Here is a 57,671-nt window from a genome sequence, read left to right as displayed (position 1 = left end):
GGGGGCGCGCTTCTGGCATATTCTCGACGCCCGCTGCGGTAAAGACGTGGCGGTTAGCTGGCTGATTGAACAGTATCGCGAGCAGGACGAGATCGAGCCCACCACGCTGGGGCTCGGCGATGGCCCTAACGATGCGCCGCTGCTCGACAGCATGGACTTCGCGGTGGTCATCAAGGGGATTAACCGCCAGGGCATCACGCTACGGGACGATAACCCTGAGCGGGTCTATCACACCCAACAGACCGGCCCGGCAGGCTGGCAGGAGGGGCTGGATCACTTCCTGTCCTGATCCCGCCACACGACCCGGTTACGCCCGCTCTGCTTAGCCTGATAGAGTCTGACGTCCGCCACGGACTGCAGCTGTTCAAAATCATAGTTGCCCGTTTCATCCGCGCTGCTGACGCCCAGCGACGCGCTGATGCGCAGGGTGGTGCTCTTCTTCACCAGGATCTCCTTACTGGTGATTCGGTAACGAATGCGGTCAGCGACGCCTCTCGCCTCCTCCAGACCAATGCCGGGAAGGACCACACAAAACTCTTCTCCGCCGACGCGCCCGGCCACATCATTCTTGCGTAACGCGCTGGCAATCACGCCTGCCGTATGGGAAAGCACCTTATCACCGGCCTGATGGCCGAAACGGTCGTTAATGCTTTTAAAATGGTCGAGATCGATCTGAATCACCGAGAACGGCAGCGCCTGCTGGCGGCAGGTTTCCGCCAGCAATTTTGCGCGGTCGAACAGCGCGCCGCGATTATTGAGCCGTGTCAGCGGATCGTGCCAGGCCTGCCACTGGAGGGAGTGCTGAAGCGTGTACATGTTACTCACCATCCGACGGATCACCAGCCACGAGATCAACAGCATGGCGGTAAAGAGCGCCCACAGCAGCGCCAGCACGATACTGATACTGCCGAAATCATCCTGCACCCCTTCATGCAGGGTGTGGATCCGCAGGACGACGCCATCGAAGTGATCGAGCCGCTCCCAGGTGATAAACCGGCTCCCGAGTCGGATCCCGCCGCCGGTATCATGCTCAATCGCCTGGGCAATCTGCGCCGTTTCGCGTTCGTCAAAATGGTTAACCAGGGTTCCCGCGTGGGCAGAGGTGGCTATCATATTAAGCCGGGTATCGTACAGCTGATACTCCCCCTCCGTCCGGTCTTCCGTCGCGTCGGTCAGCAGACGCTGCATCGTGTCTAAGGTAAAGTCCATCGCCACGACGCCGTACCAGTAGTGATCGAAATAGATGGGGACGCTGGCGGTGATCGTTCGTTCATCCCCGGTCCAGGATGAAGGGGTAGAGATAAACCAGCGCACGGCGCGCGCGCGATTGTTACGTTCTGACTGCTGGGTAAACCAGGACTGCGTGACCAGATGATAATAGCGGGCGGTAATATCGCCCGCCCGATCCGGCGTATCCGTGGAAAGGAAAAAACCGGCGCGAGAGACGTAGATCACCCGCGCTTCTGTTTGCGCTCTCGATGACGCCAGCCTGAGCAGATACCCTACTTCGAGTGCGGCAGAAATTTCATGGCTGATGCGCTCAGCGTCCCGGTTAAGAAGGGTGGTTTTATCCACGAATGCATCCGAGACCCCGTTAAGGGGAAGCGTGCGCTTTTTATCAACGGCAAGCTGCCAGGTGGGGAGCATGCGGACGGTATTAAAGCGTGACACCGCATCCTGTAAGACATCAAAGGCCAGCGGCGTCTCGATTGCATCATGCATGCCCTGGCGGAACAACAGCATCCTGTCGACGCTGTTCTGTAACTGCCTGTCCAGCGAACTGGCCACCGTATCCAGATGGTTGCGCTGGCTGGAGATGTACGCCTCTTCCAGCACTACCACCTCACGCCAGGTCAGGAGCGTGGAAAACACCAGAACGATCAGAAAACAGAGATTAACAATCCGCCCCGGATTGCTACGCTTATGCAGCCATTGCAAAAAAGTTTGTCTTACAACAAAGGTATCGCGCTGCACACACACTCCCTGATTACTGCTCTTTACCCGAAACCTGAGATAAAAACGCCCGGCAAAGCCGGGCGTTATGTGATTAAGCCTTGTCCCGCTGGTGCTGCCCGTCACCCGGCTGAAGCTCATCTTCACGGAATGCTTCCCGCTTGATGCTATAGCCATCGTGCCACCGACATTCCACCATTCCACTGGAATACCCGGTGACGATCATACGTGGGCCGCCCTTCTTAGGCTTAACTTCATCACTGACCAAAAAGACCATACCTGCCTCCTGTATCAGGGTGAAACTGTTTCAATTTAGACGAGGAATGGTCTTTTTGCATCCTGCCGCGGGTAACAATTAGTGCGACGTGCCGCGAATTTTCTCAACCAGCTTCACCGCCGCAACGACGATAGCGCCAATGATAAAGCCCAGCACCAGATTCAGCAGCGTAGGCAGAATCGCCGCGATAACGGCCCCCTGCGTGGAGGAGAAATGTTCGATGGCATGGTGCAGCGGCGCAATGCCGTGAACCACAATTCCGCCGCCCACGAGGAACATCGCCAGCGTGCCCACCACCGACAGACTCTTCATCAGCCACGGGGCCAGCACCAGCAGGCTTTTGCCGATGCCTCTTGCTACCGCGCTCGATTTTTCCTCCAGCCAGTAGCCAATATCATCCAGCTTGACGATCAGCCCCACCAGACCGTACACGCCCACGGTGACCAGAATCGCGATGCCGGAGAGGATCAGCACCTGATTCAGGAGCGGCGCGTCAGAGACAATGCCCAGCGTAATCGCGACGATTTCCGCAGACAGGATAAAGTCGGTCCGAATAGCGCCTTTGACCTTATCGCGCTCGAAGGTTTTCGGATCCTGCGCGGCCAGCGCTTCAAGACGCTGCTGGCGCACCTCCGGCGTATCGCTCTGCTTGCGCGAGCTAAAGGAGTGCAGCACCTTCTCCACGCCCTCGAAGCAGAGAAATGCCCCGCCAATCATCAGTAACGGCGTGATGGCCCAGGGAATAAACGCGCTGATCAGCAGCGCCAGCGGCACCAGAATCACCTTGTTCAGGAAGGAGCCTTTCGCCACGCCCCACACCACCGGCAGTTCACGGTTTGCCCTCACCCCACTCACCTGCTGGGCGTTAAGCGATAAATCATCGCCCAGCACGCCTGCGGTTTTCTTCGCCGCCAGTTTACCCATCACTGAAATGTCGTCCAGTAAGGTGGCAATATCATCCAGCAATGTTAATAAGCTACTTCCTGCCAAAATCTTAATCCTTCATTTTTTGGTAATTAAGTGAATAGTATGGAGCAAAAGCGCCAACCCGGAAACAGGCACCTTACGTCAACAAAAAATTCACATCTGCCACACAATTAAAGGGCTCGCCAGCGAGATAGTTTTCGCGTTTACTATCAGCGAACTTTTTATTTCGTCGTGAGGGATTATGCGTTTCCGGCAATTGCTACCGCTCATCGGGGCACTCTTTTCGCTGTACATCATCTGGGGGTCAACCTACTTTGTCATTCGCATCGGCGTGGAGAGCTGGCCGCCGCTGATGATGGCGGGGATTCGCTTCCTCTCGGCGGGCATCCTGCTGCTGGCCTTCCTGCTCCTGCGCGGGCATAAGCTTCCCCCGCTACGCCCGATGCTGAATGCCGCCCTGATCGGCCTGCTGCTGCTGGCGGTGGGTAACGGGTTTGTGACGATTGCCGAGCACCAGAACGTCCCGTCCGGGATCGCCGCCGTGGTCGTTGCCACCGTACCGCTGTTTACCCTCTGCTTCAGCCGCCTTTTCGGCATCCGCACCCGCAAGCTGGAATGGCTGGGGATTGGGATTGGCCTGGCCGGCATTGTTCTGCTCAACAGTGGCGGCAACCTGAGCGGGAATCCGTGGGGCGCGGTGATTATCCTGATTGGCTCGATGAGCTGGGCGTTGGGTTCCGTCTACGGGTCGCGTATCGAACTGCCGACCGGCATGATGGCCGGTGCGATTGAGATGCTCGCCGCGGGGATTGTCCTGCTGCTGGCTTCCGCGCTGACGGGAGAAACGCTGACGACCCTGCCGCCGCTGTCGGGCTTTCTGGCGGTTGGCTACCTGGCGCTGTTTGGCTCTATCATCGCCATTAACGCCTATATGTTCCTGATCCGCAATGTCTCTCCGGCTGTCGCCACCAGCTACGCCTACGTCAACCCGGTCGTGGCCGTACTGCTCGGAACAGGACTGGGGGGAGAAACGCTCTCACCTGTGGAATGGATTGCTCTTGGCATCATCGTGTTTGCCGTCGTGCTGGTCACGCTGGGCAAATATCTGCTGCCGGCAAAACCGGTGGTCACGCCTTGCGAGGTGGAGAAACCGTAAGCAGGTGAATGCCCTGCGTGTCGATCTGCGCGGTCTGGCCGCCGCCGCAGATCCACTCTTCCAGCCGTTCGCTCAGATCGGCATCGTTCAGCTTTAATCTGCCTCTCAGCGCACACTCCCAGACGATCAGCACCCGCCAGCCCTGCGCCATCAGCGTGGCCAGATCCCGCCTGTCGCGCTCGACGTTCTTGCCAATCTTATCCAGCCAGAAATCGGTGCGCGTCGCCGGGACTTTAAACAGGTAGCAGTCGTGATGGTGCCAGAAACAGCCGTGGGTAAAGATGATGCACTGCCAGGCGTCGATGACGAAATCCGGGCGCCCCGCCAGGGTGGGATCCTGCACGCGGAAGTCAAACCCCGCCTGCGTCAGCAGCGCGGCCAGGCGCTTTTCAATGGCGGTGTCACGCGTGCCGATGGCACGCATGTTTTTACTGCGCGTGGCCTTATCGTGAACATCCGTCATTGACGGCCTCGCCCTGACGAAGTGCCACCGCCTGTCGGATGCGCGAGGCCAGCAGCTTTGCGACAGCCGCGAACGCGGGAACCACCACCGAGTTACCAAACTGACGGTACGCCTGGGTGTCCGACACCGGAATGCGGAAGCGATAACCCTGCGGCGTTTCAAAGCCCATCAGCCGGGCGCATTCCCGCGGCGTTAAGCGCCGTGGGCGATGGCGCTGGTTGTGCGGATCGTCGAAATCTTTTTCACCCAGCGCCTTGTCCCAGCCTCTGTCGATCAGGATTTCCGCGCCGTCTTTATAGTAGCGAGCAGACAGCGTACGGGTGACGCTGTGCGGATCGTTCGGGTTGACCATCCCAAAGCCGAAGCCGTTGCCTTTCGCCTGGTGCTTTTTGGCATAGCGGTAGAGGTATTTCCACAGCACCGGGGTCAGGATAAATTTCGCGTCGACGACGGGTTCCAGCAGATCGGCCACGGTGGGGCGGCGCTCGGGATACAGAGAAGGAATATCCCGCAGGGTGAAATCCCCTTTCAGATTGAGATCGCGGCGGAAGCCCACCAGCACGATACGTTCGCGATGCTGGGGCAGGAAATGTTTCCCATCAATAATTTTAGGATCGTCCGCGCCCATGACCTCTGAATCGGCCACGTCATAACCCAGCTCATCCAGCGTTTGCATGATAATGCGGAAGGTTTTCCCGCCGTCGTGGCTTTTTAAGTTTTTGACGTTTTCCAGTACGAAAATGGCCGGACGACGGGCGTCAATAATACGCGCCACGTCAAAAAACAACGTTCCCTGCGTATCGCAGGCAAAACCGTGGGCGCGTCCAAGGGCATTCTTTTTGGAGACGCCGGCCAGCGAGAAAGGCTGACACGGGAAGCCTGCCAGCAGCACGTCATGCGCCGGGATCGTCTGACGAATGTGCTCGGCGGCCTGTTCATCGCTCACGCCGCTTTTATGGCTCAGGGTCACATCGCGGATATCCGCGTTGAAATGATGCTCGTGCGGATCGCAGTACCAGTTTGCCTTGTAGGTACGCACGGCGTGCTTGTTCCACTCGCTGGTAAACACGCACTGTCCACCGATGGCTTCAAAACCGTGACGAATGCCGCCGATACCGGCAAACAGATCGATAAACCGGAAGGCATAGTTCGGGTGCGCGGCAGAAGGACGCGGAAGCAGATTTTGCAGATAACGAAACTCGCCTTCACTCAGGCGTCGCCCTGCTCGCTCGCTGGTCAGCAGACGTTTAAGGATCGCCGGGCTCCAGTGGCTCTCGCCGTGCGCCACCAGCAGGCTGGCCAGCGTTTTAGCATCATAGATATCCAACAGCTGGCGCAGTAAGGCCTGCACCGTTGCCGTTGATTTCTCAGCCTGCGCGGGCGCGGGCTCTGTCACTGATCGATTTTCCTGCATTCTTTTAACCGGAGAGTAAAGACTGGGAACAGATTACCACAGTTCAGTTGCGCAAACTGCGACGGAAGCGGCTCAGCACCTGGCTATCCAGCCCGAGGCAGTCGCCGCTTAATTCGGCGCTGAGTTTCGCCATAAACTGGATCAGGAAATCGGCATTGTGACGTGCCAGTTCGCGGCCCATGTCCGTTTGCATTGTATCAGGCAAACGCAGCAGCTTGGTCTGAAAATGGTCGAGGGCAAACGCGCGGTCGTCGAGGGAACGCGCATCCGCAAAGGGATCGTCCGCGTCAAATAGCGGCACGCCCAGTGCGCCCGAGACGGCAAAAACGCGCGCCAGGCCGATAGCGCCTAACGCTTCCAGCCGGTCAGCGTCCTGCACAATTTTGGCTTCTATACTTTGCGGCGCAATGCCGGCGCTGAAGCTGTGCGCCTCAATCGCGTGCGCGACGGCGGCAATATGCTCGGGCGGAAAGTCCGGGAAGTCGCGGCGCAGTATCTCGCTCGTCTTGCGAGCAGCGAGCCGTGACGACTGGCTGCGTTCAGGATGGTTCTTCGGGAGGCTGACAATATCGTGAAAATAGCAGGCGGCCAGAATCACCCGCGGCTCGGCCGCGTGGTGAACCATGATTTTTTGCGCCGTCATCCACACCCGACGAAAATGAGAAATATCATGTGCGGTATCGTCGTTCTGGTGATTTTCCTTGAGCCAGCGCTCAAAGCCATGCTGCCACCGGGCCACTTCCATCATCATGTCCTGTTGTTTAAAAGAAGATGAATTATAACATAGCCAAATTAAATAAATTTAAAAATAGCGCTGAGAAATATTTAATAATAATTACTCCTTATAAATCCACCCCAATAATTCACAAGAAAAATAAAGAGATTAATAGAAATAATTTGAAATATTTCATCGAATTTAATTACATTTATTTTTGAAACTAAATCACAAGCCATAGAATAGTATCGAGCCTGTAATTACGGAGGGTGATTACATATATTCATATAAATTATCTTTAAAGGGAATATATAATGAAAAGAAAAGTTCTGGCATTTCTGGTACCCGCGTTATTAATGGCAGGCGCAGCGAATGCGGCTGAAATGTATAACAAAAATGGCAACAAAGTTGACCTGTACGGTAAGGTTGACGCGCGTCATACCTTCTCTGACACCCCTGGTGATGATGGCGATGAAACCTATGTACAGGTTGGTTTCAAAGGCGAAACCCAGATTACTCGCGATCTGGTCGGTTACGGTCAGTGGGAATATAAAACGTTCGCTAACGATACCGAAGGCGCGGGTGACAAATCCTTTAACCGTCTGGCCTACGCTGGCCTGAAATATGGCGAATACGGTTCATTTGATTATGGCCGTAATTACGGCGTCGTGTACGACATTGAAGCCTGGACCGATATGCTGCCGGTATTTGGCGGTGATTCTTACACCTGGACCGATAACTTTATGAATGGCCGTGCCAACGGTCTGGCAACCTACCGTAATAGCGATTTCTTCGGTCTGGTTGAAGGTCTGAATTTCGCGCTGCAGTATCAGGGTGCGAATGAATATCAGTTTGCTCAAGAAGACCAGGAAGGCACGAAAAACGGTCATAAAGACGTACGCTTCCAGAACGGCGACGGCTTCGGTATGTCTACCTCCTATGACTTCTCTGGCGATCTCTCCGGCCTGAGCCTGGGTGCGGCGTACTCTTCTTCTGATCGTACTAATGAACAGGAAGCGGCAGGCAAATACAGCGCGCGTTACGCGAGCGGTAAAACAGCTGAAGCGTGGACCCTTGGCGCGAAATACGACGCCAACAACGTCTATCTGGCGATGATGTACGCTGAAACCCGCAACATGACGCCATACGGTGATTATGGTATCGCGGATCAGACTCAGAACTTCGAAGCGGTAGCACAGTACCAGTTCGACTTCGGCCTGCGTCCATCCCTGGCATGGGTTTACTCCAAGGGCAAGGACATGACCTATCCAGGCAACGCCAGCAACCCTCAGGGTCAGCATGGAGACATGGACCTGGTTAACTACATTGACCTGGGTATGACCTACAGCTTCAACAAGAACTTCTCCACCTATGTTGACTACAAAATCAACATGCTGGATAACGATGAAAGCTTCTACGAAGCCAACGGTATTTCCACCGACGACATCGTTGGCATCGGCATGACCTACCAGTTCTAATCTTTAAAAATACCAAAGGCCGCATCTGCGGCCTTTTTTATTTCTTCGCGGTCTGTGTTATGGCGCTTCCTGCAGCGCCACGCGGATGAACCCGTTATTCTGCGCCAGCAGTTCATGGGCTTTCCACGCATCCAGCCCTGTCAGCACCATCAATACCGCCGTTTTACAGTGATGGTTACAGCTCTCCAGCGCCGCTTTTGCCTCCGCCCGGGAGCATCCCCCCGCTTCCATCACAATGGCGATTTGGCGTTCAGCCCATTTGGTACTGCTTGCCTCGAGATCCACCCGCAGGTTGCTGTAAACGCGCCCGGTCCGAACGGCCAGCCCGGTAGCGATCATCGAGAGGATCATTTTCTGCGCAATCCCCGCTTTGGTGTTGAGATAGCCGGCCACCACATCGGCACCCAGTTCTGGAGCAATAACCATACTCGCCAGCTGCGCGGCTTCACTTTGCGCATCACCGGTAATGACGGCGACCGGCGAACCCAGCGACCATGCATGGCGCATTGCCCCCCACACCCACGGCGTTTTTCCGCTGACGGTCACGGCCAGCATCATATCGTGTTCACCAAACTTAATGGCCTGCAGATCGGCAACGCCGCGCTCGTAGCTCCCTTCCCCCTCTTCTGCCGTGACGGCCACCACAGGGGTTTTGCCCGGCGCATAGTCATCGGCAACCTGTTGCGCGACCCGACCAGACGGTCCCGCCCCGACAATCACCAGACGGCCACCGTGATTGAGGGTCGCGGCAGCGTTATCCACCGCGCGGGCAATCACAGGTAAGCAAGGGGTGAGTGCAGCAGAAATGAGTGCATCATCCTGGTGAATGACTTTCAGCATGTCCAGCGTGGACAATCGATCGATATTCATCGTGCTGGCGTGCCGTCTTTCCTTGACCGAACCGGTAAGCAGAATGCTCATAAACAGCCTCCTTATTATGAGTACCCACACACTATAAAGTGTTTTATATAGATGACCTGCGAGGAGGGTCACGAAAAGAGGACCAAATCCACGCCTTTACATGGCTTTAAGAAAAGCGCGTCATCGGCGATAATTACCCCCTTACTTAATCATCGCGGAGTATTGATGAGCGATTTGCAGCCTTTCCTTCCGACGCGCAAGCGCCCCATGAAACTCAATACGCTGGTCACGCTGATGGTATGCGCGATTATCGGTTCAGTGCTGCTGGTGGTCTTTGCGCTCTATTCGGTGCAAATCACCCGCGCCACACGCGATGATGTCAAAGACACCGCGCTCGGCATTGCCCGCACCCTCGCCGACAGCCCCGAGATACAGCGCGGCCTGATGCAGGCGCCGCAGGAGAATATTATTCAGCCCATCGCCCAGGCGGTGACGAAACGAAACGATCTGCTGTTCACCGTGGTCACCGATATGCGCGGGATCCGCTATTCTCACCCGAATGAGGCGCTGCTGGGGCTGCATTTTATCGGCGACGATTTAACGCCCGCGCTGGAAGGCAAAGAGAACGTATCGGTTAACCGGGGCGCGCTCGCCGAAGCGCTGCGCGTATTTACCCCCGTCTACGACGGCCAGCACGAGCAGATTGGCGTGGTAGTGGTCGGTATCTCCCTGAATAAGGTGGAAGAGCAGATTACCCGCGGGCGGCTAAACGCCGTCTGGACCATTTTGTTCAGCATTTTTATGAGTTCGATGGCGATTTGGGGTCTGGTGCGGGTCCTGAAACGCATCCTGTTCGGACTCGAACCCTACGAAATTTCCGCCCTGTTCGAACAACGCCAGGCGATGCTGCAGTCGCTTCGTGAGGGGGTGCTGGCCGTTGATATTCACGGGCGCGTGACGATGATCAATCAGACCGCCAGAGAAATATTGCTTCTCCCTTCCGGCAAGCAGACCGAAAACACCAGCGCACCCCTGCTGGCCAGCCTGCGTGACGTCTCGAAGACGGGCGTCGCGCGCCAGGATCAGGAGATCAGCTGCAACGGCCGGCTATTGCTGTGCAACATGGTCCCGGTGAAAAGCCAGGATCGGGTGATCGGTGCCATCACCACCTTCCGTGATAAAACGGAAATCAGCCAGCTGATGCAGCGTATTGATGGCATGGTGAATTACGTCGATGCCCTGCGCGCCCATACACACGAGTTTATGAATAAACTGCATGTGATCCTGGGCCTGCTGCACATGAAGCGCTACGACAAGCTGGAAGAGTACATCCTGCAGACGGCACATCATTACCAGACGGATATCGGTACGATACAGAGCAAGGTAAAATCCCCGGTGGTAGCCGGGTTCCTGCTGGGTAAAATCAACCGGGCGAAAGAAGCGGGCGTCACCCTGACGCTGGCGGATGAAAGCCAGATACCGGATACCGCAAGTGAAGAGCAGGTCGCGGTGCTGATCACCGCGCTGGGCAACCTCATTGAAAACGCGCTCGACGCGATGGAAGGACAGCAGGAAGGTGAGATTGGCCTGCTGCTGCATTATCAGAATGGCTGGCTCAGCTGTGAAGTCAGCGACGATGGCCCCGGCATTGATCCCACTCAGCTGGAGTCTATTTTTACAAAGGGCTTCTCAACAAAAGGCGACAACCGCGGCGTTGGGCTGTTCCTTGCTCGCCAGCAGATTCAGAACCTTGGCGGCGATATCAGCGTCGAGTCTGAGCCCGGCGTATTTACCCAATTTTTTGTTCACATCCCCTGGGATAGCGAGAGGAATATCGCGTGATAAATGTATTAATTGTCGATGATGACGCCATGGTGGCCGACCTCAACCGTCTGTACGTCAACCGTGTTGAAGGCTTTACCTGCTGTGGCGTCGCCTCCACGCTAAACCAGGCCGAGGCCATCATTAATGACCCCAGCCATCCTGTCGATCTGGTGCTGCTGGATGTCTATATGCAGCAGGATAACGGGCTGGATCTGCTGCCCGTCATTCGCGCATCCGGCCGCCAAATCGATGTGATCATGATCACCTCGGCCGCCGACGCCGCCACGATCCAGACCTCCATCCATTATGGCGTGGTGGATTATCTGATTAAGCCGTTCCAGTTCCCGCGCTTTGAAGAGGCGTTGAACGGCTGGAAGGCAAAGCACAGCCTGATGGGGTCGCATCAGTATTACGAGCAGGCGGACGTCGACCGTCTGATCCACGGCGGGGCACCGGAACTGGCAGACAGCAAAAAGCTGCCGAAAGGGTTAACGCCGCAAACGCTGCGCACGATTTGCCAGTGGATTGACGCACACCCGGAGACGGAGTTTTCTACCGATGACCTGGCAAACGCGGTCAATATTTCCCGCGTGTCCTGCCGCAAATATCTGATCTGGCTGGCGCAAATCAATATTCTGTTCACCAGCATTCACTACGGCGCCACCGGGCGTCCTGTGTATCGCTACCGTCTCCAGCCGGAGCAGACGGGCCTGCTCAAGCAATACTGCCAGTAACGCGGTAGGTATCGTCCAGCAGGGTAAAGCGGAAGTGGTGTGCTGAAGAGAACACCACTTCTTTAGTTTTGGTCACAAAGATAGCTTCTATGTCTGGACGCGCACGCAGCGCGGCGCAGCCCTTCTCCACGCCCATGCCGTACATCAGCGTGGTCCAGATATCGCCATCGATGGAATCTTTTGAAATGATGGTCACGCTGTCCAGTTCGTTGTCCAGCGGATACCCGGTGCGCGGATCGAGAATGTGGTGATAGCGTTTGCCGTTGTGCTCAAAGTAGCGCTCGTACGTTCCCGACGTCACGACGGAGAGGTTCTCGACGACCATCGTGCCGATCAGCGCATCCTCGGCGAACGGTTTTTTCAGTCCGACGCCCCAGCCCCCTTCCGGGGAGCCTAAGGTCTGAATGTTTCCGCCAAGGTTAATCAGCCCCAGCTCAGCGCCCTCTTTATGCAGGTAATCCCGCACTCTGTCGGCGATATAGCCTTTGGCAATCGCCCCCAGATCGATCTCCATCCCCGCCTGGGTCAGAAACACGCTGCTGCTAGCCTCATCAAGGAGGACATCTTCAGGACGGGTTATCGCCAGCAGCGACGCGATTTCATCGGCAGGCGGAACGCTGTCCCCCTGAAAACCAATCTTCCAGCGCTTCACCAGCGGACCGATTGCCAGATTAAAGGCGCTGTCCTTGAGCAGGCTTGCCGCTTTTGCACAGCGGATCAGATCAAACACTGGCCGACTGACGGTGACCGGATGCTGGCCGGCCGCATGGTTGATGTCCATCACCTGCGAGTGCGCGCGGTTGACAGTGAGCAGGTCTTCATACTGTTTGATCAGGCGAAACACGCGGGACGCGAGGGCTTCGTCATGGGAGAAGAGCTTCAGGAGGATGGGTGACCCCATCAGGACGGCGGAGTAACAGTAAACGCGATGGCTATCAGGCATGGCAGGAGTCCTCAGCTGTAGCCCCCGGCTGGCACCGCGCCGCCGGGGAAAATGCCGGATAACGCTGCGCGTATCCGGCCTGGGAAGCAGGAGCCTTACCTCTTTTTCGAACGCAGAGCCGCCTGATGTCCTGCAAGGGTACCAAAAATAATGATATCTGCCACCGCGTTACCGCCGATACGGTTAGCACCGTGGATCCCGCCGACCACTTCACCGGCAGCAAACGCGCCTGGCAGCACGTTGTGGTTGCTATCCAGCACGCAGGTTTCGGTGTTGATGGTCACGCCGCCCATGGTGTGGTGCACGCCCGGCGCAATCTGAATGGCGTAGAATGGCCCTTCATTGATGGGCGCACGCAGCGCGGTGGTACGACCAAAGTCGTCATCATGCTGTTTTTCAACGAAACCGTTGTAACGTTCCAGGGTCGCCAGGAAAGCGTGGTAATCCATGCCGAGCGCTTCCGCCAGGGCTTTCGGCGAGCTGGCGCTGGTCACGAAGCCTTTGGCAATGTACTCATCCGCGGCTTTGTTTTTGGCGCGTACGTGCTCGTCAAAGACGATGTAAGCGTATTTCTCCGGCAGGGCGATGATTGACGCTGAGACTTTATCGCGGGTCGACATTTCGTTGTAGAAGCGTTCCCCTTTCTGATTGACCAGAATCGCCCCGCCCCCGCGGATGGATTCGGAAATCAGGTACGAGGTTTTCTGCTCTACGGTTGGGTGAATTTGAATTTCGCCCATATCGACAGTGCCTGCCCCAATGCGCTCCAGCAGCGCGATACCGCCACCGGTCGCCCCTTTATGGTTGGTGGTGACGAAACCTTCCAGATCCGGACGGTATTTCACGACCATCTGGCTGTTGGCGCTGAAGCCGCCGGTTGCCACAATCACGCTTTTCGCTGCCACGGTGATGGTTTCATTCTCTTCGGTGGTCAGGCGCACGCCGGTGACTTCACCGTTTTCGAAGAGGATGTCGCTGACGGAAGTATCCAGCATCACCTCGATGTTGCGTTTGTTGACGTTACGCACCAAGCCGCTAATCAGGTAACCGCCCACCGCAGAACCGTCTTTTGGACGGTGAGTACGGTCGATGCTCATCCCGCCGGTGGTGGTGATGTCGTTCAGCATGATGCCGCGGGTTGCCAGCCACTCAATTGCCTGCGGCGCGTTCTCGACGAAGCGGCGCAGCAGTTCAGGGTTGTTCTTGTTGCCGCCACCTTTCAGGCTTTCCTGGTAGAACAGCTCTTTGCTGTCCTGAATGCCTTTCACGCGCTGGAAGCGCGTTTCGGCGGCGTTCATCCCGGCAGAGGCTTTAATGGTGTTCCCGCCGATGGTTGGCATTTTCTCAACAATCAGCACGCTCGCGCCTTCGTCGTGAGCCTGAATCGCCGCCGCCAGACCGGCGCCGCCGCTGCCGACAACCACCACGTCCACGCTGCGGGTTTCGTTCGGGTCAACGCCCTCTTCCGCTGCCCGCGCTTTGCTGGATTTCAGCATCGCTTTAGAGACCGCTTTCTTCACCGCTTCACTCTGGCTGGTTGCGCCGGTGATGGCATCCACGTGCGGGGTATTGGCATCCAGAATGCGGGTGCGGATCTCTTCAAAGCTGGTGACGAACTCAACGTCTTCGCTCGGGCCAGACGCCAGCTCGATGTCCGCAATGCGGTCAGTCTCCAGACTGACGTTAATCACCAGCTCGTTCGCGTCGTCCTGCACCTTCTCGGTGAACATGCCCGGTTTGAATTTTGATTCGCCCATGCTCATGTCGCGGATCATCGCTTCCACCAGCGAGAAGCGCCACAGCGGTTCAGGAATGTTCAGCGCCTCGCGCTGGGTGCTGTCCATAAACAGCTCCAGCGTTTCCCCGGCCGCGATGCGGTCGGTCCAGTCCGGATAGGCGATGGTGGCACGGCCCACGGCAATCAGGTCGTAACCGTGTTCCAGCGCTTCATTGGCATCGGCGGCATTCACCACGCCACCCACGCCCATGACCGGAACCTGCGCCAGCGTTTCAGAACGCATCGCGCAGTATTTTTCGATAAGCGGCGTTGGGTCCTGGGTGTCGACAATGGAAGGACGCAGGGTCGCGCCGACGGAAAAGTGCAGGTAATCCACGCCGCGCGCCGCCAGTTTTTCCAGCAGGTACATGGTGTCTTCAAAGCGGATGCCCGGCACTTCCAGCTCTTCGGGGGAGAAGCGGTAGCCAATAATAAAGGCGTCGTCCGCGTACTGGCGCACCATTTTGTGGGTGATATCCAGAACCGCCAGCGGGAACTTCGCGCGATTATCGCGGCTGCCGCCCCACTCGTCGTCACGCTGGTTAGAGTTTGGCGAATAGAATTGCTGAATCAGATAGGTGTTTGCCCCGTGGATTTCCACGCCGTCGAAGCCGGCCTGGATGGCGCGGCGCACCGCTTCACCAAACTTGCCGATCATGCCTTCGACTTCTTCGCCAGTCAGTGCCACTGGCGTTGCTGCGCCCTCACGCGGCGCGGCAACGGCGCTTGGGCCAACCGGCGTACGGCCACCGATCAGTTTCGGGTCAACCATGCGGCCGCCATGGTAGATCTGCAGCAGAGCCTTAGAGCCTTTGGATTTGATCGCCTCCGCGATTTTCGCCAGCCCGGCAATTTTCTCATCATTATCAATCCCGATCGCGCCCGGGAAGGCCAGACCGAGATCGTCGACGAAGCAGCACTCCACAATGATGGTGCCGATACTGCCTGAACGGGCACGATAGTACTCCACCAGTTCACTGGTAACGGTGCCGTCGTAATAGCCGGTGCAGGTGGTCATAGGGGCCATTAACAAACGGTTTTTCAGTTCAGTGCCATTCGGTAATGTGAAGGGGCTAAGAATACGTTCGTTAGTGCTCATATTAGAAACTCCAAACTTTTAAAAAATTAAGAATTCGTTATCGGATTAGTTTTTAGTTCGTCGTTATTTGCCGATGTCATGATATTAATATAATGATTTTTTTAGTTTCTAAAGTTATTACGTTAGTTAAAAAACTATTTAATCCCTGCAATAACACAAATAACACATTGGTGTTAGCGAATGTAATTCAGTCATTCACAATAATTTAAAATTCGTTAAATAAAAATTGGTAAAACCAATTTCCATTACGCATGCAAAACCATTAAAAACAACAAGATATAAAGCAAAGAAAAAATAGATGTTACGAAAATGATAAAACAAACCAATAAAACAGGTAATACCCACATACGCCTGAGCGGTTATTAATAAAAGCATAAAAATAACGCTGCAATTCTGTTTTTTTGATCGCGATCAATAGTTATGGCATCCAAAAGCGCAATATAAAAACATCATCATTTTTTAATTTAGCGCCACCATAAAAGCGTTAAATTGCTATTACTGAAAATACAAAACCGCACCTTTAATAACTAAAAAAAGCAAAGAAACTTAAGAAAGTGATTTTGTTTTTTCATTACGACCGAATCTTTGACAACTTAAGACGTGAAACTATGAATACAAAAACTGCTGTAACGCCCCCTGTGGCGAACCAGGCGTCAAATGGAAACGCAAAACGTCTGCTGATGATGGCACTGCCCGTCATCGTCGCCGTACTGCTGCTGTTTGTTCCGGTACCGGAAGGTCTGCCTCCTTACGCATGGCACTATTTCGCTATCTTCGTTGGCGTGATCGTCGGTTTGATCTTCGAACCGCTGCCGGGTGCGGTGATCGGTCTGACCGGCGTGGTCGCCATTGCCCTGTGCAGCCAGTGGGTGCTGTTCAGTCCTGAACAGCTGGCTGATCCGAAATTCAAGCTGGCAGGCGCCTCCTTTAAGTGGGCGGTTAGCGGGTTTGGTAACTCGACCGTCTGGCTGATTTTCGGTGCCTTCATGTTCGCCGCAGGCTATGACAAAACCCGCTTCGGCCGCCGTCTGGCGCTGATTCTGGTGAAATACCTCGGCCGTCGCAGCCTGACGCTCGGTTACGCGATTACGTTTGCTGACCTGCTGCTGGCACCGTTCACCCCGTCCAACACCGCGCGCAGCGGCGGGACCATCTACCCGATCATCGCTAACCTGCCGCCGCTGTACGGTTCTAAACCGAACGACCCAAGCGCGCGTAAAATTGGTTCGTACCTGATGTGGGTGGCGATCACCGCGGCCTGTATCACCAGTTCAATGTTCCTCTCCGCCCTCGCGCCGAACCTGCTGGCGCTGGCGCTGGTGAAAAGTACGGTTGGGATCGATATCTCCTGGGGCACCTGGTTCCTCGCCTTCCTGCCGCTGGGTATCCTGTTGATTCTGGCCATGCCGCTGCTGGCTTACTGGTTCTACCCACCAGAAGTGAAGGTGAACAACGAAGTGCCGCTGTGGGCGACCCGTGAGCTGGAAAAACTGGGCAAACTGTCCCGCAATGAAATCCTGCTGCTGGTGTTCGTGTGCTGTGCGCTGCTGATGTGGATCTTCGCCGCCGCGTGGATTGAACCCGCTATGGCTGCCCTGCTCATCGTCGGCCTGATGCTGTGGACCGGCGTGCTGGAGTGGAACGATATCACCGGTAACAAAGCGGCGTGGAACACCTTCGTCTGGTTCGCCACCCTGGTTGCGCTGGCGGACGGCCTCTCCTCTACCGGCTTTATCAGCTGGCTGGGTAAAGAAGGTGGTCTGTTAATGAGCGGTATCTCTCCGGGCGTGGCGACCATCGTCCTGCTGCTGGCGTTCTACCTGCTGCACTACCTGTTTGCCAGCACCACCGCGCACACCACGGCGCTGCTGCCAGCGATGCTGACCATCGCCTCCACCATTCCGGGCATGAATATGGAAGTGTTCGTTCTGCTGATGGTGACCTCGCTGGGCGTGATGGGGATCATCACCCCGTACGGTACTGGCCCAAGCCCGATCTACTACGGTAGCGGCTACCTGCCAACCAAAGACTACTGGCGCCTCGGCACCATCTTCGGTGCCATCTTCCTGGCGGCCCTGCTGCTGATTGGCTATCCGTGGATGTCCATGATGTTCTGATTTCTGACCGCCGGGGCCTTCCTCCGGCGGTTTTATTTTTGTGGAGCAAGCTATGTCAAACAAACCGTTTATCTACCAGAACCCCTTCCCTCTTGCGCATGACGACACCGAATACTACCTGCTGACCAAAGAGCACGTCTCCGTTGCCGAGTTCGAAGGCCAGGAAATCCTGAAAGTGGAGCCGGAAGCGCTGACCCTGCTGGCGCAGCAGGCCTTCCACGACGCCGCATTTATGCTGCGTCCTTCCCACCAGAAGCAGGTTGCCGCCATCCTCAACGACCCGGAAGCCAGCCAGAACGATAAGTACGTTGCCCTGCAGTTCCTGCGCAACTCCGAAATCGCGGCCAAAGGCGTGCTGCCGACCTGCCAGGATACCGGCACCGCGATCATCATGGGTAAAAAAGGCCAGCGCGTCTGGACCGGCGGGGGTGACGAAGCGGCCCTGAGCCAGGGCGTGTATAACACCTACATTGAAGACAACCTGCGCTACTCCCAGAATGCGGCACTGGATATGTATAAAGAGGTGAATACCGGTACCAACCTGCCCGCGCAGATCGATCTCTACAGCGTGGACGGCGATGAATACAAATTCCTGTGCATGGCGAAAGGCGGCGGCTCTGCCAACAAAACCTATCTCTACCAGGAAACCAAAGCGCTGATCACCCCGGCTAAGCTGAAAAATTACCTGGTTGAGAAGATGCGCACCCTCGGCACCGCGGCGTGCCCGCCGTACCATATCGCGTTTGTTATCGGCGGAACCTCGGCGGAAGCCACGCTGAAAACCGTGAAGCTGGCTTCCACGCGCTACTACGACGCGCTGCCAACGGAAGGCAACGAACACGGCCAGGCGTTCCGCGATGTTCAACTGGAACAGGAACTGCTCCAGGAAGCACAGAACCTCGGCCTCGGCGCGCAGTTTGGCGGTAAATACTTCGCCCACGACATCCGGGTGATCCGCCTGCCGCGCCACGGCGCGTCCTGCCCTATTGGCATGGGAGTTTCCTGCTCCGCGGACCGCAACATCAAAGCGAAAATCAACCGCGACGGGATCTGGATTGAGAAGCTGGAGCACAACCCGGGCCAGTACATTCCTGAATCGCTGCGCCAGCAGGGCGAAGGCGATGTGGTCAGCATCAACCTGAACAAGCCGATGAATGAGATCCTGGCGCAGCTTTCCGCGCACCCGGTCTCTACCCGCCTGTCGCTGAACGGAACCATCATCGTGGCGCGCGACATCGCCCACGCGAAGCTGAAAGAGCTGATCGACAACGGTGAAGAACTGCCGCAGTACGTCAAAGATCATCCGATTTACTACGCGGGCCCAGCCAAAACGCCGGAAGGCTACGCGTCTGGCTCACTCGGTCCAACCACCGCAGGGCGCATGGATTCGTATGTGGACTTACTGCAGTCCCACGGCGCGAGCATGATCATGCTGGCAAAAGGCAACCGCAGCCAGCAGGTGACGGACGCCTGCCATAAGCACGGCGGCTTCTACCTGGGCAGCATCGGCGGCCCGGCGGCGGTGCTGGCGCAAAACAGCATTAAGAGCCTGGAGTGCGTCGCGTATCCTGAGCTGGGCATGGAAGCCATCTGGAAAATTGAAGTCGAGAACTTCCCGGCGTTTATCCTGGTGGATGACAAAGGCAACGATTTCTTCCAGCAGATCCAGAACCAGCAGTGTAAAGGCTGTTCACAGCGCTGAGTGCTTCCATACGTCCGGCAAGAGCGACAGCGTTTCAGCGATCGTGCTGCGCTTGTCGCTTCCCGGCTTCCAGATGGTGACCATCGTCTGACCAATCCCCTGGCTGCCCACTTCGGTGTGCAGCCTTTTTACGTTTTGCCACTGCCCGGCGTGAAAATGCGTCGGTAAGAATCCCCAGCCGCAGCCGCGCTCCAGCAAACCGCGCAGCATCTCCGGTTCATTGGTAAAGAGGGTATGCCCGGAAATCTGCAGGCGGCGCGCCACCGGCTCGTCCGAGGCGGGGTGCATGACGACCTGGGGCACCAGGGAGAGATCGAGCAGCGACAGAGGCGAAGAACGGTCAGCAAACAGCCCGCTGGCGGCATAAAAATCCATATCGATGGCACCCAGGGCGCGCCACTCCATATCATTGCCCACGCTGCGGTTGCGTGCCTGGCAGATGGCGAGATCCGCGTCGTTGTTCGCCAGCAGCCGTTCCGATTCATCCCGCGAGGCGCAAATAAGGCTCAGGCGGATTTTTCGCACCGCCATTTCAGCAATCACCCCGTGCAGAAAGGCTCTGGGCGTAAAAGGATCGTAGACCAGCGTCAGGTCCTGCGTGGCACCGTGCGGCACCTCTCTGGCAAACGCCTCAAAGGCTTTTACCTGCCGCATCAGCAGGTGCGCCTGGCGCTGAAGCTGCTCCCCTTCGGGCGTGAGCCGCAGGGTGCGGCCGTCGCGAATAAACAGCGCGTAGCCTAACCCATCCTCAAGAAAATCAACCAGATCGCGAAGCGTCGTTCGGTCCTTCTTCAGCGCCACCGCGGCTTTACTCAGGCTCCCGTTCTCGGCCACGGCGGTAAATGCCTCGAGCTGTGCAAAAGAGTAAATCAATCCCGCCACGCTACGCTCCTTCTGTTTTTTGGGGGGATTTTCCCCCGCTACGCGTTTTTTATTATAGCCCCGGGGTTTTTAAACTGAAGCCGTTCCTAACCTGTAAGAGACGGATATGAAAAACAGAAAAGTAAACCATGCCCTGCTGGCGGGCCTTGTCTTCAGCACCCTGCTCTCCCCTGCGGCAGTGGCGGCCTGTAAAGGCACCGACCTCAGCGCCTGCCCAGCCCCCTTCGACACCACGCTGCCAGACCCCCATAAGATGCTCACCTGGAGCCAGGCCGATCGCGTGGTGGGCTTTCGCAATGACTACCGCAACTACGCCGGGGATCGTTTCCGCCACGGTAACGCCGTGCCGCTGCAAATGTCGGACAAGCCGCTCACGGACGCACACTATCAGGTCAACGGCAGGCGCTACGGCCTTCAGGAGTACCTCCAGCGCCAGAACGTCAGCGGCATGCTGGTGCTGAAGGACGGCAAAATCGCCTGGAAGTATCTTGGAGAGGGCAATACCGACTCGACGCTCTGGACCTCGCGCTCGGTTGGGAAATCGGTGGTATCGGCGCTGGTGGGCGTGGCCCTCAAAGAGGGAAAGATCCACTCGCTTGACGATCTGATCACGCGGTATGAACCCGACCTGAAAGGCACCGCGTGGGATGGCGTGACGCTCAAACAGCTGATCACCCATACCTCCGGCGTGGCCTGGAACGAGGATTATACCAACCCCCACTCCGACTTTGCGCAGCTCACCGAGTGCGAGGCGAAACCGGGTACCTATGACTGCGTGCGCAAGCTGGTGAAGGGGTTACGCAGAGCGCATCCGGCCGGAGAGAGCTGGTCTTACTCTTCGGGTGGCGCCTGGCTGCTGGGTGACGTGCTGGAGCGGGCCACCGGCATGACGCTCGCAGCCTATCTGGAGAAAAGCATCTGGCAGCCTTACGGCATGGCGAGCGACGGCGTGTGGCATGCCTACAGCAAAGGCCAGCACGACGTCGGCGCGCACGGCTTTAACGCCACGCTGGAGGACTGGGGACGCTTCGGGCAATTTATCCTGAACAACGGTACGCTGCCGAACGGTAAGACCATCCTGCCGGAAAACTGGATCCGGCAGTCGTCAGACTGGACGAAGGCCAAAGGCTCGGTATCAGACGCCCATCCCGAGGGGCTGTACGGCTATCAGTGGTGGAACAATGAAGTGCCCGCGAACGCCGCGGGCGTAGAGCCGACGGCACAGGATTCGCTAAAAGGTTCGCTCTGGGCGCTGGGCATTTTCGGGCAGATGATCGTGGTGAACCCGAAGGAAAATCTGGTCATCGTCCAGTGGTCTACCTGGCCGCAGGCGGAGCCGTCCTTCAGCGCCCAGCCGCTGGAAGCTTCTCTGATGTTTAGCGCGATCGCCAGGGCGCTGCGCTAAAATGCATCCGCCGGGTAATGAAGCGGTTACCCGGCGCATTCTGAAACGGGCCTCTGCGCCACATCACAAAATCGCAATATCAGAGACTTACAGAATATTGGTGAATAAAAAGCCAACGGTTTGTTAAGTTATTGTTGCCATTAATTGTATTTATCAGTCGAATTATATTCATGCAAAAAATGCATCAGTCGATGCGGCATTTGCGCTTATCTAATTCCTCATCCTGATCCAGTTTTCAGAAACAGACGCGTAAAACGTCAACAATAAACTGGAGATAACCATGTTTTCCTCAACCTCACCTGCAACCGTACGGTCGAAAGCGGGCGCGATACTTCGCGTCACGTCCGGCAACTTTCTTGAGCAATTCGATTTCTTTCTGTTCGGCTTCTATGCCACCTACATCGCCCACACGTTCTTCCCGGCGAGCAGTGAATTTGCGTCGCTGATGATGACCTTCGCCGTATTCGGCGCGGGCTTTTTGATGCGTCCAATCGGGGCCATTGTGCTTGGCGCGTATATCGACAAGGTGGGGCGCAGAAAGGGGCTGATTGTCACGCTGTCCATCATGGCGGCGGGGACCTTCCTGATCGTGCTTATTCCGTCTTATCAAAGCATCGGTCTGTGGGCGCCGCTGCTGGTGCTGACGGGCCGTCTGCTGCAGGGTTTTTCCGCCGGCGCGGAGCTTGGGGGCGTGTCGGTCTATCTGGCTGAAATCGCCACGCCGGGCCGCAAGGGTTTTTACACCAGCTGGCAGTCCGGTAGCCAGCAGGTCGCCATTATGGTCGCCGCCGCAATGGGCTTTGCGCTGAACGCGATGCTGGAAGAGAGCGCTATCCGCGAATGGGGCTGGCGCATCCCGTTCCTGTTCGGCTGTTTAATCGTGCCGTTTATCTTCTTCCTGCGCCGCAAGCTGGAAGAGACGGAAGAGTTCAGCGCGCGTCGCCATCATCTGGAGATGCGTCAGGTCTTTAAAACGCTGCTCGCGAACTGGCAGGTGGTGGTCGCGGGCATGCTGATGGTGGCGATGACCACCACGGCCTTTTATCTGATCACCGTCTACGCCCCCACCTTTGGCAAAAAGGTGCTGATGCTGAGCGCGTCAGACAGCCTGCTGGTCACGCTGCTGGTGGCGATCTCTAACTTCATCTGGCTGCCGGTGGGCGGTGCCCTGTCGGATCGGTTCGGGCGCAAGCCGGTGCTGATTGCCATGACCCTGCTGGCGCTGGCGACCAGCTACCCGGCCCTCACGCTGCTGGCGAGCGCGCCCAGCTTCTCGATGATGCTGAGCGTGCTGCTGTGGCTCTCCTTCCTCTATGGCCTCTATAACGGCGCAATGATCCCGGCGCTGACGGAAATTATGCCGGCTGAAGTGCGCGTGGCGGGCTTCTCGCTGGCTTACAGCCTGGCAACGGCGGTCTTTGGCGGCTTTACCCCGGTCATGTCCACCGCGCTGATTGAATACACCGGCGACAAAGCCTCGCCGGGCTACTGGATGAGCTTCGCCGCGGTATGTGCCCTGCTGGCGACGCTCTACCTCTACCGCCGCCGCGCGGTATCGCTGCAAAACACCGTCAAGTCAGAGGGGGCAGTATGAAACGCACTTATCGCTATACCGCCAGCGCGCTGGTGCTGACGTTCCTGAGCGTCAATGCCTTTGCCCAGGACGTGAAGGTGATGATCTCAGGCGGTTTTAAAGCCGCCCTTGAAAAGCTGGCCCCGGAATATGAACACCGGACCGGGGATAAAATTGTGATCATCCCCGGCCCCTCAATGGGCAATACGCCGCAGGCGATCCCAAACCGACTGGCGCGCGGCGAGAAGGCCGACGTGGTGATTATGGTGGGCGATGCGCTGGAGAAGCTCGAAAAGGCCAGCCAGACCCAGCCGGGTTCGCGAACGGAACTCGCGGATTCTCCCGTTGGCATGGTGGTAAAAAAAGGAGCGAAAGTACCGGATATCAGCAGCGATGCGAAACTGCGTGAAACGCTGCTGCAGGCCAGCTCCATCGCCTACTCTGACAGCGCCAGCGGCAGGTACGTCAGCCAGGCGTTATTCAAAAAGCTGGGAATAGAAAAAGAGGTGGCGGGTAAAACGACAAAGGTCGAGCGTATTCCGGTCGCCTCAGAAGTGGCCAAAGGAAAATACACCCTCGGTTTCCAGCAGGTTAGCGAGCTGTTGCCGGTTCAGGGCGTCACCTTTGTCGGGAAAATCCCTGACAATTTGCAATACATCACGCGCTTCGCGGGCGCGGTTACCCGCCATGCAGAACATCCCGGGGAGGGGAAAGCGCTGTTGACCTATCTCGCCTCACCGCCCTCAAGGGCCGTCATTACGGAGACGGGGATGATCCCCGTTACGTCCGGCGATACTGCTCGGTGATCTGCTTTTCCAGTTCAGCCGCAATATAAGACTGGATGCGCCCCCGGCGCCGGATAAGCCCCACGGTGCGTTTCACTTCCGGCGCCATCAGCGGCAGATGCGTCAACAGCGTGTGCTCTGAGGTCGGCATTGACATGGCGGGAACGGCAGCGATGCCGATCCCCGCCTCAACCATACCGAGCATCGTGGTAACGTGACGTGTTTCGCAGACACTGGGCCGCTCGGGAACGATATCCCCCAGCATCCGGTCGAGCAGATTGCGGTTGCCTGACGTTTTATCGAGGGAGATATAATCCTGCTGGTAGAACGTCTTCCATGTCAGGTGACTCTTCTGCGCGAGGGGATGATCCTTTCTGCACGCCGCGACGTAGACATCCTCCACCAGCGGGAAAAATTCGATTTCAGACGGCAGGTTTCCTGCAAAGCAGATACCAAAATCCGCCTGGCTGCGGGCCACGGCGTCAATGACATTGCCCGCGCTGCTGTCGATGAGCTTAATGCGAACACGCGGATAGCGAGACTGAAAACGCCGGATCACGTCAGGCATAAAGTAACAGGCCGCGGAAGGTACCGTGGCAACCGTGATCAGCCCCGTCCGCTCTTCACTGGCCTTATCGACATCCGCGAGCATTGACTCAACGCTGTCGAGCAACTGTGCGGAGCGCTCAGCAAAGTTTTGTCCGTAGAGCGTCAGCGCCACGCGGCGGGTGGTGCGATCGAACAGCCTGTTTCCCAGCGCGGCTTCCAGCTTTTCAATCCTGCGGCTCAGCGCCGACTGGGATAAACAGATAGATTCAGCGGCGACACGGAAGTTACCGTATTCCACTAACGCTCTGAAAGCATAAAGATCGTTAAGGTCAAAATTCACGGGCATAGCGTCTGGATGTCCTGTCAGGGAATACGCAACAAAGTCAAAAATAATAGCGTCTTATTGACCTGCCGCAACCGCCCAGGCGTTGAAATACCGATCAGAGGTCGTTGAGATGCAGGCGGATGTACCCGGCGCGGTCTGCAATGGCCTGCCGATCCTCTTCCGTCATGTCCGCTAGCTGTTTAAAGACAATGCCCAGGCGGGGATTGTTACCGAGACGCGCCTTATTGCGCGCAAAGAAGTCCCAGTAAAGGGCATTGAAGGGGCACGCCTGTTCGCCGGTACGCTGGTTGTGTTGATACCGGCACCCCTGACAGTAATTACTCATTTTATGAATATATGACGCGCTCGAGACGTAGGGTTTACTCGCCAGTAACCCGCCATCGCCAAACTGGCTCATGCCGAGGGTGTTGGGCAGCTCCACCCACTCAAAGGCATCAATATAGACGCCCAGATACCATTCATGGACCGCCTGCGGCGACAGGCCGCTGAGCAGGCTAAAGTTTCCAATGACCATCAGGCGCTGGATATGGTGGGCGTAAGCCTCGGTGAGCGACTGCCCAACGGCATGCGCCAGGCAGCGCATCTGCGTCTTGCCCGTCCAGAACCAGTCCGGCAGCGGGGCGTGCTGGTCTAAGGCATTCAGCTCCCGATAGCCCGGCATCTGCGACCAGTAGATCCCGCGCACATACTCCCGCCAGCCGAGAATTTGTCGGATAAACCCTTCTACGGCAGGCAGCGGCGCGTGGCCCGAACGCCACGCCTGCTGGGCGGCCGCGACCACTTCCCGCGGATTAAGCATTTTAGCGTTCAGCGCGAATGAAATTAACGAGTGGAAAAGAAAAGGTTCCTCCGCGTGCATCGCGTCCTGCCAGTTTCCAAACTGCGGGAGCACGTGCGCGATAAAATCATCCAGCCTGGCTTTGGCTTCCGCACGGTTGAGCGGCCAGCGAAAATTGTCGGCCTGCGGTTCGCCGAAGGTCTTTACGCCGCAGCGTTGGATCTCCGCCCATAAGGCGGAACGATCGTGGCAGGGACGCGCGTCCACCGGCGCGGGAGGCTCGCCGGACCAGCGCTTGCGGTTTTCAGCATCGAAATTCCATTTCCCCCCTTCCGGCTCGCCTTCAGAGGTTAACAGGACGCCGTGCTGACGACGCATTTCCCGATAAAAGTACTCCATTCGCCAGCTTTTGCGTGACGCAAAGAACGCGCTGACCTGTTCCCGAGTGGTGAAAAAATGCTCGCTACTGACGCAGGCCGTTTCAACGGAGACCGTCTTCGCCCACGCCTGCAGCTGCGTATCAAGACGCCATTCGTCGGGCTCCTGCCATATCACCCTGTCCGCGCGGTAATGCGCGACAAGCGCGTTGAGATTGTCTTCCAGCGCGCCGCGGTTTGAGCCGTCGGAGAGTCGGACATACCTCACCCGATGCCCCTTCTCTTTTAATGCAGAGGCAAACGCGCGCATGGCGGCGAAGATAGCGATAACTTTCTGGGCGTGATGAAGCACGTAGGCGGTTTCTGCCCGGAGTTCCAGCATCACGTAAATGACGTTCGGACTGCAGGTATCAAACCAGCTGTGATGCGGATTAAGCTGATCGCCCAGGATCAGACGCAGCTCGGTCAACGGTGGCTCCTGCGGCAACGCTCAGAACAGTATTTAACCTCATTCCAGCATTTCGCCCATTTCTTGCGCCACGTCATGGGCCGCTGGCAGTGCACACACAGTCGACTGGGCAGGTCCTGCTTGTTACCTTTGAAATCGCTCATCTTTTCAATACCGCACTGATTAATTCACCCCACCTGCGGATAAAGGCCACGACAGACTTCACAAAATGAAGGTGATGCCCGCAAACCGCTACCCACCGCTACGTACGAAATGATAGTTTATTCAGGCTGGATTTGTCGCAGTGAGCGATTTTCTGGCATCTTAAACGAACCTGACTTTCCCATTTTTGTTCAAGTGACGAGTTTGCGAGCAAAGCGATGATAAAGTGGCCCTGGAAAACGAATGAGGCTGGCCGGGATGTGGCGCTGCCATGGGATGATGCGCTGACGATCCCTGTTCTGGCTAATCTAACCCCGGATGAACAATCGAAACTGGTTCAACTGGCGGATCGTTTTTTGCAGCAAAAACGCCTGGTGCCACTGCAGGGGTTTGAACTCGATCCCCTGAAAAACGCCCGCATCGCACTGCTGTTCTGTCTGCCGGTGCTTGCACTCGGCATTGAGTGGCTGGACGGTTTCCACGAAGTGCTTATCTATCCCGCGCCGTTCGTGGTGGATGACGAATGGCAGGACGACATTGGACTGGTGCATAACCAGCGCGTGGTGCAATCCGGACAAAGCTGGCAGCAAGGGCCGATAATCCTCAACTGGCTCGATATTCAGGACTCGTTCGACGCCTCCGGCTTTAATCTGATTATTCATGAGGTGGCGCACAAGCTGGATACCCGCAACGGCGATCGCGCCAGCGGCGTTCCACTGATCCCGCTTCGCGAGGTCGCGGGCTGGGAGCACGACCTGCACGCGGCGATGGATAACATCCAGGATGAAATAGACCTTGTGGGCGAGAGCGCGGCCAGCATTGACGCCTATGCGGCAACCGACCCGGCTGAGTGCTTTGCGGTGCTCTCCGAGTATTTCTTCAGCGCGCCAGAGCTTTTCGCGCCCCGTTTCCCGGCCCTGTGGCAACGTTTCTGCCAGTTTTATCAGCAGGATCCGCTCCAGCGCCTGCGGCAGAATGAGGGGTCTGGCGGGCATTCCTCCTCCCGCCAGGTCCATTAAGCTTTTTCAGCAGGGGTACGCTCAGTTGACCATACCCCTATGCTCAGGGCTAAAAACAGCAGCGCCATTCCCCATGCGGCCACTGTTAAAGCCTGCTCCCCGTAAAAGCGCGTCACGACCGGCACCAGCAGTGCGCTGACGCCGTAGCCTAATGTGTGGCTGGTGGCGATGACGCCCGCGCCTTTCCCCGTGGTAAGCCGATCGTTCAGCAGAAGCTGGTAGCCCGGCGTGGCCATCGCCGCCCCGAGTGACGTGATAACAATCCCCACGTAGAACAACATTAAACCGGCAACAGACATCAGCCCAAGCCCTGCCACCATCAGCACCGCCGCGATGCAGAGCAATGTCACCGGGCTGAAATGCTGCGGGCGGACCACCAGAAACTGTGCCGCGAGCGTGGCCAGCGCGGCCAGGCTCAGCAGGAGCGCGACATGATGGCTGATCTCCCGGGCGTTACCGTCCAGCAGCGGGCTAAGATGCGGTGACAGGCCAATCTGCATCAGGCTCACCAGCGCCGCCAGCAGCAGCGCCAGCAGCAGGAACGGCAGCATGGAGGCCTGCAGGCGGGTTGCCTGGTGGGCTACCGGTGGCAGCGGCGGGTCAGCGACTTCGCGAAGCACCAGCAACAGAGCGAGAAGCGGCGCAACCGCCATCAGCCAGAGCGGCGCCACCGGATTAACGCTGAGCATCAGCGCCGCCAGCGGTGGGCCGAGCAAACGCCCGCAGCTGAGGCCGGAGCTGATCGTCGCCAGCGCCGCCATTCTTTTCTCCAGTCCCGCACGCTGAATCGCCCACGTCTGGGCCGCAGGCACCAGCCCCGAGACCGTCAGTCCGTAGAGCAGGCGCGAGAATATAAGCCCCGCCAGCCCCCAGACCGTATCCAGCCTTCCGGCCGCCATCGCCCAGACCACCAGCGCCATCACAACAAAACTGGCCAGATAGCCGCTTAGTGAGGCCAGCATGACGGACTTACACCCCTTCCGCTCGCTCTGACGCCCCCACCAGGGCGATGCCGGTAAAAAGAGCATGGATCCAAACATCAGCAGCCCGGCCCAGACTGAGAGTGACAGCCCGGTCAGGGTGACCAGCTGCGGGAGCATCACCAGTAAACCGTTTTGCCCGATGCCCAGTAAACCCGCAGATAGCGCCAGGGGCCAGTTAGCTTTTGAGGTGACGTTTTCCGTCAAGATTTCAGAGTCAGCGCGCATGAGAATGTGAACATAGTGTCAATAAATGTGTGGAAATTATGAAGTTTATGAAAACAAATATTGCAAAAATGGTTGCGACTGTAAACAGAATGAATATCATAACGAGAATTATTATCAATCATGGAATGAGGTACATCTATGCGTGCTCTGCTCCGCGCCGCCGGTACAGACGTTGCAGCCCAGTGTTTTTTAAACGCCCTGTTGCGCGAAACGAAGGACTGGCGCTATCACTCCGCTACCGATGCGGATGCGCTATCTGAGATCCATATCCCGCTTTCCCAAACCCAGGCGCTTCGGGTGCCGGTACGCTATTTCTCTCCCACCCAGCATCATCAGTACCGTTTCCCGGCAACGCTTATTCAGAGCAACAGCGACCGCAGTGACGCCGTCACATTCCCTCAACTGGTTGATTTAATTCTTGAAAAACCGTCCGTAAAAGGCTCGCTGGATGCCGATACGCTGGCGCGTTTTAAGCAGCGCGTTCTCGAAAGCCATGTCCATTCCTGGCAGGCGATTGATTTACGCCACCGCTGGGCAACCCTGCGCGATAAGCCGCTGACGTTTGCCGACGCGGAACAGGCGCTGCTGGTCGGCCATGCGTTTCATCCGGCACCGAAGTCGCACGAGCCGTTCAACGAAACCGAGGCGCGTCGCTACCTGCCTGATTTCGCCTCCCGCTTCCCGCTGCGCTGGTTTGCCGTTGAGAGCACGCTCGTTGCCGGCGACAGCCTGAACGTTTCCCTGCGTGAACGTCTGCTGCGCTTTGCGGCCCAGAGCGCGCCCGAGCTGCTCGGCCACTTCACCGACACCCGTTGGCTGCTGCCGATGCACCCGTGGCAGGCCGACTATCTGCTGGAGCAAGACTGGTGCCAGCGTCTGGCGGAAAACGGTTCACTGCAGGATCTGGGTGAAGCGGGTGCACAGTGGCTGCCCACCAGCTCCTCCCGCTCGCTGTACAGCGAGACCAACAGCGACATGATTAAGTTCTCCCTCAGCGTGCGCCTGACGAACTCCGTGCGCACGCTGTCGGTGAAAGAGGTGAAGCGCGGCATGCGCCTGGCGCGTCTGGCAAAAACGGAACGCTGGCAGGAATTACAGGCGCGCTACCCGACCATGCGCGTGATGCAGGAAGACGGCTGGGCGGGACTACGCGATGACAGCGGCGTCGTTCAGGAAGAGAGCCTGATGGCCCTACGCGTTAATCTGCTGTTCGATACGCCAGACACCCAGACCAACGTGCTGGTGAGCCTGACGCAGGCCGCGCCGGACGGCGGTGACAGCCTGCTCGCTGCGGCGGTGCGCCGTCTGAGCCAGCGTCTTGATTTACCGCTCGCTCAGGCCGCCCGCTGCTGGCTGGACGCCTACTGCGACCGCGTATTGCTTCCGCTGTTCAGCGCCGAGGCGGACTACGGTCTGGTCCTGCTGGCGCACCAGCAAAATATCCTCGTTGAGATGCAGCAGGATTTCCCGGTCGGGCTGATCTATCGCGACTGCCAGGGCAGCGCGTGGACCGAAAGCGCCGACGCGTGGCTGAAAGAAGCTGGCGAAACTGAGGTGGAAAACCGCTTTGGCGAGAGCCAGCTGCTGCGCTACTTCCCCTACTACCTGCTGCTGAACTCTACCCTTGCCGTTACCGCCGCCCTTGCTGCCGCCGGTTTTGACAGCGAGGAGAGCCTGATGTCCCGGGTGCGCGACGCGCTGGCGGAACTACGCAGCACGGCGAAGCAGACCCGCTGCCTCGACTACGTGCTCGACAGCCCGACCTGGAACTGCAAAGGCAACTTCTTCTGCTACTTGCACGATCGCAATGAAAACACCATCGCCGATCCGGCGGTGATCTATTTCGACTTTAGCAACCCGTTTTACAAGGAGAAGGCGTGATGGCTATCGCGAATATCGTCCATTCCGGCTACGGTTTTCACTGCACCGCAACGGATCGCACCCTGCCGCTGGCGTTGGGTCTCGACGGCAGCGCGGTGCTGGAGCGTCTGAAGGGGATCCCGGACGGCTGGCTGGTGGAAGCCCTGGATCAGCTGTTTGTGGCCGCCCCCGCGCTGACCGGCATTACGTTGCCGTGGGCGGACTGGCAGGATGAACCCCAGGCGCAGGCGCTGTTTGGCCTGGCCCACGGTGATTATCTGGCGCGCAATGCCTTCTGGCAGTTGCCGCTGTGGCTGAAAGGCGAACGGCATCAGGCGAGCGGCGGAATGCAGTTTGACGAGAGCCGTCAGCTGTACTTCCCGCTGCGCCCTCACCGCCCGCGGGGCGAAGTGTATCGCCGTTACGATCCGCAAATTAAACGCACCCTCAGCTTCCGCGTGGCCGACGTGGCGCTGGACGGCGAACGTTTTACCCGCTGGATGAACAACCCGCGCGTGAACGCCTTCTGGGAGATGGCGGGCCCGCAGGCCGAGCAGGAAAACTACCTGCGCCGTCAGCTCGACTCGACCTACTGCTACCCGGTTATCGGCTGCTTCGACGACCAGCCGTTCGGCTATTTTGAACTCTACTGGGCGGCGGAAGACCGCATTGGCCGCCACTACCGCTGGCAGCCGTTTGACCGCGGACTGCACATGCTGGTGGGCGAAGAAAACTGGCGCGGTGCGCAGTATATCCGCAGCTGGCTGCGCGGTCTGAGCCACTATCTGTATCTTGATGAACCGCGCACCACGCGGATTGTCGCCGAGCCGCGCTTCGATAACCAGCGCCTGTTCCGCCATCTGGACTCTGCCGGTTTCGACACGGTGAAAGAGTTCGACTTCCCGCATAAACGCTCGCGCCTCATTATGAGCCAGCGTCACCGCTTCTTCAGCGAGGTGGGCCTGTGAACGCGCTCTGGGAAAAAGTGAACCGCGAGATGGTGGCGAAGATCCTCGCCGAGCTGGAGTATGAACGCACCCTGCGCGCCGAGCCGCTTGCGTCTGACGCCTGGCGCATCACCATGGGCAACGAGTCCTGGCAGTTTAGCGCCACGCGCGGGATCTGGGGCTGGTTGCATATCGACCCGGACAGCCTGACCACCGCCAGCGGTGCCGCCGTGGAGGCGGAGCGCGCGCTGCTGCAGCTGGCGAAGGTGCTGGAGATGAGCGACGCGCAGACGGCGGAGCACATGGAAGATCTCTACGCCACGCTGCGCGGCGACATACAGCTGCTGCAGGCGCGTGAAGCGCTGGACGCGGACGCGCTGATCCACCTCGACCCGGACGAATTACAGTGCCTGATGCGCGGTCACCCGAAGTTTATTTTCAACAAAGGCCGCCGCGGCTGGGGTCTGGACGCGCTGCGTCAGTACGCGCCTGAGTATCGCGGACGTTTTCGTCTGCACTGGGTTGCCGTTCAGCGGGAGCATCTGGTCTGGAGCAGCGACGTCGATTACGATATCAGCGCCCTGCTGGCCAGCGCCATGGACAACGCCGAGCGCGCCCGCTTTGACGCCCGCTGGCAGGCGCTGGGTCTCGACGAGAGCTGGCTGCCCGTGCCGCTGCATCCGTGGCAGTGGCAGCAGAAGATCGCCATTCATTTCCTGGCGCAGCTGGCACGCGGTGAGATGGTTGAGGTGGGCGAGTTTGGCGATGAGTACCTGGCGCAGCAGTCCCTGCGCACGCTTACCAACGCCAGCCGTCGCGCGCCGTTTGACATCAAGCTCCCGCTGACAATCTACAACACCTCCTGCTATCGCGGTATTCCGGGCAAATACATTGCCGCCGGGCCGCTGGCCTCGCGCTGGCTGCAGCAGCAGTTCGCCAGCGACGCCACGTTTGCCCGCTCTGGCGCGCAGGTGCTGGGTGAGCCCGCTGCCGGGTATCTCTCGCATCCGGGTTATGCCGCATTGCCGAAAGCGCCCTATCGCTATCAGGAGATGCTGGGCGTGATCTGGCGGGAAAACCCGTCCTGCTATCTGCAGGACGGCGAACAGGCGGTGCTGCTGGCGGCGCTAATGGAAACCGACAACGCCGGGTGTGCGCTGATCGACGCGTGGATCAGTCGCTCCGGGTTAAGCGCCGACGCATGGCTGGAAAAACTGTTTGAGGCATCGGTGATCCCGTTCTATCACCTGCTCTGCCGCTACGGCGTGGCGCTGATCGCCCACGGCCAGAACGTGACGCTGGTGATGAAGGATTATGTCCCGCAGCGCATCCTGCTGAAGGATTTCCAGGGCGATATGCGCCTGGTGGATGAAGATTTCCCGCAGGCCCAGAGCCTGCCTGATCAGGTGAAGGCCGTCACGGCGCGGCTGAGCGCGGATTACATCATTCACGATCTGCAAACCGGCAACTTTGTGACGGTGCTGCGTTTTATCTCACGCCTCACGCTGCAAAGCGGCGTCAGCGAAACGCGTTTCTATCAGATCCTCGCCGGAGTTTTGCACCGCTATATGGCCGCTCACCCCGAGCTTGCCGATCGCTTCGCGAAGTTCGACCTGTTTAAGCCGCAGATTATTCGCGTGATCCTCAACCCGGTCAAACTGACCTTCTCCGAACACGACGGCGGCAGCCGCATGCTGCCGAACTACGTCACCGACCTTGATAACCCTCTTTTTCTGGCCTCCCGGGAGTCAGCGCAATGAAAACCTATGATTTCATCGGCATTGGTATCGGCCCGTTTAACCTCAGCATCGCCGCGCTGGCGGAAGGGCTGGACGGCTTTAGCTCGCTGTTTCTTGAGCGCAAACCGCACTTTTCCTGGCACCCGGGGATGATGGTGCCGGACTGCCACATGCAGACCAGCTTTCTGAAGGATCTGGTCAGCGCCGTGGAGCCGACCAACCGCCACAGCTTCCTGAACTACCTGGTGCAGCGTAAAAAGTTCTACCGCTTCCTGACCACCGAACAGCGCACCGTTTCGCGGGAAGAGTTTGCCGATTACCTGTGCTGGGCGGCGGACAACCTCACCAACCTCGCCTTCAGCCAGCAGGTACAGCAGGTGAACTTTGATGAGAAAAGCGGCCTGTTTGAGGTAGTGACCCAACGCGATCGCTTCCTGGCGCGCCACGTCTGCGTTGGGATCGGTAAGCAGATCAACCTGCCGGACTGCGTCACGACGCAGGACGATAGCTGCTTCCATGCCAGCGAGATGATGCTGCGCACGCCGGATCTCGCGGGCAAGCGCGTTACCATCGTCGGCGGCGGCCAGAGCGGTGCCGACCTGTTCCTGAATATTTTCCGTGGCGAATGGGGCCAGCCGCTGAGCCTGAACTGGGTCTCGCGCCGCAACAACTACAACGCGCTGGATGAAGCCGCCTTTGCTAACGAGTATTTCACGCCGGAGTACGTGGACAGCTTCTCCACGCTCGGTGAAGAGGCACGTCGGCAGATGCTACACGAGCAGAAGATGACCTCCGACGGCATCACCACCGAGTCACTGCTGGCGATTTACCGCGCCATGTACCATCGCTTCGAAGTGCTGCGTGAAAAACCCTGGGCGCACCTGATGCCGTCCCGCTCGGTGACGGCCCTGACGCGCCTGGAAAACGGCCAGCGCCTGAGCATACAGCATCACCTTGACGGCGGCCGAGAGCAGCTGGAGAGCGACGTGACGATCTTTGCCACCGGCTATCGCGCCGTGCAGCCTGCGTTCCTGGCGCCGCTGTCTCACCGCCTGCATCTGGATACGGACGAAGCCTTCTGCATCAACAACGATTTCACCCTCGAATGGGACGGTCCGCAGAGCAACCGCCTGTTCGCCGTGAATGCCGGGATGCACCGTCTCGGCATTGCCGAACCCCAGCTCAGCCTGATGGCCTGGCGCGCGGCGCGCATTCTGAATCGCGCGCACGCTGACGAGCCGTTTGAGCTGGCTACCACGCCTGGCGTTATCCACTGGCGAAGCGCCACCAGCCCGGAGAACAGTCAGGTTGTTAAATCATTAGCAAAAACCACCGAGTACTGACACACACAATCAGGGTCAACATAACAATGAAACGTTCTCATCTTTGGGTTTTAAATCCTTGTTTGCTTGCAATGCTTTCTACCTCTGCGTGGGCGGAAGAACAAAAGGAAGAAAATATTGTTGTCTCCGCCAGCCGTGCGCACCGCAGCGTGGCGGAGATGGCACAGACCACCTGGGTCATTGAGCGGGCTGAAATTGAGCAGCAGGTTCAGGGCGGGAAAGAGATTAAAGAAGTGCTGGCACAGCTGATCCCGGGTATGGACGTCAGCAGCCAGGGACGTACCAACTACGGCATGAACCTGCGCGGCCGCTCCATGATGGTGATGGTGGACGGCGTGCGCCTGAACTCGTCCCGCAGCGACAGCCGCCAGCTCGACTCTATCGATCCGTTCAACATTGACCGTATCGAAGTCATCTCCGGCGCCACGTCACTCTACGGCGGCGGCAGCACCGGTGGTCTGGTGAATATCGTCACCAAAAAGGGCCAGCCTGAGACCGAAGTCGAGTTCCAGACGGGTGCTAAAAGCGGGTTCAACAGCCACAACGACCATGATGAGAACGTATCGGCAGCGGTCAGCGGCGGCAACGATAACGCTTCCGGTCGTCTGTCGGTGTCGTATCAGCGCTACGGCGGCTGGTATGACGGCAACGGCGACGAGGTGATCATTGATAACACCCAGACCGGCTTACAGTATTCCGACCGTATCGATGTGATGGGCACAGGCACCCTCAATATTGACGATCACCAGCAGCTACAGCTGACCACTCAGTACTACAAGAGCGAGTCCGACGGCAAGCATGGTCTGTATCTCGGGAAGAACTTCTCGGCGGTCACGGGGGATGCGACCGCGTACAACAAAGGTAACCTCGATTCTGACCGCGTGCCGGGTACCGAGCGCCATCTGATCAACCTGCAGTACTCCAATACTGATTTCTGGGGCCAGGATCTGGTCGCGCAGATTTACTATCGCGACGAGAGCCTGACCTACTATCCGTTCCCGACCCTGACCAAAGGCGTGGTCAGCAGCATCGGCGCGTCGCAGCAGAAAACCGATTTCTACGGCGGCAAGCTGACGCTGAACAGCAAGCCGGTGGACGATTTGACGCTGACCTGGGGTATGGATGCCGACCACGAAACCTTCGACGCCAACCAGCAGTTCTTTAACCTGAGCAAAGCCGCGGCGAGCGGCGGCATGGAGCTGGATAACGCCTACAACGTGGGCCGCTACCCGGGCTACAGCATCACCAACCTCGCCCCGTTCCTGCAGGCCAGCTACGACATTGACGCCATCACCCTGAGTGGCGGCGTGCGCTACCAGTACACCGAGAACAAGGTAGACGATTTTGTCGGTTACACCCAGCAACAGGCCATCGCTACCGGGAAAGCCACCTCCGCCGACGCGGTGCCGGGTGGGAAAACCGATTACAACAACTTCCTGTTTAACGCCGGGATCCTTGGTCGCCTGACCGAACAGCAGCAGGTGTGGTTTAACTTCTCCCAGGGCTTCGAAATTCCGGACCTGGCGAAGTACTACGGCTCCGGGACCTATCAGCTCAGCAACGGTCACTATCGCCTGCTGAACAGCGTCAACGTGAACGACTCGAAGCTAGACGGTATCAAGGTCAACGCTTATGAGCTGGGCTGGCGCTACACCGGGGATAACCTGCGCACGCAGGTTGCGGCGTATTACTCGCTCTCGGATAAAACCATTACCATCAACAAGACGGATATGACCATCAACCTGGAAGACGACAAGCGTCGTATCTACGGGGTGGAAGGTCAGGTGGACTATTTCTTCACCAACAGCGACTGGAGCACGGGTGCGAACTTTAACGCCATTAAGTCTGAAACCCGCGAAAACGGGAAATGGGAGAAGCTGACGGTCGACAGCGCCAGCCCGTCAAAAGCCAGCGCGTGGGTCAACTGGGCGCCGGGCGACTGGACCCTGCGCGTGCAGAGCACGCAGACCTTTGACGTCTCCGACGCCGACGGCAAGAAGATCGATGGCTACAACACGGTCGACTTCCTGGGCAGCTACGCCCTGCCGGTGGGTAAAGTCAGCTTCAGCGTGGAAAACCTGCTGGACAAAGACTATACCACCGCCTGGGGCCAGCGCGCGCCGGGGCTGTATAGCCCAACCTACGGTGCACCGGGTCTGTATACCTACAAAGGCCGCGGACGGACGTTTGGTCTGAACTACTCCGTTCTGTTCTAATCCTGCGCGCCGCCTGCGGGCGGCGCATTTTGTTGTGTAATTTCGAAGCAAATTTACTATAAAATCAGCGATTTGCTGAAATTGTCGGCAAACGAACGAAAAGTGCGTTTTCACCCTTTGACAAGGCGTAGTGAGGTCGCTACTATGCGCCTCGTTCACACGATTCCTCTGTAGTTCAGTCGGTAGAACGGCGGACTGTTAATCCGTATGTCACTGGTTCGAGTCCAGTCAGAGGAGCCAAATTCCTGTTTTCAGGCATGCTTATAAGTCCCTATTCAGTTAGGTTTCAATAAGTTAGCGTGAAAATCTTTCCCGATGTGTATCTGGTTTTCCCTACGCATCCGGCGAGATTGGTGGTCTGATTTGGGGTCATTTCAGTTCGATAATGGAGTGACCACCATATGTCCCTGTACGACGCAAAAATCCGCAGTATCAAGCCTTCTGATAAACCCTTTAAACTGACCGATTCTCAGGGTCTGTATTTGCTTGTCAATCCGGGCGGTTCACGCCTCTGGTATCTCAAATATCGCTTCAACCGAAAAGAATCCCGAATTGCCTTAGGTGCCTATCCGCAGGTCTCGCTTTCCGACGCCCGCCAGCAGCGCGACGGTATCCGTAAACTGCTGGCACAAAATATCAATCCAGCACAACAACGCATGACTGAAAAAGCCGCCGCGTCACCGGAAAAATGCTTTGAGGCCGTTGCGGTGGCATGGCACAAAACCAACAAGAAATGGTCGGCTGACTATGCAGAGCGCATTCTTGCCAGTATGAAAAATCATATCTTTCCGGCAATCGGTCATCTGCCCGTCACGATGCTGAAAACGCAGCATTTCACGGCACTGCTGAGAGTTATCGAGGATAAAGGCTTTCTGGAAGTCGCGTCCCGAACCCGGCAGCAACTCTGCAATATCATGCGCTACGCCGTGCAGCAGGGACTGACCGAAAGCAACCCGGCGCAGCATCTGGAAGGCGTCACCGCGCCGCCGGTTAAAAATCACTATCCCGCCCTGCCGCTGGAGCGGTTACCTGAATTGTTTGAGCGCATTGGCGACTTTCAGCTGCTCCACCCGGCGGATCTGCACATTCTGCGCCAGCACCAGACGTTCACATAACCGCTGCGCCAGCTTAATGCGGTCGTGAACGGTTTTATGGCTGCCGCCAGCCTGCTGTGCAAGACGCTTCATTTCCTGCTCCAGAATCCCCATATTTTCCCCTTTTCATGATTGCTGCAAACTCATCCCAAAAACCCAACACTGATACAGCTTTCCCCGGCGCGTAGGCCGATAGCCCCTGTTTTTTTGTCGGGGCTGCGAACGATACCTGAGCGCCGGGGCGGCAGCCGTTGAGGTGTGGTGGGGCTTCGGTTGTGCACTCTGAGCAGCCGCCCGCCTTAGCGGGTCATCCCCCGGATCGTCCTAATCCCCCTCAGGTATCGGTTCATGTTCTCCTTATTGGTCAAATGGCCTGAAAAGGCGGTGTCAGGATCCAGCCGTGGGCTGGCGCAGTTGAGTTTTCTGGTTCAGGTCAAAAAGGCTGCGTGCGTCACTTTCCCGCTCTGCGCGGTTAAAGTGACGCACTGGACTGGTGCAGTGTTGGAAAATTTATCGTCTGGTGCAGTTTTACGGTCACGCGGCAGCAAATGCCTTACGGCAAATGCAGGCCGCAGCCCGTCATGAAGGGGTTGACGCTCCGGTTCAGGGAGCGCCAGTGTTTACAGTACAAATCCGTAGTGAGAACCATCCGGCAGTTCAACATCAAGACGTAGCTTGCCGCCAGTCGCTTCAACGTAGCGTTTGAGAGTTGAAAGCTTCAGGTCGCGCCCTGGTTTTTCCATTCCTGCAACAGTAGGTTGCCTGATGCCCAGCGCTTGTGCCATTTCCACCTGCGTTTTCTGTACTTTCTCACGCAGTTCGGCAAGGTGAATGTTGAGCAGGATGTCCGTCGCCATCGCCTGAGCTTCGGCCACGACTTCCGGTTTTTCATCCGCAATAAGCTGTTCCAGCGTTCTGCCCATCGCGTTACTCCTTCTCTTTTAATGTGTTCAGCCAGTTCGTGAATTCCCGGTCTGCGACCGGGAGCATCTCATCGTAAAAACGTTTTTCATTGCCGACCTTATTTCCGGCACAAAGCACAATACCAGCACGGGCCGGGTCAAAAGCGAAAAACGCCCGTATCGGATCGCCCCGGCTCTGAACACGCAACTCTTTCATGTTGCTGTAGCGGGAGCCTCTGATCGTATCGGCATAAGGTCTGGACAACCTCGGCCCCTTTTCCCGCAGGACCAACAGCGCTGCCAGCACGCTGGCCCGATCGATATCATTGAGCGAGGTAAACCAGTTATCAAACGTATCCGTTGTTTTAATTGTCCACACGGGACCTACCAGTTAATATAGGTTAAATACTATATCGATGTAAAGCTATAAAGTGGATTATGAAGTGATGAGATGAGATGAGGGATTCATGCGTCATTACTGCAAAGATGAAGACGCATTCGGGTATTTCAGTGATTAACATGCAAGACATTCACCGTTTTACGACCTGTACCGAAAAACCAGTTCAGATATTGACACAGTATGAAGAGTGACCTTAGCTGCAACGCAGTCCGACATTTTCAAAGGTATTGTCGGTAACGGAACGACCAGCCTGAAATCAGGCCGCTTCTTGCAGGTCATGAAGCGTAAGGGCAGCCCGGAGGGCCGTTCGTTGCGTGGGGGAAATTATACGAATGCCACTGGCGCAGGAAGAGGAAACTGTTTTTGCCTGAAAAACATTTCCCGCTGATTTGATAAAATGCTGAGCTGTCGTGCGTCACTGGCATTTTCTCGATCTCCCACCTGCAAAGGCAGGCAGAAGATCGGGAGGAGCTGTATGCCTTATCGATATTCTGATTTACGGTAGCGTGAAGGCCAGATTTGCTCAGGCGCGATGCCTAACGCTTCGGCAATTAACCTTTCACCTTTGGGCCAGCGGCGGGTAAGCGCATTTGCCAGCGTGGAAGACGCCAGTCCTGCCTGACGCGAAAGTGCTGACAGCGAAGTCCCACGTTTTTTCAGCCCGGCGATAATGTCGGCAGAATGCCAGTCCCTGTAGCATCATGCGGCCACCTCGTCGATAAACTTCACGCCGTCGGCAGTGCGGAGCCAGCGCGGGGCTTTCATTTCCGCAGCGAAGTAGTTGATCAGATCATACAGCAGATAACTAAGCTGTTTCTCCTTTTCAGAAGAAAATCCTTGCTCCGCCAGCGTCTGCGTCAGGGCAAGGCAATAGCTACGAGAGGAGTTTACAGGGAGGGTATCAACGGTCAGGCTTTCAATAAGATGGGACGGGACAAGTTCTAACAGCGTGGGCTGAAGCAGCGACAGACAAGCATTAAGTCTGCCGCAGAGCGCCATTTTGAATATGGGATCGTTGCTTTCAATCAGGGTTTCGGCAAAGGTTTCACAGTAATCGGCAAGTACGGTGAAATCCGTGGCGGCGCAGAAGGGAACGGAAAGTAACTCTCCGGGTGACTTAATGAAAGATGGAGTGAAATCTGGCATAAATGCCTCCGTGAAATTTTTTTGAGATGGCCACATAAAGTGGTGCCGGGAGGCTCAAAACGGCTTCACGAAACCGCGGACTTATTTCCCCGAAGGGTGTTGTATTAGTCGCCCTCCCGATTTTGATTGGGCAGCATACTCCCTCCGTCCTTTCGGACGGAGGGTTTAAAAAAGCCAACACTGACGGGGTAGGTTCTGGCCGCGTGAAAGAGGTTTTGAGTCCTCGTTACATAGGGGATTACAACCAAATGCAGGAGGCAAGAATAGCGAAGAAATATTATTGATTTTCTAGAGGTTTATTCCAACAACCGGGACTTTCGCTGTCGAAAAACTCTATGCGCACATCCTGCCCCAGATTCTCTTTGATTAATTGGCTTGCCCTGTTGCAATAAGCATGATCTCTTCTAAAAACAGATACCGCAACTCGCTGTATTCCTGTTCCTGCCATGCGTTTTAACAGATGTATATCATGCTCTCCCATTCCCCAGCCCAAAATCACCAGACTTTCTCGCGGCTCGACGAGAACCTCCCTATAAACCGTTGAAAGATAGAAACTATTTTGAATAGAGTTTACTTTTTGCTTATGCGTTCCTTCACTTACGAACAGAGGAATAACTTCCTCGCTCTGCCATCGTTCCAGAATGGATTCAAGCAGCCCCGCTCTCCGGATATGAATTTTATGTTCATGTTCAATACGGTTTCGACATAATACGAGACTGCCATGCGGATAAAAAACAAGCGTATTGGATTGTTCATCGCCGTATGGCGCTCTTAACCGCTGCCAGTCTTCTGCAAAAACTCCTCTGGCAAGAAAACAGTCCTTAAACCGGTGATGATCGTTTTTATCCAAGCCGTAGGTCATCGTCCAGTAAACAATAAGGTCATAGTTGAGCGAAATAACCGTATCGAATCTTTTCAAAAAATCATAAATACAGGGCAGTTGCCCGCTAATTTCATGGTGTTCGGGGTGTACATCGCGAACGGCATGAATAAGGCATTCACGAATACTGAGGTAGGCTTCGTGAGTACGTGCATCCTCAATTCGTAAAGATTTATTGACGTTAGAAGCTTGCCAGACAATGCGGAGGATAAGCTCAAAATCTTCGGTTTCAAAAAAATCAAACAGCCTGCGCGCGTCTTCCGCCAGACTCTCTCGCTGTCTGACGCGTTCAAGTAGAGATCTATACGCAAAACTAGAGCTTACGGCAATACTCGCGCCGTTGCCTAATAAGATCGTTCCATCATAGCTTTGCTCAAGCTCAGACCAGGGACGAATAACAAACTCCATACTCGGTTTTCCTGTCTATAAATAAATTATTTCTTTAAATATAAATATGTTATGTCAACGACACAACATCGCTAATAAAATCAGACGATCTATTTTGCTATTCGAATCAGAAACATACCATTAACAGTTAAGGGATAACTCATCACCGGTACTTAGGTCCAGGTAATAAGCCGAATGTCCATGTAGCTATTATCCTCATGATTTTATAGACTATCTCTCCGACAGCATCGTTTTGCGGCAGTTAAGCATCCCCCTTCGATTCATCAATATAAATTTATGGTCAGGCAATGAAAAAAGAAGCCGTTACGAGTAAGAACGGATCAGGATCAGAAGAAACGCGCGAGGCGGAATTCGGCTTCTATGAGTTTTTCGCTGGCGGCGGTATGGCCCGAGCCGGTCTTGGAAAACAGTGGCGATGTCTGTTCGCCAACGATATGGATCCGATAAAAACGGCGAGTTATATCGAAAATTGGGGAGCCGAACATTTTGATGGTCGCGATGTACGTGAAATAAAACCAGACGATTTAACAGGATCCGCAGATTTAGTCTGGGCCTCATTTCCTTGTCAGGACTTGTCTCTGGCTGGTAATGGACTTGGGATCGGCGAAATCGACGCTAGTGAGGATGAAACCACGCGTTCCGGCGCGATATGGCCTTTTCTTGATCTAGTAGACAAACTTGAAGAGGGAAATCGGAAGCCGCCGATACTGATTCTTGAAAATGTCCTCGGGCTGCTGACATTGGATCAGGGACGGCATTTCGCTGCGATATGTCGCCAGTTAAGTAAAATGGGCTATCGCTATGGCGCAATGATCATCGATGCAAAGCTCTTTTTGCCTCAATCCAGACCCCGCGTGTTTATTGTTGCGATTAGTCGTCAGTTCTCCGTTCCTGCATCTTTACTTTCAAAAGAACCTCTAACGCAATGGCATTCTTCTTCGCTTCTTCGCGCCTGCGAAGCGCTTCCAGCGGAGACGCTCGGCGACTGGATCTGGTGGACGCCCGGCGATGCGCCGGATTCGAGAATAAAGGAACTTACCGACCTTATTGATTGTGAAGATCAAAACACATTATGGCACTCTGCCGATGAAACCCAAAGACTGATCGATATGATGGCTCCGGCGCATCTGACACGTTTGGCGAAGGCACGGGAATCAGGAGAAACGACAATAGGCAGTCTTTATCTTCGCATGCGCAGAGAAAAAGGGGTTAACCGGCAACGAGCAGAAATCACGTTTTCTCCTGTTATCGGTTGTCTGAGAACGCCGAAAGGCGGCGCATCCCGCGCTCGTATTATTGTCGCCGATAAAGGCGAGGTGAAAACGCGCCTGCTGTCAGTTAAAGAAGCGGCGGCATTGATGGGGCTGCCGGAAGATTTTATCCTTCCGACCGCGTATCAATCAGCGTTTAAGATCATTGGCGACGGACTTGCCGTTCCTTCCGTCCGTTTTCTGGCCGAGCGCATACTAGAGCCTCTGGCGGCATCGGTCCGAAACGACAGCCATCAGACGGAGAACAGATAAGCATGAACTGGACGCTGCCCGTAACACCTGATGGTTGGGAAAGTAAGCTAGTCGATTATTTTCTCCGTTTCGGCGCCGACGGCGACGCACAGGATATTCGTTGGTTTGAAGTGACGCCGTCGACGCTCTCGGCGGCATTCGCAGGAAGCGGCGTCGGTGCGGATGAAATAGAAGAAGCATTTCGGACCTGTATGTCGAACATACCGGATCTGCCTCAGCGCCTTGAAAGCGGCATGATGGAAAGATCCAATGACAAATCGCCCGGATATTTCACTTATCTTGTCATGACGCTACTTATCAGCAGTCAATTCGATGCCCAAGAAGGACATAATGACTTTCGCCTGAAGTTACAGAACTGGCTGCGGACCGGACATAGCTATCAGAATCTGGCGGGCGTTAACGCCATGTGGGAAGCGCTGGCCGGTTGGCTTGAACGACGAGTTCAGAAAGGAGAACCTTATCGCCGACTGTGCCTACCGGAGATCCCCCCAAGCTGGAGCCATATCGGATATACCCTGCGTCTGGCTTTTCCCGGAAAAGCGGATGTGCGCTTGATGCGCCGTGTTCTTACGAGTCATCCGCAAACCATTTCCAGTCCACGGCTGTTGATCAGCTATTTTCAGGTCGCTATCCAGAAAGAGAACGCCTCTCACGCTCATGCGCTGAAGCAGGCGTTTAGCGAGTTTAAAGACGCTTGGTTTTCAGGACGTAGAGCGCTTGCCGACATGCCTTTCTGGCGTTTGCGACAGCGAGCTATAGAGTTGATCTCCGATGTTGAGACGCGTAAGGCGTTCATCGATATGCGCGTCGATTTCGACGGTTCGCGATGTTACTTCAGCGCCGCAAGCGAGAATGACGAAAGCGTTTTCGCCCCTTCGTTGTCTGACGCGTTATTATCGGCTTCTGCGGGAAATAGCTATAATTTGGGCATCGCCACGCAGAGCGGCCTGCTCTTTTTCCATCAAGTCGGCCATGGATGCTGGAGAGCTATAGCCGCTCCCGATGCGTTTTCTTTCAAATTTCACATCGCGTTATCCTGTAAATACGCTGCGCGCGCGAGCCAATATTTTGACGATGCGGTTACAGAAAACGACTGGATTCTGACGTCGCGTCCGCAGAGTCGTCATGCGGCGATGGAAATATTTCGTGCGCTGAAAACATCATCGACTACGCTGGATGAACAGATATCTCGCTTACAGCTTTCCGGCGGCATCCGAGTACCGGGCGGGTGGCTGGGACTACCCGCTTTTCTACCAACCGTACATTCAGACACGCAAAATTACAGAATTTACTCGCCTCAGGGAAACGGCGCGAAAGTTAGCGTCAGGGAGGAAGATGGACGCTTGACGTCATCAATGCCTCTTAACGGCGAGTTTATTATCGAACCTGAGCTGGAAATCGGCGAGAAAACGCCGCCATGGCGACAACAGGCGCGTTTTTTCGAGCGCGCCGTTCCGCGTCCTGCGCAGGAAGATAGCGCCAAATATCGCCTCGAACCTCTTACCGATTGGAAGACGTCTCCCCTGACAACGCCGGCATTCCACATTGAACTCCCCCTGACGACAGAAAATAACGATGAACGTCTCGAACATCTCCTTGAAGCGATTTACGCAAGCGGTGCCAGCGGATGGGAGGAAATCGAATTGGTCGCGCTTCTGGAACGCGCCGCAGACAGCGTCAATGTGTGGCATTTGATTCGCTGTTTGCATGACGCAGGTCTGATAGAACCACGCTTACGCCAAGGCTGGAAAGGTCGGGTATGGACGTTAGTCAAACCTTCGCTGCTTCGTATCTGCAATGGGGATAACAGCATAATCGTCGTGGAAGGCGCTACCTGCGCCAGCCTTATGGATGATTTTCAAAAAGCGGTCTCCGGGCTGGGCGGAAAATGCTTTCGTCGCAGCGGTGTAAGCGTCTGGTCTCCTCCCGTATGCGGCGCGGAGATCGATGATCCTGTCGAGTTGTCCCGAGTTATGGAATGGCCGCTTATTGATACATCGTCAACGCCTGATATGACGCCGCTCGCGTTAACCTCGACCTGTCGTACCGCCGAATTCCACCTTCAAGCAGCAGTGTGGGACTGGCGTTCAGGGTGTTTCTCTCCGCATGCGGCCTCCGATAACGCCTCGACGCTTTTAACGCGCCATGTCCATCCGGGCGGGCGCGATCATGATGTATACAAGGTTATTTCCCGGCGCAAAATGGCGTTTTTCTTATCCCGAACCGCCGCGATTATCGCCGCGAATGTGAGTGCGCGCCGCCCGACATTCAGACGCGTCGGGAATCATCGCTTTATTTGCCTTGCCGACGATTGTGGTTTGCCTGACGCGCTGTCGATGGGATTACGACGCAGCGTGCTCAGAAACGGCGGCCCGACGGAAGTCGGATATGCTTATCCTATCGACGACGTCGCTTTCCGTTGGCTGAATCGACTGCTTCCCGGATGCTTCGCTCCATTCCCGCCGGATGACGGCGATGATGCAAATCGTTTAGTTGCAGCAGCGCGCCATTCCGGCGGGAAAACGCGCCTGCGGTGGCAAAACGGACGTCTGGCGTTATAGGTTGAAAATTAAGGAAAAGAATAATGAAAGATCTTCCCTGGTATATTGGCCGATACGATCGACGAAACGATCGGTTCTCGTATTTTAAAGTCGTCGCTCAGCAAACGGAAAATGGTTGGCACGCAATCGACAGCCCTAAAAAAATGTTTCCTCGTACAGGTGAAGTCGAACTTACCGGATTCGACACGTCTCAGCTTCGTCCAAACGACTGGATCATCTTTCAGGTAGATACCAATACGCGCAGCAAATTGACGAGAGCGAAACATCCTCGCCGTATTTATCCTTATTATGATTTATCCTCGGCGCAGTCTCTTCAGAAAGCTCGCCATCGTCTGAGCCTGGAAGGCATCGAAACGTGCGGCGAACCGGGGCAATGGACTATTCGCTTCGAGGCGGGCGGAGTCATTCTAGCGAACCTGACAGAGTCGAAACCAGGTTTTTTTATTCTGTCACGGAATCAGTACGTTGCCGAATATGCATTTAATAACAGCGGAATCATCTCCGTATCCGGTCTGTCTGAAAATAACAAAATATTTTATATGCCGGACGCAGATGCCTCGCCCACGCGACGCCATGACTGGACACCTGATAAACATTACATTGAAAATGCCGTTCAGCTTATTGCCGGAGCCGACTCGTCAACGCAGATCGCTTCATGGCTTCGCAAGCATGTCGACGAGCAAAACGGAAAATTGAAATCCGGCGTCGACGATCTGCTGGCTGCCGCTCAGATTCTCCGCTCCGGAGAGTTGGCGAAAAAAATAGAAGAAGAGGATGCGCTGGCCCGAGAACTCGCCCAAGCTGTGTTGAATGACGTGCGTATCGCCGCTCAGCTTGAACGCCAGATACAAAGCATCGCGGAAGAAGAACGGGACAGGTTGCGCGCCGAACAACAAAAAGCGCTCAACGAAGCTTTTTGCGCCGAACGTCTGCGCCGTAGCGAAGCGATTGAAGCGGAAATGACGGCCTTTCAGACGGAGAGAAAAAGCGAGATCGAACAGCAAATCGCGCAATTACGTTTGGACGAAGAAGAAAAATTACAAAAGGAATTCGAAGAAAAGCAGTTAAGCATAGAAAAAACGTTAAAACATGAAAAAGACGCTCTCGAAAGCGAAATCAACCGGCTGAAAAACGCCGCCGCAGATTTATGCCGTCAAAACGAAAGTCAGCGCCGGACGTTGTCTTCTCTGGAGAGCAAACACGAAGCGTCTTCAGGCGCGCTTCGGGAAGTTGAAGAGCGCGTTGCGCTGGCGCGGATCGAACTTGAGAAAATCAATGCCGCTATTGCTGAAAAAGCGCGTCGAATGGCGCATTCGGCGATCCCTGCGATATGTCTTCCCGCCGAAGCTAAAACAGTTTCCCGCGCAGAACTGGGCCGTATCATCAGTGAAAACAAGCTACTGACGCATGAAGGGAAAATACTGATGGAGCAATTCCTGGCGTTGACGCTTGCCGGCGAATGCCCGTTGCTCTACGGCTCTGAAACACAGGACTTTCTGGCTATCGCCGCGTCGCTTATTTCTTCAGGACGTGCTATCCGACAAATTGCCGATCCGACGATTATTTCCTATGAGGATCTGTGGATCCGCGCAGGAAATAATCTGGCGACACCGCTTTATCAAGGATTGTTATTAAGTGACGCCCATCGTCCCCGAACAATTCTTGCCGTCATCGAACGCGTCGAATGCTCCGCCGCGCGTTTCTGGCTGCCTGCTCTGAAAGAGGGGTTGCGTAGTGGCGATCTGCCCCGACGATTCCTGGTGTGCGGCACAATTACGAATGAAGATAACGAGGAAGCGGAAAAGATAAAGGAGGAACATCTTTTTCTGCCGGTGGAAAACATTGTCGTTCGAAATGCGATTACGCGTGCGCCGCTTTATCTCTCCGCCAGACATCATAGCGAACTAACGCCCGAAGCCGCCCCGCCAGAATCGCTTGCGGAAAAACTTGCCATTGCGGATGAAATGTCGGGCGATCGTCTGAACGTGGTAAATACGCTGCGGGCGACGAAAGCGGCGCTGGAAGTCGGGTTGGCCGACGACGAAGACAAAACGACGCATCAAAAGCGATTAGTCGATTTATTCGCAAATTTGCAAAATAGCGAAATCTGCGGTCCATAAATTACAGGAGAAGGAAATCATGTTAGATCCGATTGGCGGCTTTCGCCGTATTCAGGATTTCTTTATATCATATATTGAAACCAGTTTCCGAATTGCCGACCCGTTCGTCGCGGCGTCAAGGCGCGAATTGCTGAACAGCAGCGGAGAGTTCGCCGCAGAGCCCTATATTGAACCCGTTTTACGGTATGAGTCTTCAGATAAAACTCTTGAAGATTTTGCCGATATGGAAAACGGTCCGTTAAATAGCTTATCGCAGGAAGGCCGAGAAGCGTTCGTCGAACTAGCGTTATCCGGTTTGTTTGATTCAAATTCCGGCGACGCGTCTTGGCCGCGTCGGTCAGTCCATGCGCCTTATATTCATCAGGTGAAAATGCTGGAACGAGGCATTCGTGCCGGTTGCCCTGGCATAGTGACGTCCGGGACGGGATCAGGAAAAACAGAAAGCTTTATGTTGCCCATACTGGCCGCATTATCGAATGAGGCGATCGGTTGGCCCGCTCCCCGCGATAGTTACCTGCAAAATCGCTGGTGGCATAATGCGGAAGCGAACTGGGTTTCTCGTCGTAAAGGAGAAAAACGCCCGGCAGCGATCAGAGCGTTAGTGCTTTATCCGATGAACGCTTTAGTTGAAGATCAAATGGCGCGTTTGCGCAAAACGCTGGATTCCGATGAAGCGAGACAGACGATGGAACATCGTTTCGCCAGAAACCGCATCTTCTTCGGACAATATACCAGTGCCACGCCGGTTACCGGTTACGCCAGCCATCCCCGCCTTTCCGGCGAGCGTACGGAGAAAAGTCGCCACGCCCGTAACCTTGAAAAATTACGTAAGGCGTTGAACCGAATCGATTACAATCAACAGGCCGCGCGCGCATTCGACAAAGAAAAAGCAAAATCGTCGGAGAAGACCCGATATATCTTTCCTTCAACAGACGGTGGCGAGATGGTTACTCGTTGGGATATGCAAGCCGCTCCGCCTGACGTACTCGTTACCAACGCTTCCATGCTTGGGGCGATGCTTTCGCGAGAAGTCGAAGATGCTATTTTCGACATGACGCGCGAATGGCTGATGAGTAATGAAGACGCTTACTTCTATCTGGTATTCGATGAATTACATTTAATGCGCGGCTCCGCAGGAACGGAAACCGCAATGTTGATTAAGTCGCTAATCATTCGACTCGGACTCGACGATCCGAAGCACCGCTATAAGCTGCGTTTGCTGGCGTCTTCCGCGTCTTTGCCGATGGAAGGCGCGGATGGAGAACAATCGAGAAAGTATCTACGCGATCTCTTCGCTCCCTTCGGCACTTGTAGCGATTCCCGGGATGAGGGCAGCGACTCTCCGGAATTCTGGCGTAACTGCGTCGTTGAGGGTACTACCTTCATACCTGAACCAGAAAGTAAAGTTGACGCGCGGCCTTTTGCCGCCCTGATGAGGATGGCGCTTACAGGGCAAGGCGACGTTGTCCGCCGCGTAGAGATGACAGACGAGTTTGAGCGAGCTTTAGTTAACGCTTTTCAGGCTCTTGGCGTAAAAGAGCGAAATAGCCGTCAAGGCGTTAAGCTGGCGGCGGAAACCGCAGCCGCGTTATTAACCCACGCCTGCATTGAAAAAAAAGGCGACAAGCCGCGTGCCACGTCTCCCAAGCATATCATCGACAAAATTTTTCTGGCGGAAAGCCTAGATGGAGAGAAGGAATCTGAGCTCGCGTTACGCGGATTAATGTTGTTACGCGCGCTTCCGGATTCCGTACTTGACTGCGATAAGCCTGACGCCGCTACGCCGGCTTTTCGCGTGCATACGTTCGTAAGAAATATTGAAGGTTTCTTCGCGTCGGTCTCGCCCGGAGAGCGAAAAGCGAAATTCGCCGATTTTTGCCTAGAACGTGGCCTGTCGCACGCGCCTTCAACCTCACAAGAAAAGCGCGGTCGGCGTTTATTCGAAATGCTTTATTGTGAAGCTTGCGGCGATTTACTGCTTGGTGGTCAGAGGGGACAAAATTGCGGAGGTGCTACGGTAGAACTATTACCCTCGACGACCAATCTTGAAAATCTTCCCGAACGCCCCGGCGCGGAATATTACGATGATATGGCGCTGGATGAATTTGCGGTTTTCTGGCCTGTTGAAAAAACGCCCGCCGCTAGTGAAGCCAGTGAAAAAAGGTGGGATGTTTGGCAGGAGGCGACGCTGAATCCTGTCACAGGTATTGCGACTGTCGGGCAAGAAACATCGCCATTGAACCCCGAGGCGATTCGCGGATATCTCTATTTTCAGAACCCGCCCCAGGCGAAAAAAGGAGAGCCGGTAAAACCGCCTTCCGCACAACCTTTCTGCTGCCCTAACTGCGGTATCGACTATTCCAGTCGACCGGCAACTAACCGCGCCAGAACGCCTATTCGCGCATTCCGTACCGGCGTGACGAAATCATCTCAACTGGTAGCGACAGAGCTATTCGAATTGCTGCATGCGATAGGCGCGGATGCGAAGAGTATTGTCTTTTCGGATAGCCGACAGGATGCGGCTTCGATGGCGCTGGAGATCGAACGCCTGCACTTACGCGATTTGCGCAGGGAAATACTGGTCGCGGCCGCCAGAACGATGATCAGCGAGGCGGAAAAAGAATATATTCCAGAAAAAGAATTTAAAGAAAAAAGAGATAAAGCGATACAAGCTGGGGATGATGATGAACTCGACAGGCTGTATGAGCTCAAAACAAGGCAAAAAGATATTGCGAGCCTTTGTAAATTCCGACGGGTAAAAATAGATAGCTTATTGGAGTCAGAAGGAGACTCCATCGGAAAAATATCCTCAGAATTAGCTGGGTTGGGAATATCACCTTACAAATATCGCCCGAGCGCTGATGGAAACGACAAAGTCGTTTGGTACGAAAACTTTGTAAAAGATAAGAACATTGTTAGGTACCACGAAAAACTTTCTTTATCTGACAGGCTGGCGATCAAACAAAGGATTATAGACGATCAATCTGAATTGATAGACGATGTTATTTTCGCCAATACTTTTTTCGCGTTAGAGGAAACGGGTCTGGCGTATCCCTGCGTCTCGGATAATGAGGATACGCCCGAACTCGACGCTTGGTTAAGAGTGTTCGCCGGCGTTTATCGCGTAAAAGAAAACAAATATGTCGTTCCTGAACAATCCGACGGCTGGTACGTTGGAGAAGATATTAAAAAAGCGAAAGTCAAGCGTGTCGCCAGAGCCGTATTCGGCGACGATAAGTATCTGGATAATTTGACGCTAATCTTAAATCAGTTCGCTGCTCGAGAGCATACGGCAGGGTTATTCAATATTGGCAAATTGTTCCTCAAGGTAGCGAAATCAGGCGATCCCTACTGGCAATGCGGCAACTGTGGGCGGATCCACTTACATCTAGGGTTTAAACATTGTACCCGTTGCGCGGAACCGCTTGATATCACTCCCAAAGATTCTGTTGAAACGCTATGGGAACAGAATTTCCTTGGCAAACGCATTGTGCGCGGCGAACGGGACGGCGTTAAGCGATTTCGATTGAACGTTGAAGAATTGACAGGGCAGACTGATGACTTTTCCGATCGACTTCGTAAATTCAAAGGGATTTTCGTCGATAAGATGAGCGAACTTGAAAAACTGGACGCCGAGATCGATATGCTTGCCGTCACCACGACAATGGAGGTTGGCATCGATATCGGTTCGCTTCAGTCGGTTTATCAGGCCAACATGCCGCCTCAGCGTTTTAATTACCAGCAGCGCGTCGGCCGGGCCGGGCGGCGCGGTCAGGCTTATTCTTTTGTCATTACGTTTTGCCGTGGACGGACTCACGACGCCTATTATTTCGCCCATCCTCACGCGATTACAGGCGATCCGCCGCCCCCCCCCTTTTTGGCGGTAGATCACGACGCTATCCCATTAAGGCTTTTGCGTAAAGTCTGGCTCAGAAGCGCCTTTAATCTATTGCGTGAAGAAGATCGCGAGAACGGGATAGATTTTCCTGGCGATAAACTTGTCCCGCCTGACGTTCATGGCGAATATGTTTCTACGCATGATTACTATTATGACGATAACGCGAACTGGGCTGAACGATTGCAGGGCGCGTTGGAAGCGACACAGAATATACGCGAACGTTTTATCGAAGCGTCGACATTCGATCCGGAACAACGTCAGAATCTTCATTCCGCATTGAATGCAAAAAAAATAATCGATGAAATCGCCGAACTGAACGCTTACGCGCCTGACGACAACGTGGGGCTCGCCCGTTTTCTAGCTGAATGCGGAAAATTGCCGATGTATGGAATGCCGACCCGGGTACGCAATTTGTATCTGGGATTACGTGAGAAAAAAGGTCTGAACAACCAGACTGAATACGAATGGTCGACAATGGATCGCGACCTTGACCTTGCGGTATTCGAGTATGCTCCCGGCTCGGTATTAATTAAGGATAAGAAAAAGCACAAGGTGATCGGCTTCACAGGAAATTATCGGGAACCGCATAACCGGAATAATCGCGTGTCGGATCTCTCTACGGTGGGCTCGTGGCTGGAGTCATCCAGTCATGTCGCATTTTGCCCGGCATGCGGTTCCGCAAAGCTGGAATTGCGTCAACCAGACAATGAAATTCAATGTAAGGATTGCGGCGCGCCTATAAATCCTGACGAGTTCAAACTCTACATCACGCCTGCCGCTTTCCGTACGGATTTCGAGCCCAAAGACGATCTGGATAGTTTTACCCGCATGTCTTTAAAGACTACCGCGACAGTATTAAACGAAGAAACTCCGACATACTGTCATCCCTTGATCATACGACGTGGAGAAGTCACTATACTGCGTCTTAACGACGGTCCTATTAATGGAGAAAAAGAAGGAGAACGTTTTACTGTCGACCTCACAAGCGATCAAAAAACACCGGTTCCTTTCGTTGCTTACAGCTCGCCGATTAAAGGCGAGCAAGCGATTGATTCTAATTGGTTAAAAGAGCAAGATAATTCACGTTGGCGGCGTAAAGGCGAGAGCAGAAATTTCGGTCTGGTCTCCAGTAAAGAGACTGAGTCGCTTCATCTCGAATTAACAAGGTTCGATCCTCGTCTTAATTTGAATATGGTCGCCAGGTATGGCGAGCATATGCACTTGCCTACGCGAGCGGCGGCCATCAGCGCGATTCAGATATTAACGCATAAGGCCGCCCTCTATCTGGATGTCTCGCCTGATGAGTTCGAAATGCTTGAACCTCGATTGCATTTTGGCAAACCTATACTGCAAATCGCAGACGCGTTAATCAATGGCTCAGGATTATGCAGACGTCTTGCCGAACCGGCGGTTGCCGGCAGCTCTCCCTTAATAATCAAATTGCTGCATGAAATTCTGAAAGATGAACGCGGCTGGCCGATGGTTGATTTTCTAAAGAAAGATCATCCAGATCAATGTCGGACAGCATGTTACAAATGTATACAACGCTACGGAAACCGCCAATATCACGGCTTACTGGACTGGCGTTTAGGAATAGCCTATTTACGCGCCATGGTTATGCCGGAATTCGCATGCGGCCTGAATGTTGAAGACTGGAACCATCCAGAAATGAAAGGATGGAAAGAAAGAGCCTTTGAACTTGCGGAGGATGTCGAGGCGTTACGACCGGGGACTATCAAATTGTTAAAGGAACATTCTTTACCAGTTCTTGAAATAAATGATGGAAAAGATCTTTGGCGCGCGGCTATTACACATCCCTTATGGCAATGCCGGGACACTGAACGTGATGCCCTAATTGGTTCTTTTGGATTAGATAATATAGGAGCGCCATTACGATTTATCGACACCTTTGAACTGGAAAGACGGCCACTCCGCGCTTTGGCGAAACTTAACCGAGGTTAAAATTTAGCTTAGCGCTATTGGACAATGTTCTAATTCAGCCGAAGACGCTTTGCATCTGAAGCGTCTTCAATCGACAGCATAGCGAGGTTTTCTAATGGATACAGTAACACCGGCTAAAAGAAGCTTTGTGATGCCCCGAGTTAAAGGGAAAGATACTAAGCCTGAGCTAATCGTCAGACACCTCGTCTATCATGCCGGATTTCGTTATCGTTTATGCGACCCTCGACTGCCTGGCAAGCCCGATTTAGTCTTTTGGGGAAAGCGCAAAGCCATCTTCGTACATGACTGCTTTTGGCATGGTCATAAGGGATGTCGGCGAAATCGCATGCCAAAATCAAATCAGGAATATTGGTTTGCAAAACTGGAAAGAAATAAATCAAGGGACTCCATGAGCTTATCAAAGTTACACGAAATGGGCTGGCGAACGTTGGTAGTTCGGGAATGCGAACTTAAAGAGACGGATATCTTGCTGGAAAAATTGAAAGCGCTTTTAATAGAGGATGCCTAGATAAGAAGCGACATTGTTTTTAACTGCTATATCGCAGGTAGAAAATGGTGGTCATTCTGGTGGTCTTGACAACCTAACTTTTTAGGTTTAGCTTACCAATCAGCCAGTTAATGGCAAAGGCGATCCCAGTCAGAGGAGCCAAATTTGAAAAGCCTGCTTTTGAAGCAGGCTTTTTGCTTTTCTGCGTCGGGTAAAATTGTCGGGTGGCGGCTTCGCCTTACCCGACCTACGGGACCGTAGGCACGGTAAGCGCAGCGCCACCGGGCAATAAACCGCTGCTTTCATCATTTTTCCTCTGTCTTATTTTCGACTGGCGGAAAGCTCATAACGCTCAGGGCAGCCGGGCAATCACCTTTATCTCAAACTGGAATCCGTACAGCCACGTCACGCCGATCCCCGTCAACGTAGGGTAAGGCGCTTCCCCCCAATATTCTGGCAGGATACTCCAGATAGCGTCGAGGTTTGACTCGGGGTCGACGACAAAGAGGGTCACGTCAACCACGTCACTGAACGTGCAGCCCGCAGCCGCGAGGACAGCATTAAGATTATCGAAGGCCAGCCTGACCTGCGTTTTCAGATCGGGCTCAGGCGAACCATCCTCGCGACTACCCACCTGCCCCGAAACGAACAAGAAACCGTTGGATTTGATGGCGGGTGAATACCGATTGCGCTCATAGAGCGCCTGCCGACCGGAGGGGAAAACTGCTTCGCGTGTTGTCATATTTATACCTTTGTAATGGAGCGAAATCTGCCCGGTGAACATACAGACACTTTACAGGCGCCAGATCGGGCGGATAAACAAGCGACTTTGTCCATCATTGTTTGTAATATCCAAACAATCGGTGAAAAGAGAGGATAAGGAATGGATCGTTTCGATGCGATGCGCGCCTTTGCTCGCGTGGTGGAGGCAGGCAGTTTCGCAAAGGCTGCCCAAACGCTTCATATGAGCAAAACCACGGTGACGCAGCTTATTCAGCAACTGGAAGCGCGCCTGCGCGTTAAGCTGCTCCATCGCACCACCCGCAGGCTCGGCGTCACTCCCGATGGCGCGATCTACTACGAGCGCGTCATCCGCCTGCTGGCGGACATGGAAGATGCTGAAAACAGCCTGTCCAGTGCGACGATGATCCCCAGGGGACGCCTGCGGATAGATGTGCCCACTCCTCTCGCCCGCCTGGTGCTGGTTCCCGCGCTACCGGCTTTCCATGCACGCTACCCGGATATCCAGTTCGATATGGGCGTGAGCGACCGGGTGGTGGATCTGATCGGCGACAACGTGGATTGCGTCCTGCGCGGTGGCGAAATCAACGACCAGTCCCTGATCGCACGTCATGTCGGCGATTTGCAAATCGGTGTTTACGTCGCACCGAGCTATGTGGAACGCCTTGGCGCCCCTGCGCATCCGCGTAAGCTGGACAACACCGACCATCGCATAGTGGGATTCTTATCCTCACGCACCGGTAAGATTGATCCTCTGGTACTGCACAGCGAGAGTGAACATATTGAAATCAAGGGCAGCTACGTGCTTGCAGTGGATGATGGCAATGCTTACCTCGAAGCTGGGTTAGCGGGATTAGGCGTAATTGCGCTGCCGGTCTATATGGCGGCAGCGCATCAGGCTGCTGGCTCTTTGATTCCGCTATTTGAAGACTGGCGTATTAACCCAATGCCCCTGTACCTGGCATTTCCGCCTAACCGCCATGTCAACGCCAGGCTGCGCGTTTTTATTGATTGGATCGTTGAATTGATGCAGCAGCATGTCCCCAACACCAATAGAAAGGGAAATGAGATTTAGCTTATTTATTCGCCCGTTACTGGCAAAGGCGCTCCCGGTCAGAGGAGCTAAATTTGAAAAAACTGCTTTTGCCCTACAGCACAAACTCATAGTGCGAGCCATCCGGCAGCTCAACGTCAAGCTTAAGCTTTCCACCCGCTGCCTCAACGTAGCGCTTAAGTGAAGAGAGTTTCAGATCGCGCCCTGGCTTTTCCATAATCGCGACGGTGGGCTGCTTGATGCCCAGCGCCTGCGCCATTTCAACCTGCGTTTTTTGCACCTTTTCACGTAGCTCTGCCAGGTGAATGTTAAGCAAAATGTCGGCCGCCATTGCCTGAGCGCTGGCAACAACATCCGGTTTTTCATCCGCTATAAGCTGCTCAAGGTTTCTGCCCATCGCGCAACGTCCTCTCTTTTAATGTATTCAACCAGTGAGTGAATTCCCGGTCAGCCACCAGAAGCATCTCATCGTAAAATCGTCTTTCGTTGCCGGCCTTGTTGCCAGCACAAAGCACAATGCCGGTTCGATTTGGGTCAAACGCGAAAAATGCCCGCAACGGATCGCCCTTACTCTGAATGCGCAGCTCTTTCATGTTACTGTGACGAGAGCCTTTAAGCGTATCGGCATAGGGTCTCGACAAAGCCGGCCCCTTTTCTCGCAAAACAAGCAGTGCTGCCAGCACGCAGGCCCGGTCAGTATCGTCAAGTGAACGAAACCAGCAATCAAACCTGTCCGTCGTGTTAATTGTCCACACACTTCCTCCGTGAATATAGATCAAAAGCTATATAGCAGTAAAGCTATAGCAGCAATTATCCTGAGAGAATGTGCATGATTCATGTGTTTTTACGCGAAAGCTGAAGACGTGCAGGAGTATTTCGATGAATCACCCGTCAGGCATTCATCGCATTGCGAGCAGTACCGTAAAAAAGAGTTCAGAACTCCGAGAGCTGACGCCAGGCCGCCACTTCCTCATCCAGCCACTCGACAAAGAGAGCCACCTCCGGCTTCGCCTCCGTTAACTGCGATGTCACCAGCCAGTAAGGCCAGGGATACGGCGCAGTGAAAGGGGTACAAAATGTGTATGAGCACAACCTGCGCTCGGAAGAAAAGCAGCACGGTGCCTGGGTCGATCGCATTACAGTCCAGCTGCTGGCGGCCTGCAGGGAATGGAATGCGCTGCTAAAGACGCGTCCGACCACCTACGCTCCCGATCGGGTTGTCGTCACCAGTACGGTTATCGGGACGTTTATTCAGTCAATGAGCCCGGTCAGCGCAGGGTATGAACCGGAAACATGGGTAACACTTTAGACCGGATACATGGGTAACAGTTATAACTGGCATAGAAGAGGAGACTCGCTATGCCCTGGACTGAGACCCGACCTATGCAACGCCTTGATTTTATCCGTGCCTGCCATGC

At 55.3% G+C, this 57,671-nt stretch carries 43 protein-coding genes, 1 tRNA gene and 5 pseudogenes (1 of these 49 running past the window's edge); 25 read left to right on the top strand and 24 right to left on the bottom strand.

Going from position 1 to position 57,671, the window contains the following annotated elements:
* Window positions 1-289: the 3' end of a mannosyl-3-phosphoglycerate phosphatase-related protein gene (locus BFG58_RS00225; protein WP_069718960.1), read on the top strand. Its footprint begins 512 nt before the window's first position; the window shows 289 of its 801 coding nt (coding positions 513-801); its start codon lies off the left edge, out of view; the stop codon is at window positions 287-289.
* On the opposite strand, the gene dgcQ is transcribed toward BFG58_RS00225, so the two are convergent.
* The 3 genes from dgcQ to BFG58_RS00210 all read right to left on the bottom strand — a co-directional run bounded on the left by dgcQ (window position 274) and on the right by BFG58_RS00210 (window position 3,220).
* Window positions 274-1,974 carry a cellulose biosynthesis regulator diguanylate cyclase DgcQ gene (dgcQ, locus tag BFG58_RS00220; protein ID WP_069718959.1) on the bottom strand — a complete coding sequence of 567 codons (1,701 nt, stop codon included), beginning with the start codon at window positions 1,972-1,974 and terminating at the stop codon, window positions 274-276. The genes BFG58_RS00225 and dgcQ overlap by 16 nt on opposite strands.
* Window positions 1,975-2,047: 73 nt before the next feature.
* Entirely contained in the window at window positions 2,048-2,230 is a 183-nt protein-coding gene (locus tag BFG58_RS00215; protein ID WP_023618677.1) for a YodC family protein, read from the bottom strand.
* 78 nt (window positions 2,231-2,308) lie between these two features.
* Entirely contained in the window at window positions 2,309-3,220 is a 912-nt protein-coding gene (locus BFG58_RS00210) for a DUF808 domain-containing protein (RefSeq protein WP_045908157.1), read from the bottom strand.
* Between the two features lie 178 nt (window positions 3,221-3,398).
* On the opposite strand from BFG58_RS00210, the gene yedA reads away from it, so the two are divergent.
* A complete protein-coding gene (gene yedA, locus BFG58_RS00205; RefSeq protein WP_045908156.1) occupies window positions 3,399-4,313 on the top strand; it encodes a drug/metabolite exporter YedA in 915 nt (304 codons plus the stop codon).
* Here the strand turns inward: yedA and BFG58_RS00200 are convergent.
* From BFG58_RS00200 to BFG58_RS00190, 3 genes are all read right to left on the bottom strand, one after another.
* Window positions 4,285-4,776, bottom strand: coding sequence for a very short patch repair endonuclease (locus BFG58_RS00200; RefSeq protein ID WP_048029388.1), 492 nt, complete (start codon window positions 4,774-4,776; stop codon window positions 4,285-4,287). The genes yedA and BFG58_RS00200 overlap by 29 nt on opposite strands.
* Window positions 4,757-6,172 carry a DNA cytosine methyltransferase gene (locus BFG58_RS00195; RefSeq protein ID WP_069718958.1) on the bottom strand — a complete coding sequence of 472 codons (1,416 nt, stop codon included), beginning with the start codon at window positions 6,170-6,172 and terminating at the stop codon, window positions 4,757-4,759. The genes BFG58_RS00200 and BFG58_RS00195 overlap by 20 nt, the downstream gene beginning before the upstream one ends.
* A 61-nt stretch (window positions 6,173-6,233) precedes the next feature.
* Window positions 6,234-6,935: a phosphohydrolase gene (locus BFG58_RS00190; protein WP_069718957.1), complete on the bottom strand. Its 702-nt coding sequence runs from the start codon at window positions 6,933-6,935 to the stop codon at window positions 6,234-6,236.
* A gap of 284 nt (window positions 6,936-7,219) precedes the next feature.
* On the opposite strand from BFG58_RS00190, the gene ompC reads away from it, so the two are divergent.
* A complete protein-coding gene (gene ompC / locus BFG58_RS00185; protein WP_069718956.1) occupies window positions 7,220-8,383 on the top strand; it encodes a porin OmpC in 1,164 nt (387 codons plus the stop codon).
* Between the two features lie 57 nt (window positions 8,384-8,440).
* Here the strand turns inward: ompC and BFG58_RS00180 are convergent, their stop codons facing one another.
* Window positions 8,441-9,304, bottom strand: coding sequence for an N-acetylmuramic acid 6-phosphate etherase (locus tag BFG58_RS00180; protein ID WP_063622020.1), 864 nt, complete (start codon window positions 9,302-9,304; stop codon window positions 8,441-8,443).
* A gap of 165 nt (window positions 9,305-9,469) precedes the next feature.
* On the opposite strand from BFG58_RS00180, the gene BFG58_RS00175 reads away from it, so the two are divergent.
* Window positions 9,470-11,086: a sensor histidine kinase gene (locus tag BFG58_RS00175; protein ID WP_048029384.1), complete on the top strand. Its 1,617-nt coding sequence runs from the start codon at window positions 9,470-9,472 to the stop codon at window positions 11,084-11,086.
* On the top strand, window positions 11,083-11,802 hold the full coding sequence (gene dcuR, locus BFG58_RS00170) for a two-component system response regulator DcuR (RefSeq protein ID WP_069718955.1): 720 nt from the start codon (window positions 11,083-11,085) through the stop codon (window positions 11,800-11,802). Before BFG58_RS00175 ends, dcuR begins: the two co-directional genes overlap by 4 nt.
* Here dcuR and BFG58_RS00165 read toward each other — a convergent pair.
* Window positions 11,783-12,745 carry an FAD:protein FMN transferase gene (locus BFG58_RS00165; protein WP_069718954.1) on the bottom strand — a complete coding sequence of 321 codons (963 nt, stop codon included), beginning with the start codon at window positions 12,743-12,745 and terminating at the stop codon, window positions 11,783-11,785. The two genes, dcuR and BFG58_RS00165, sit on opposite strands and share 20 nt — an antisense overlap.
* 95 nt (window positions 12,746-12,840) lie before the next feature.
* Window positions 12,841-15,621, bottom strand: coding sequence for a flavocytochrome c (locus BFG58_RS00160; protein WP_069718953.1), 2,781 nt, complete (start codon window positions 15,619-15,621; stop codon window positions 12,841-12,843).
* 608 nt (window positions 15,622-16,229) lie between these two features.
* Here BFG58_RS00160 and BFG58_RS00155 point away from each other — a divergent pair.
* Together BFG58_RS00155 and fumA are read left to right on the top strand one after the other, a co-directional pair.
* The gene (locus BFG58_RS00155) at window positions 16,230-17,738 is read left to right on the top strand and encodes an anion permease (protein WP_008500292.1); all 1,509 of its coding nucleotides are present in this window, start codon (window positions 16,230-16,232) and stop codon (window positions 17,736-17,738) included.
* Window positions 17,739-17,790: 52 nt separating this feature from the next.
* Window positions 17,791-19,440: a class I fumarate hydratase FumA gene (gene fumA / locus BFG58_RS00150; RefSeq protein WP_069718952.1), complete on the top strand. Its 1,650-nt coding sequence runs from the start codon at window positions 17,791-17,793 to the stop codon at window positions 19,438-19,440.
* Here the strand turns inward: fumA and BFG58_RS00145 are convergent.
* Window positions 19,429-20,322 (bottom strand): LysR family transcriptional regulator, encoded by an 894-nt coding sequence (locus BFG58_RS00145; RefSeq protein WP_048029380.1) that lies wholly within the window; start codon window positions 20,320-20,322, stop codon window positions 19,429-19,431. The two genes, fumA and BFG58_RS00145, sit on opposite strands and share 12 nt — an antisense overlap.
* Before the next feature lie 106 nt (window positions 20,323-20,428).
* Here BFG58_RS00145 and BFG58_RS00140 point away from each other — a divergent pair, with 106 nt between their 5' ends.
* The 3 genes from BFG58_RS00140 to BFG58_RS00130 all read left to right on the top strand — a co-directional run bounded on the left by BFG58_RS00140 (window position 20,429) and on the right by BFG58_RS00130 (window position 24,106).
* Window positions 20,429-21,727: a serine hydrolase gene (locus BFG58_RS00140; RefSeq protein ID WP_069718951.1), complete on the top strand. Its 1,299-nt coding sequence runs from the start codon at window positions 20,429-20,431 to the stop codon at window positions 21,725-21,727.
* A gap of 280 nt (window positions 21,728-22,007) precedes the next feature.
* Window positions 22,008-23,321, top strand: a complete 1,314-nt coding sequence (locus BFG58_RS00135; RefSeq protein ID WP_048029378.1) for an MFS transporter — start codon at window positions 22,008-22,010, stop codon at window positions 23,319-23,321.
* Entirely contained in the window at window positions 23,318-24,106 is a 789-nt protein-coding gene (locus BFG58_RS00130) for a substrate-binding domain-containing protein (protein WP_069718950.1), read from the top strand. The genes BFG58_RS00135 and BFG58_RS00130 overlap by 4 nt, the downstream gene beginning before the upstream one ends.
* On the opposite strand, the gene BFG58_RS00125 is transcribed toward BFG58_RS00130, so the two are convergent.
* The 3 genes from BFG58_RS00125 to BFG58_RS22890 form a co-directional block, all read right to left on the bottom strand.
* Entirely contained in the window at window positions 24,081-24,980 is a 900-nt protein-coding gene (locus tag BFG58_RS00125; protein WP_045908141.1) for a LysR family transcriptional regulator, read from the bottom strand. The two genes, BFG58_RS00130 and BFG58_RS00125, sit on opposite strands and share 26 nt — an antisense overlap.
* 94 nt (window positions 24,981-25,074) lie before the next feature.
* Window positions 25,075-26,604 carry a cryptochrome/photolyase family protein gene (locus BFG58_RS00120; protein WP_069718949.1) on the bottom strand — a complete coding sequence of 510 codons (1,530 nt, stop codon included), beginning with the start codon at window positions 26,602-26,604 and terminating at the stop codon, window positions 25,075-25,077.
* The gene (locus tag BFG58_RS22890) at window positions 26,601-26,747 is read right to left on the bottom strand and encodes a DUF2256 domain-containing protein (RefSeq protein WP_071530926.1); all 147 of its coding nucleotides are present in this window, start codon (window positions 26,745-26,747) and stop codon (window positions 26,601-26,603) included. Before BFG58_RS22890 ends, BFG58_RS00120 begins: the two co-directional genes overlap by 4 nt.
* 216 nt (window positions 26,748-26,963) lie before the next feature.
* Here BFG58_RS22890 and mtfA point away from each other — a divergent pair, with 216 nt between their 5' ends.
* A complete protein-coding gene (gene mtfA / locus BFG58_RS00115) occupies window positions 26,964-27,764 on the top strand; it encodes a DgsA anti-repressor MtfA (protein WP_069718948.1) in 801 nt (266 codons plus the stop codon).
* On the opposite strand, the gene BFG58_RS00110 is transcribed toward mtfA, so the two are convergent.
* Window positions 27,761-28,972 (bottom strand): MFS transporter, encoded by a 1,212-nt coding sequence (locus tag BFG58_RS00110; RefSeq protein WP_069718947.1) that lies wholly within the window; start codon window positions 28,970-28,972, stop codon window positions 27,761-27,763. The two genes, mtfA and BFG58_RS00110, sit on opposite strands and share 4 nt — an antisense overlap.
* A gap of 138 nt (window positions 28,973-29,110) precedes the next feature.
* Between BFG58_RS00110 and BFG58_RS00105 the strand changes: the two genes are divergently transcribed.
* The 7 genes and pseudogenes from BFG58_RS00105 to BFG58_RS00075 form a co-directional block, all read left to right on the top strand.
* Window positions 29,111-30,853: an IucA/IucC family siderophore biosynthesis protein gene (locus BFG58_RS00105; RefSeq protein WP_069718946.1), complete on the top strand. Its 1,743-nt coding sequence runs from the start codon at window positions 29,111-29,113 to the stop codon at window positions 30,851-30,853.
* Window positions 30,853-31,800, top strand: coding sequence for a GNAT family N-acetyltransferase (locus BFG58_RS00100; protein WP_069718945.1), 948 nt, complete (start codon window positions 30,853-30,855; stop codon window positions 31,798-31,800). Before BFG58_RS00105 ends, BFG58_RS00100 begins: the two co-directional genes overlap by 1 nt.
* Window positions 31,797-33,539: an IucA/IucC family siderophore biosynthesis protein gene (gene iucC / locus BFG58_RS00095; protein ID WP_083261438.1), complete on the top strand. Its 1,743-nt coding sequence runs from the start codon at window positions 31,797-31,799 to the stop codon at window positions 33,537-33,539. Before BFG58_RS00100 ends, iucC begins: the two co-directional genes overlap by 4 nt.
* Window positions 33,536-34,861 (top strand): lysine N(6)-hydroxylase/L-ornithine N(5)-oxygenase family protein, encoded by a 1,326-nt coding sequence (locus BFG58_RS00090; RefSeq protein WP_069718944.1) that lies wholly within the window; start codon window positions 33,536-33,538, stop codon window positions 34,859-34,861. The genes iucC and BFG58_RS00090 overlap by 4 nt, the downstream gene beginning before the upstream one ends.
* Before the next feature lie 26 nt (window positions 34,862-34,887).
* Complete coding sequence (locus tag BFG58_RS00085) at window positions 34,888-37,077, top strand: TonB-dependent siderophore receptor (RefSeq protein WP_045908133.1); 2,190 nt, start codon at window positions 34,888-34,890, stop codon at window positions 37,075-37,077.
* Between the two features lie 164 nt (window positions 37,078-37,241).
* A tRNA-Asn gene (locus BFG58_RS00080) sits at window positions 37,242-37,317 on the top strand.
* A gap of 161 nt (window positions 37,318-37,478) precedes the next feature.
* Window positions 37,479-38,135, top strand: a pseudogene (locus tag BFG58_RS00075) (tyrosine-type recombinase/integrase); the annotation flags it as partial.
* Here the strand turns inward: BFG58_RS00075 and BFG58_RS22885 are convergent.
* From BFG58_RS22885 to BFG58_RS00055, 6 genes and pseudogenes are all read right to left on the bottom strand, one after another.
* A pseudogene (locus BFG58_RS22885) lies at window positions 38,133-38,285 on the bottom strand (phage integrase N-terminal domain-containing protein); the annotation flags it as partial. The pseudogenes BFG58_RS00075 and BFG58_RS22885 sit on opposite strands and share 3 nt — an antisense overlap.
* Window positions 38,286-38,791: 506 nt before the next feature.
* A complete protein-coding gene (locus BFG58_RS00070; protein WP_000533827.1) occupies window positions 38,792-39,094 on the bottom strand; it encodes a helix-turn-helix domain-containing protein in 303 nt (100 codons plus the stop codon).
* 4 nt (window positions 39,095-39,098) lie between these two features.
* Entirely contained in the window at window positions 39,099-39,452 is a 354-nt protein-coding gene (locus BFG58_RS00065) for a type II toxin-antitoxin system RelE/ParE family toxin (RefSeq protein WP_069718943.1), read from the bottom strand.
* Between the two features lie 501 nt (window positions 39,453-39,953).
* Window positions 39,954-40,163: pseudogene (locus BFG58_RS22875) on the bottom strand (helix-turn-helix domain-containing protein); the annotation flags it as partial.
* A 9-nt stretch (window positions 40,164-40,172) separates the two neighbouring features.
* A complete protein-coding gene (locus tag BFG58_RS00060; protein WP_069718942.1) occupies window positions 40,173-40,619 on the bottom strand; it encodes a hypothetical protein in 447 nt (148 codons plus the stop codon).
* 277 nt (window positions 40,620-40,896) lie between these two features.
* Window positions 40,897-41,907, bottom strand: a complete 1,011-nt coding sequence (locus tag BFG58_RS00055; protein ID WP_069718941.1) for a DUF4917 family protein — start codon at window positions 41,905-41,907, stop codon at window positions 40,897-40,899.
* 287 nt (window positions 41,908-42,194) lie between these two features.
* Between BFG58_RS00055 and BFG58_RS00050 the strand changes: the two genes are divergently transcribed.
* The 5 genes from BFG58_RS00050 (at window position 42,195) to BFG58_RS00030 (ending at window position 54,479) form a co-directional block, all read left to right on the top strand.
* Window positions 42,195-43,430, top strand: a complete 1,236-nt coding sequence (locus tag BFG58_RS00050) for a DNA cytosine methyltransferase (protein WP_069718940.1) — start codon at window positions 42,195-42,197, stop codon at window positions 43,428-43,430.
* A gap of 2 nt (window positions 43,431-43,432) precedes the next feature.
* Window positions 43,433-45,991, top strand: a complete 2,559-nt coding sequence (locus BFG58_RS00045) for a hypothetical protein (protein ID WP_069718939.1) — start codon at window positions 43,433-43,435, stop codon at window positions 45,989-45,991.
* A 23-nt stretch (window positions 45,992-46,014) separates the two neighbouring features.
* Window positions 46,015-48,111: a hypothetical protein gene (locus BFG58_RS00040; RefSeq protein WP_069718938.1), complete on the top strand. Its 2,097-nt coding sequence runs from the start codon at window positions 46,015-46,017 to the stop codon at window positions 48,109-48,111.
* A gap of 19 nt (window positions 48,112-48,130) precedes the next feature.
* Window positions 48,131-53,971: a DEAD/DEAH box helicase gene (locus tag BFG58_RS00035; protein ID WP_069718937.1), complete on the top strand. Its 5,841-nt coding sequence runs from the start codon at window positions 48,131-48,133 to the stop codon at window positions 53,969-53,971.
* 94 nt (window positions 53,972-54,065) lie between these two features.
* A complete protein-coding gene (locus BFG58_RS00030) occupies window positions 54,066-54,479 on the top strand; it encodes a very short patch repair endonuclease (protein WP_069718936.1) in 414 nt (137 codons plus the stop codon).
* Window positions 54,480-54,810: 331 nt separating this feature from the next.
* Here the strand turns inward: BFG58_RS00030 and BFG58_RS00025 are convergent, their stop codons facing one another.
* A complete protein-coding gene (locus BFG58_RS00025) occupies window positions 54,811-55,200 on the bottom strand; it encodes a RidA family protein (RefSeq protein ID WP_069718935.1) in 390 nt (129 codons plus the stop codon).
* Window positions 55,201-55,341: 141 nt separating this feature from the next.
* Here BFG58_RS00025 and BFG58_RS00020 point away from each other — a divergent pair, with 141 nt between their 5' ends.
* Complete coding sequence (locus tag BFG58_RS00020) at window positions 55,342-56,274, top strand: LysR family transcriptional regulator (RefSeq protein ID WP_069718934.1); 933 nt, start codon at window positions 55,342-55,344, stop codon at window positions 56,272-56,274.
* A 73-nt stretch (window positions 56,275-56,347) separates the two neighbouring features.
* Here BFG58_RS00020 and BFG58_RS00015 read toward each other — a convergent pair whose 3' ends face one another.
* From BFG58_RS00015 to BFG58_RS23660, 3 genes and pseudogenes are all read right to left on the bottom strand, one after another.
* Complete coding sequence (locus BFG58_RS00015; protein ID WP_069718933.1) at window positions 56,348-56,650, bottom strand: XRE family transcriptional regulator; 303 nt, start codon at window positions 56,648-56,650, stop codon at window positions 56,348-56,350.
* Window positions 56,634-57,008: a type II toxin-antitoxin system RelE/ParE family toxin gene (locus BFG58_RS00010; protein ID WP_069718932.1), complete on the bottom strand. Its 375-nt coding sequence runs from the start codon at window positions 57,006-57,008 to the stop codon at window positions 56,634-56,636. The genes BFG58_RS00015 and BFG58_RS00010 overlap by 17 nt, the downstream gene beginning before the upstream one ends.
* A gap of 178 nt (window positions 57,009-57,186) precedes the next feature.
* Window positions 57,187-57,324: pseudogene (locus BFG58_RS23660) on the bottom strand (transcriptional regulator); the annotation flags it as partial.
* Between BFG58_RS23660 and BFG58_RS00005 the strand changes: the two are divergent.
* Window positions 57,317-57,529 (top strand): annotated as a pseudogene (locus BFG58_RS00005) (glutathione S-transferase); the annotation flags it as partial. The pseudogenes BFG58_RS23660 and BFG58_RS00005 overlap by 8 nt on opposite strands.
* Window positions 57,530-57,671 lie beyond the last annotated feature (142 nt).

It is taken from the genome of Enterobacter sp. ku-bf2, assembly GCF_001742765.1.
Classification (GTDB): Bacteria; Pseudomonadota; Gammaproteobacteria; order Enterobacterales; family Enterobacteriaceae; genus Enterobacter; species Enterobacter quasiroggenkampii.
Note: the sequence above shows the minus strand (reverse complement) of the source record. Positions and strands in the feature narration are given on the sequence as shown.

What these genes read in the sequence shown, in the direction of transcription:
- BFG58_RS00110 (WP_069718947.1), bottom strand. Translation starts at nt 28,972, where the DNA reads ATGCGCGCTGACTCTGAAATCTTGACGGAAAACGTCACCTCAAAAGCT.
- BFG58_RS00165 (WP_069718954.1), bottom strand. Translation starts at nt 12,745, where the DNA reads ATGCCTGATAGCCATCGCGTTTACTGTTACTCCGCCGTCCTGATGGGG.
- BFG58_RS00060 (WP_069718942.1), bottom strand. Translation starts at nt 40,619, where the DNA reads ATGCCAGATTTCACTCCATCTTTCATTAAGTCACCCGGAGAGTTACTT.
- BFG58_RS00180 (WP_063622020.1), bottom strand. Translation starts at nt 9,304, where the DNA reads ATGAGCATTCTGCTTACCGGTTCGGTCAAGGAAAGACGGCACGCCAGC.
- BFG58_RS00215 (WP_023618677.1), bottom strand. Translation starts at nt 2,230, where the DNA reads ATGGTCTTTTTGGTCAGTGATGAAGTTAAGCCTAAGAAGGGCGGCCCA.
- ompC (WP_069718956.1), top strand. Translation starts at nt 7,220, where the DNA reads ATGAAAAGAAAAGTTCTGGCATTTCTGGTACCCGCGTTATTAATGGCA.
- BFG58_RS00035 (WP_069718937.1), top strand. Translation starts at nt 48,131, where the DNA reads ATGTTAGATCCGATTGGCGGCTTTCGCCGTATTCAGGATTTCTTTATA.
- BFG58_RS00090 (WP_069718944.1), top strand. Translation starts at nt 33,536, where the DNA reads ATGAAAACCTATGATTTCATCGGCATTGGTATCGGCCCGTTTAACCTC.
- yedA (WP_045908156.1), top strand. Translation starts at nt 3,399, where the DNA reads ATGCGTTTCCGGCAATTGCTACCGCTCATCGGGGCACTCTTTTCGCTG.
- BFG58_RS00070 (WP_000533827.1), bottom strand. Translation starts at nt 39,094, where the DNA reads ATGGGCAGAACGCTGGAACAGCTTATTGCGGATGAAAAACCGGAAGTC.
- BFG58_RS00030 (WP_069718936.1), top strand. Translation starts at nt 54,066, where the DNA reads ATGGATACAGTAACACCGGCTAAAAGAAGCTTTGTGATGCCCCGAGTT.
- BFG58_RS00020 (WP_069718934.1), top strand. Translation starts at nt 55,342, where the DNA reads ATGGATCGTTTCGATGCGATGCGCGCCTTTGCTCGCGTGGTGGAGGCA.
- BFG58_RS00160 (WP_069718953.1), bottom strand. Translation starts at nt 15,621, where the DNA reads ATGAGCACTAACGAACGTATTCTTAGCCCCTTCACATTACCGAATGGC.
- mtfA (WP_069718948.1), top strand. Translation starts at nt 26,964, where the DNA reads ATGATAAAGTGGCCCTGGAAAACGAATGAGGCTGGCCGGGATGTGGCG.
- fumA (WP_069718952.1), top strand. Translation starts at nt 17,791, where the DNA reads ATGTCAAACAAACCGTTTATCTACCAGAACCCCTTCCCTCTTGCGCAT.
- BFG58_RS00085 (WP_045908133.1), top strand. Translation starts at nt 34,888, where the DNA reads ATGAAACGTTCTCATCTTTGGGTTTTAAATCCTTGTTTGCTTGCAATG.
- BFG58_RS00125 (WP_045908141.1), bottom strand. Translation starts at nt 24,980, where the DNA reads ATGCCCGTGAATTTTGACCTTAACGATCTTTATGCTTTCAGAGCGTTA.
- BFG58_RS00050 (WP_069718940.1), top strand. Translation starts at nt 42,195, where the DNA reads ATGAAAAAAGAAGCCGTTACGAGTAAGAACGGATCAGGATCAGAAGAA.
- BFG58_RS22890 (WP_071530926.1), bottom strand. Translation starts at nt 26,747, where the DNA reads ATGAGCGATTTCAAAGGTAACAAGCAGGACCTGCCCAGTCGACTGTGT.
- BFG58_RS00025 (WP_069718935.1), bottom strand. Translation starts at nt 55,200, where the DNA reads ATGACAACACGCGAAGCAGTTTTCCCCTCCGGTCGGCAGGCGCTCTAT.
- BFG58_RS00040 (WP_069718938.1), top strand. Translation starts at nt 46,015, where the DNA reads ATGAAAGATCTTCCCTGGTATATTGGCCGATACGATCGACGAAACGAT.
- BFG58_RS00045 (WP_069718939.1), top strand. Translation starts at nt 43,433, where the DNA reads ATGAACTGGACGCTGCCCGTAACACCTGATGGTTGGGAAAGTAAGCTA.
- BFG58_RS00140 (WP_069718951.1), top strand. Translation starts at nt 20,429, where the DNA reads ATGAAAAACAGAAAAGTAAACCATGCCCTGCTGGCGGGCCTTGTCTTC.
- BFG58_RS00015 (WP_069718933.1), bottom strand. Translation starts at nt 56,650, where the DNA reads ATGGGCAGAAACCTTGAGCAGCTTATAGCGGATGAAAAACCGGATGTT.
- BFG58_RS00135 (WP_048029378.1), top strand. Translation starts at nt 22,008, where the DNA reads ATGTTTTCCTCAACCTCACCTGCAACCGTACGGTCGAAAGCGGGCGCG.
- BFG58_RS00175 (WP_048029384.1), top strand. Translation starts at nt 9,470, where the DNA reads ATGAGCGATTTGCAGCCTTTCCTTCCGACGCGCAAGCGCCCCATGAAA.
- BFG58_RS00100 (WP_069718945.1), top strand. Translation starts at nt 30,853, where the DNA reads ATGGCTATCGCGAATATCGTCCATTCCGGCTACGGTTTTCACTGCACC.
- BFG58_RS00190 (WP_069718957.1), bottom strand. Translation starts at nt 6,935, where the DNA reads ATGGAAGTGGCCCGGTGGCAGCATGGCTTTGAGCGCTGGCTCAAGGAA.
- BFG58_RS00055 (WP_069718941.1), bottom strand. Translation starts at nt 41,907, where the DNA reads ATGGAGTTTGTTATTCGTCCCTGGTCTGAGCTTGAGCAAAGCTATGAT.
- BFG58_RS00200 (WP_048029388.1), bottom strand. Translation starts at nt 4,776, where the DNA reads ATGACGGATGTTCACGATAAGGCCACGCGCAGTAAAAACATGCGTGCC.
- BFG58_RS00130 (WP_069718950.1), top strand. Translation starts at nt 23,318, where the DNA reads ATGAAACGCACTTATCGCTATACCGCCAGCGCGCTGGTGCTGACGTTC.
- BFG58_RS00105 (WP_069718946.1), top strand. Translation starts at nt 29,111, where the DNA reads ATGCGTGCTCTGCTCCGCGCCGCCGGTACAGACGTTGCAGCCCAGTGT.
- BFG58_RS00155 (WP_008500292.1), top strand. Translation starts at nt 16,230, where the DNA reads ATGAATACAAAAACTGCTGTAACGCCCCCTGTGGCGAACCAGGCGTCA.